The 57,671-nt window shown below is 57.9% G+C and carries 38 protein-coding genes, 1 other RNA gene and 2 pseudogenes (1 of these 41 only partly in view); 26 read left to right on the plus strand and 15 right to left on the minus strand.

What is annotated here, in order from left to right; genetic code table 11:
• The 6 genes from rpsA to gyrA form a co-directional block, all read right to left on the minus strand.
• The coding region (rpsA, locus tag ACLBXN_RS03860) for a 30S ribosomal protein S1 (RefSeq protein WP_447611202.1) at positions 1-1,611 on the minus strand (1,611 nt) is incomplete at its 3' end.
• Between the two features lie 196 nt (positions 1,612-1,807).
• The gene (locus ACLBXN_RS03865) at positions 1,808-3,880 is read right to left on the minus strand and encodes a bifunctional 3-phosphoshikimate 1-carboxyvinyltransferase/cytidylate kinase (protein WP_447611204.1); all 2,073 of its coding nucleotides are present in this window, start codon (positions 3,878-3,880) and stop codon (positions 1,808-1,810) included.
• A gap of 106 nt (positions 3,881-3,986) precedes the next feature.
• The gene (locus ACLBXN_RS03870) at positions 3,987-4,883 is read right to left on the minus strand and encodes a prephenate dehydrogenase (RefSeq protein ID WP_447611205.1); all 897 of its coding nucleotides are present in this window, start codon (positions 4,881-4,883) and stop codon (positions 3,987-3,989) included.
• Complete coding sequence (gene pheA / locus ACLBXN_RS03875; RefSeq protein ID WP_043006743.1) at positions 4,883-5,983, minus strand: prephenate dehydratase; 1,101 nt, start codon at positions 5,981-5,983, stop codon at positions 4,883-4,885. The genes ACLBXN_RS03870 and pheA overlap by 1 nt, the downstream gene beginning before the upstream one ends.
• 121 nt (positions 5,984-6,104) lie before the next feature.
• Entirely contained in the window at positions 6,105-7,214 is a 1,110-nt protein-coding gene (gene serC / locus ACLBXN_RS03880; RefSeq protein WP_447611206.1) for a 3-phosphoserine/phosphohydroxythreonine transaminase, read from the minus strand.
• Between the two features lie 129 nt (positions 7,215-7,343).
• A complete protein-coding gene (gene gyrA, locus ACLBXN_RS03885; RefSeq protein WP_447611207.1) occupies positions 7,344-10,040 on the minus strand; it encodes a DNA gyrase subunit A in 2,697 nt (898 codons plus the stop codon).
• A 229-nt stretch (positions 10,041-10,269) separates the two neighbouring features.
• On the opposite strand from gyrA, the gene ompA reads away from it, so the two are divergent.
• From ompA to ACLBXN_RS03965, 16 genes are all read left to right on the plus strand, one after another.
• A complete protein-coding gene (gene ompA / locus ACLBXN_RS03890; protein WP_003057138.1) occupies positions 10,270-10,917 on the plus strand; it encodes an outer membrane protein OmpA in 648 nt (215 codons plus the stop codon).
• 84 nt (positions 10,918-11,001) lie between these two features.
• Positions 11,002-11,715 (plus strand): bifunctional 2-polyprenyl-6-hydroxyphenol methylase/3-demethylubiquinol 3-O-methyltransferase UbiG, encoded by a 714-nt coding sequence (ubiG, locus tag ACLBXN_RS03895; RefSeq protein ID WP_043006750.1) that lies wholly within the window; start codon positions 11,002-11,004, stop codon positions 11,713-11,715.
• A gap of 5 nt (positions 11,716-11,720) precedes the next feature.
• Positions 11,721-12,380: an HAD-IA family hydrolase gene (locus tag ACLBXN_RS03900; RefSeq protein WP_447611210.1), complete on the plus strand. Its 660-nt coding sequence runs from the start codon at positions 11,721-11,723 to the stop codon at positions 12,378-12,380.
• A 19-nt stretch (positions 12,381-12,399) separates the two neighbouring features.
• Positions 12,400-12,776, plus strand: a transfer-messenger RNA (tmRNA) gene (gene ssrA, locus ACLBXN_RS03905).
• A gap of 205 nt (positions 12,777-12,981) precedes the next feature.
• On the plus strand, positions 12,982-14,196 hold the full coding sequence (locus tag ACLBXN_RS03910) for a tyrosine-type recombinase/integrase (RefSeq protein WP_447611212.1): 1,215 nt from the start codon (positions 12,982-12,984) through the stop codon (positions 14,194-14,196).
• Positions 14,197-14,319: 123 nt separating this feature from the next.
• Complete coding sequence (locus ACLBXN_RS03915) at positions 14,320-15,204, plus strand: hypothetical protein (protein WP_447611213.1); 885 nt, start codon at positions 14,320-14,322, stop codon at positions 15,202-15,204.
• Between the two features lie 271 nt (positions 15,205-15,475).
• On the plus strand, positions 15,476-15,694 hold the full coding sequence (locus ACLBXN_RS03920; protein ID WP_447611214.1) for a helix-turn-helix transcriptional regulator: 219 nt from the start codon (positions 15,476-15,478) through the stop codon (positions 15,692-15,694).
• Between the two features lie 285 nt (positions 15,695-15,979).
• Positions 15,980-16,939, plus strand: a complete 960-nt coding sequence (locus tag ACLBXN_RS03925) for a hypothetical protein (RefSeq protein WP_447611215.1) — start codon at positions 15,980-15,982, stop codon at positions 16,937-16,939.
• A gap of 652 nt (positions 16,940-17,591) precedes the next feature.
• Positions 17,592-18,707, plus strand: a complete 1,116-nt coding sequence (locus ACLBXN_RS03930; protein ID WP_447611216.1) for a DUF4062 domain-containing protein — start codon at positions 17,592-17,594, stop codon at positions 18,705-18,707.
• An 11-nt stretch (positions 18,708-18,718) separates the two neighbouring features.
• A complete protein-coding gene (locus ACLBXN_RS03935; protein ID WP_447611217.1) occupies positions 18,719-20,500 on the plus strand; it encodes an alkaline phosphatase family protein in 1,782 nt (593 codons plus the stop codon).
• 59 nt (positions 20,501-20,559) lie between these two features.
• Positions 20,560-22,179, plus strand: coding sequence for a TIGR04141 family sporadically distributed protein (locus tag ACLBXN_RS03940; protein WP_447611218.1), 1,620 nt, complete (start codon positions 20,560-20,562; stop codon positions 22,177-22,179).
• Positions 22,180-22,774: 595 nt separating this feature from the next.
• Positions 22,775-23,647, plus strand: a complete 873-nt coding sequence (locus ACLBXN_RS03945) for a WYL domain-containing protein (protein ID WP_447611219.1) — start codon at positions 22,775-22,777, stop codon at positions 23,645-23,647.
• Complete coding sequence (locus tag ACLBXN_RS03950) at positions 23,629-25,119, plus strand: Wadjet anti-phage system protein JetA family protein (protein WP_447611220.1); 1,491 nt, start codon at positions 23,629-23,631, stop codon at positions 25,117-25,119. The genes ACLBXN_RS03945 and ACLBXN_RS03950 overlap by 19 nt, the downstream gene beginning before the upstream one ends.
• Positions 25,116-25,793: a DUF4194 domain-containing protein gene (locus ACLBXN_RS03955; protein ID WP_234686190.1), complete on the plus strand. Its 678-nt coding sequence runs from the start codon at positions 25,116-25,118 to the stop codon at positions 25,791-25,793. Before ACLBXN_RS03950 ends, ACLBXN_RS03955 begins: the two co-directional genes overlap by 4 nt.
• Positions 25,786-29,250 carry an SbcC/MukB-like Walker B domain-containing protein gene (locus ACLBXN_RS03960; RefSeq protein ID WP_447611221.1) on the plus strand — a complete coding sequence of 1,155 codons (3,465 nt, stop codon included), beginning with the start codon at positions 25,786-25,788 and terminating at the stop codon, positions 29,248-29,250. Before ACLBXN_RS03955 ends, ACLBXN_RS03960 begins: the two co-directional genes overlap by 8 nt.
• A complete protein-coding gene (locus tag ACLBXN_RS03965) occupies positions 29,247-30,410 on the plus strand; it encodes a Wadjet anti-phage system protein JetD domain-containing protein (protein WP_447611222.1) in 1,164 nt (387 codons plus the stop codon). The genes ACLBXN_RS03960 and ACLBXN_RS03965 overlap by 4 nt, the downstream gene beginning before the upstream one ends.
• A gap of 166 nt (positions 30,411-30,576) precedes the next feature.
• Here ACLBXN_RS03965 and ACLBXN_RS03970 read toward each other — a convergent pair.
• A pseudogene (locus tag ACLBXN_RS03970) lies at positions 30,577-30,791 on the minus strand (IS3 family transposase); the annotation flags it as partial.
• 119 nt (positions 30,792-30,910) lie between these two features.
• Positions 30,911-35,020 carry a PIN domain-containing protein gene (locus tag ACLBXN_RS03975; RefSeq protein ID WP_447611223.1) on the minus strand — a complete coding sequence of 1,370 codons (4,110 nt, stop codon included), beginning with the start codon at positions 35,018-35,020 and terminating at the stop codon, positions 30,911-30,913.
• A 658-nt stretch (positions 35,021-35,678) separates the two neighbouring features.
• Between ACLBXN_RS03975 and ACLBXN_RS03980 the strand changes: the two genes are divergently transcribed.
• Entirely contained in the window at positions 35,679-37,970 is a 2,292-nt protein-coding gene (locus ACLBXN_RS03980) for an AAA family ATPase (RefSeq protein ID WP_447611224.1), read from the plus strand.
• A complete protein-coding gene (locus ACLBXN_RS03985) occupies positions 37,967-39,925 on the plus strand; it encodes a UvrD-helicase domain-containing protein (RefSeq protein ID WP_447611225.1) in 1,959 nt (652 codons plus the stop codon). Before ACLBXN_RS03980 ends, ACLBXN_RS03985 begins: the two co-directional genes overlap by 4 nt.
• 233 nt (positions 39,926-40,158) lie before the next feature.
• On the opposite strand, the gene ACLBXN_RS03990 is transcribed toward ACLBXN_RS03985, so the two are convergent.
• Positions 40,159-40,785, minus strand: a complete 627-nt coding sequence (locus ACLBXN_RS03990; RefSeq protein WP_447611226.1) for a hypothetical protein — start codon at positions 40,783-40,785, stop codon at positions 40,159-40,161.
• Positions 40,786-41,196: 411 nt separating this feature from the next.
• Between ACLBXN_RS03990 and ACLBXN_RS03995 the strand changes: the two genes are divergently transcribed.
• Entirely contained in the window at positions 41,197-42,126 is a 930-nt protein-coding gene (locus ACLBXN_RS03995; RefSeq protein WP_447611227.1) for a hypothetical protein, read from the plus strand.
• Positions 42,127-42,584: 458 nt separating this feature from the next.
• Positions 42,585-43,943 carry an ImmA/IrrE family metallo-endopeptidase gene (locus ACLBXN_RS04000; RefSeq protein ID WP_447611228.1) on the plus strand — a complete coding sequence of 453 codons (1,359 nt, stop codon included), beginning with the start codon at positions 42,585-42,587 and terminating at the stop codon, positions 43,941-43,943.
• Positions 43,944-44,096: 153 nt separating this feature from the next.
• On the opposite strand, the gene ACLBXN_RS04005 is transcribed toward ACLBXN_RS04000, so the two are convergent.
• From ACLBXN_RS04005 to ACLBXN_RS04015, 3 genes are all read right to left on the minus strand, one after another.
• Entirely contained in the window at positions 44,097-45,893 is a 1,797-nt protein-coding gene (locus ACLBXN_RS04005; RefSeq protein WP_447611229.1) for a hypothetical protein, read from the minus strand.
• A 266-nt stretch (positions 45,894-46,159) separates the two neighbouring features.
• Positions 46,160-46,930 (minus strand): oxidoreductase, encoded by a 771-nt coding sequence (locus ACLBXN_RS04010; RefSeq protein WP_447611230.1) that lies wholly within the window; start codon positions 46,928-46,930, stop codon positions 46,160-46,162.
• A 218-nt stretch (positions 46,931-47,148) separates the two neighbouring features.
• A complete protein-coding gene (locus tag ACLBXN_RS04015; RefSeq protein WP_447611231.1) occupies positions 47,149-48,456 on the minus strand; it encodes a hypothetical protein in 1,308 nt (435 codons plus the stop codon).
• A 325-nt stretch (positions 48,457-48,781) separates the two neighbouring features.
• Here ACLBXN_RS04015 and ACLBXN_RS04020 point away from each other — a divergent pair, with 325 nt between their 5' ends.
• On the plus strand, positions 48,782-49,114 hold the full coding sequence (locus ACLBXN_RS04020; RefSeq protein ID WP_120970428.1) for a helix-turn-helix transcriptional regulator: 333 nt from the start codon (positions 48,782-48,784) through the stop codon (positions 49,112-49,114).
• Positions 49,115-49,152: 38 nt separating this feature from the next.
• On the opposite strand, the gene ACLBXN_RS04025 is transcribed toward ACLBXN_RS04020, so the two are convergent.
• The 3 genes from ACLBXN_RS04025 to ACLBXN_RS04035 form a co-directional block, all read right to left on the minus strand.
• Positions 49,153-50,190, minus strand: a complete 1,038-nt coding sequence (locus ACLBXN_RS04025) for a recombination directionality factor (RefSeq protein WP_447611232.1) — start codon at positions 50,188-50,190, stop codon at positions 49,153-49,155.
• Positions 50,191-50,281: 91 nt separating this feature from the next.
• On the minus strand, positions 50,282-51,340 hold the full coding sequence (locus ACLBXN_RS04030; RefSeq protein ID WP_447611233.1) for a YqaJ viral recombinase family nuclease: 1,059 nt from the start codon (positions 51,338-51,340) through the stop codon (positions 50,282-50,284).
• Positions 51,341-51,478: 138 nt separating this feature from the next.
• Entirely contained in the window at positions 51,479-52,471 is a 993-nt protein-coding gene (locus ACLBXN_RS04035) for a DUF932 domain-containing protein (protein ID WP_447611234.1), read from the minus strand.
• A gap of 1,156 nt (positions 52,472-53,627) precedes the next feature.
• Between ACLBXN_RS04035 and ACLBXN_RS04040 the strand changes: the two genes are divergently transcribed.
• The 5 genes and pseudogenes from ACLBXN_RS04040 to ACLBXN_RS04060 form a co-directional block, all read left to right on the plus strand.
• Positions 53,628-53,810: a hypothetical protein gene (locus ACLBXN_RS04040; RefSeq protein ID WP_447611600.1), complete on the plus strand. Its 183-nt coding sequence runs from the start codon at positions 53,628-53,630 to the stop codon at positions 53,808-53,810.
• A gap of 118 nt (positions 53,811-53,928) precedes the next feature.
• Positions 53,929-54,840 (plus strand): annotated as a pseudogene (locus ACLBXN_RS04045) (IS5 family transposase).
• Between the two features lie 401 nt (positions 54,841-55,241).
• Entirely contained in the window at positions 55,242-56,279 is a 1,038-nt protein-coding gene (locus tag ACLBXN_RS04050) for an aliphatic amidase (RefSeq protein WP_447611235.1), read from the plus strand.
• Between the two features lie 77 nt (positions 56,280-56,356).
• Positions 56,357-56,839, plus strand: a complete 483-nt coding sequence (locus ACLBXN_RS04055) for an AmiS/UreI family transporter (protein WP_447611236.1) — start codon at positions 56,357-56,359, stop codon at positions 56,837-56,839.
• Positions 56,833-57,671, plus strand: partial view of an AAA family ATPase gene (locus tag ACLBXN_RS04060; protein ID WP_447611237.1) — the 5' portion only. 16 nt of this gene lie beyond the right edge of the window; only the first 839 of its 855 coding nucleotides appear in the window; the start codon lies at positions 56,833-56,835; its stop codon lies beyond the right edge, outside the window. The genes ACLBXN_RS04055 and ACLBXN_RS04060 overlap by 7 nt, the downstream gene beginning before the upstream one ends.

A 57,671-nucleotide genomic window follows, 5' to 3' on the forward strand; every position in this document is an offset into this window, starting at 1 on the left:
CTGAGCCGACAGGGAAGCCATGGCGACTTGCTGTTCAGCGTGATCCTTTTGCTTGATGGACAGCTGGATGTTGCGGCTCTTGCGATCCACGTTCACCACCACGGCAGTCACTTCGTCGCCTTCCTTCAGGACGGAACGAGCATCTTCCACGCGGTCTTGCGAGATTTCGGAAGCGCGCAGGTAGCCGATGATGTCTTCGCCCAGGTCGATTTCAGCGCCCTTGGCGTCCACAGTCTTGACCTTGCCGGTCACAACTTGGCCCTTGTCGTTCACGGTCACGAAGGTCGTGAAGGGATCGCTGTCCAGTTGCTTGATGCCCAGGGAGATGCGCTCGCGCTCAACGTCCACGGCCAGCACGATGGCTTCGACTTCTTGACCCTTCTTGTAGTTACGAACGGCGGCTTCGCCGGCTTCGTTCCACGACAGGTCAGACAGGTGCACCAGGCCGTCGATACCGGCAGCCAGACCCACGAACACGCCGAAGTCGGTGATGGACTTGATGGGGCCCTTCACGCGGTCGCCGCGCTTGGTGTTCTGGGCGAATTCTTGCCAGGGGTTAGCCTTGCACTGCTTCATGCCCAGGGAGATGCGACGCTTGTCTTCGTCGATTTCCAGAACCATGACTTCCACTTCGTCGCCCAGGGACACGAGCTTGGTGGGAGCAATGTTCTTGTTGGTCCAGTCCATTTCGGAAACGTGCACCAGGCCTTCGATGCCGGGTTCCAGTTCCACGAATGCGCCGTAGTCAGCAATGTTGGTGACCTTGCCGAACAGACGGGTAGCGGAGGGGTAGCGGCGAGCCACGCCCATCCAGGGATCGTCGCCCATTTGCTTCAGACCCAGGGACACGCGGTTCTTTTCGGTGTCGAACTTCAGGATCTTGGCAGTGATTTCCTGGCCAGCAGTCACCACTTCGGAGGGGTGACGCACACGGCGCCATGCCATGTCGGTGATGTGCAGCAGGCCGTCGATACCGCCCAGGTCCACGAACGCACCGTATTCGGTGATGTTCTTGACCACGCCCTGAACGATAGCGCCTTCCTTCAGGGTTTCCATCAGCTTGGCGCGCTCTTCGCCCATGGAGGCTTCCACCACAGCGCGGCGCGACAGCACCACGTTGTTGCGCTTGCGATCCAGCTTGATGACCTTGAATTCCAGGGTCTTGTTTTCGTAGGGGGTCAGGTCCTTGATAGGACGTGTGTCGATCAGCGAACCGGGCAGGAAAGCGCGGATGCCGTTGACCAGAACGGTCAGGCCGCCCTTGACCTTGCCGGAGGTGGTGCCGGTCACGAATTCGCCGGATTCCAGAGCCTTTTCCAGCGACAGCCAGGAAGCCAGACGCTTGGCGGTGTCACGGGACAGGATGGTGTCGCCGTAGCCGTTTTCGATGGAGCCGATGGCCACGGACACGAAGTCACCCACTTGGACTTCGACTTCGCCCTGGTCGTTCTTGAACTCGTCGAGGGGCACGTAGGCTTCCGACTTCAGGCCGGCGTTCACCACCACGAAGTTGTGCTCAACGCGCACGACTTCAGCGGTGATAACTTCGCCAGGACGCATTTCGGTGCGTGTCAACGACTCTTCAAAAAGGGCGGCAAAAGATTCAGACATGTAGTTCCTTGCCCGCAACCAGGTTTCCGTCGGCACCATTGCCAAGCGTTTTTAAGACTGATTGCGGAGGTTGTGGGTTTGGGCCCACGGGGTTAAAGGTTAACAACCTTGCTGCCGGTTCGCGGTCTGCGAAAGCCTGGTATCAAGGGCCAACAAGCCAGATGCGGGGCTGCCCCGAAAACTTCAAGCTGAAGTCTCAAGAGCGGCCAAACGGCTGGCGTTCCTGCCACCACGACAGCACCTGGGCAACCACTTCTTCAATGGTCATCTCGGAGCTGTCGAGCTGCAAAGAATCCTCGGCGGGCTTGAGCGGAGCGGTGGCGCGATTCATGTCGCGCGCGTCTCTTGCCTCAAGGTCTGCCAAAAGGGTGGACATATTAGCTGAAATTCCTTTGGAAATCAACTGTTTATATCGGCGCTCCGCGCGGCACTGGGCAGACGCCCACAAATAGACCTTGAGCGGAGCGTGGGGGAAGATGACCGTACCCATGTCGCGGCCGTCGGCCACCAGTCCCGGCAGGGCCTGGAAGGACAGCTGCAGATCCACCAGCGCGGTGCGTACGGCGGGCAGGGCCGATACGCGCGAGGCGTTCATGCCGGCTTCTTCGCTGCGAATGGCCAGGCTGATGTCCTCGTCGCCGAGCCAGACACGCTGCTGCGCATCGAAGCGTACCGGCATGTCCAGCGTCATTTCGGCAATGGTTTCCTCGTTCGACTCGTCAAGCGTCATGCCGGCGCGCGATGCGGCCAGGCCGGTGATGCGATACAGCGCGCCGGAGTCCAGCAACTGGTAGCCCAGGGCCCTGGCGACTTCTGCGGCAATCGTGCCCTTGCCGGAGGCCGTGGGCCCGTCGATGCAGATCACGGGAATGTGCTCGCGCTCGGCTTCGCTGACGGAGAACAGTGCCTCGAAATAGTCGGGAAAGGTCTTGGCCACGCATTTGGGATCTTCGATGCGCACGGGCAGCTTGGCCGGGTTGAAGGCCGCCAGAGAGAAGCACATGGCGACGCGGTGGTCGTCATAGGTGTGGATGCTGGCTGCTTTCCAGGCGGCCTTGCCGGCCGGGGGAGTGATGCGGATGTAGTCCGCACCTTCTTCCACCGAGGCGCCGAGCTTGCGCAGCTCGATCGCCATGGCGGCAATGCGGTCGGTTTCCTTGACGCGCCAGCTGGCGATGTTGCGCAGCGTGGTCACGCCGTCGGCATACAGCGCCATGGTGCCCAGCGTCATGGCAGCGTCGGGAATATGGTTGCAATCGAGGTCGATGGCTTTCAGAGGCCAGCTGCCACGGCTGACCTGCAGCCAGTTGGGGCCGCTTTCGATCTTTGCGCCCATGGCCTGGGCGGCTTCGATGAAGCGGATATCGCCCTGAATCGAATCCTGGCCCACACCCAGAATGCGGATGCTCTTGGGCTGCGGCGCGTTGTCGGCATCGGCGTCATCGGTGGTGCCGGTGGCAATCGCGCCCAGCGCGATGAAATAGCTGGCCGACGAGGCGTCGGCCTCCACATGGATGGCGCCGGGCGACTGGTAGCGGCTGCCTGCCGGGATCACAAAGCGCTGCCAGTTGTCGTTTTTCACGGCAATGCCGAAGCGCGCCAGCAGCTCCAGCGTGATGTGGATATAGGGCCTGGAGATCAGCTCGCCCACCACTTCGATGGTGATGTCGCGCTGTGCCCCGGGGACATTGGCCAGCAGGGGCAGGGCCATCAGCAGCGAGGTCAGGAACTGGCTGGAGACATCGCCGCGCACCTTGATGGATTCACTGCCCAGCTGGCTGAAGTCGGGCTGGCCGATCTTCAGGGGCGGAAAGCCTTCGTCCTTCAGATAGTCGATCTTGCAGCCCAGTTGGCGCAGCGCGTCGACCAGGTCGCCGATCGGGCGTTCGTACATCCGGGGCACGCCGGTCATCTCGAAGTCGCCGCCCAGCACCGACAGCGCTGCGGTCAGCGGGCGCATGGCCGTGCCGGCATTGCCCAGGAACAGCGTGGCCGCAGTGCCGGCCGGCAGCTGACCGCCGATGCCGGTGACCTCAATGGCCTGGCCGGGGGTGACGACGTCCGGGCTGATGCTGCAACCCAGCTGCTTGAGTCCGGCCAGCATGACGCGGGTGTCGTCCGAATCCAGCAGGTCGTGAATGGTGGTGGTGCCTTGGCTCAGTGCGGCCAGCAGCAGCACGCGATTGGAGATGCTCTTGGAGCCGGGCAGGCTGACGGTGCCGTTGGCGGAGTCTAGTGCGGGCAGATCCAGAAATTCGGTGGTGAACATAAAACTCTCGTAACCCCTGCGCAGCCTGGCTGCTTCGACACCGGGCGGCGCGGCGGGCGTTGCCCGGTGTCTGTGGCGGTTGGGTGAATAGATCGACGCCGCTAGTTTAAGAGCCTCGCTTGCCGCCCATGGTCCATTCGGCGCGCGCGGCGCTTGCCAGGGTCAGGCGGTCCTGCAGGCCCTGGCCGTCGTTGGCCTGCATCAGCCCTTCGAGCTGCTCAAGCGCCTGGCGGAACTGGCGCGACTGGGCCAGCACCTGATCGCGGTTGGCCAGCAGCACATCGCGCCAGAGCTTGGGGTCGCCCGCACCGATGCGCGTGAAATCGCGAAAGCCAGGTCCGGCCAGTGCCAGCATATCGTCGGCACCGGGCTGGTTCAGCACGCTTTGCATCATGGCAAATGCCAGCAGATGGGGTAGGTGGCTGACGGTGGCGAGTGCGCTGTCATGGGCCTCGGGCGACATGGCGGTGACCTTGCATCCCAGGGCCAGCCACAGTGCCTGGGCCTTGGCCAGATGAGCGGTCAGCGTGCGCTCCGTCGGGGTCAGCACGACCTGTGCGCCCTGGTAGAGCTTGACATCGGCGTGTTCCACGCCGGCCACTTCCTTGCCGGTGATGGGGTGGGCGGGCACAAAGCTGCCGATCTGGTCGCGCAGCGCCGAACGTGCGGCCTGCACCACATCGACCTTGGTGGAGCCTACGTCCATGATCATCATCTGGGGCGTGACCAGATGCTTGATGGACTTGAGTGTGGCCTCGGTGGCCGCCACGGGCACGGCCAGCAGCACCAGATCGGCGCCGGCCACCGCCAGCAGGGCGGAAGGGGCCTCCACGTCGATCACGCCCATCTGGCGGGCGCGCTCGGTGGTCGAGGGCGATTTGCTGTAGCCCACCACGCGCTTGACCAAGCCGGCTTTCTTGAGAGCCAGGGCGAAGGAGCCGCCCATCAATCCGCAGCCGATCAAGCCGAGCTGCTCGAACGGCTGCAATTCCTGAGTCGCCATCACTTGCTCACCGGGTAGGTGCCCAGCACCTTGTAGAACGCGCACAGGCCCTGCAGCTCCTGCAGGGCGGCGGCCACATTGGCCTGGGCCGGGTGGCCTTCGATGTCGATGTAGAAGTAGTACTCCCATTGACCGGTGCGGGCCGGGCGCGACTCGAAGCGCGTCATCGAGACGCCGTGCTTTTTCAGCGGCACCAGCAGGTCATGCACGGCACCGGCCGTGTTGGGCACCGAGACCACCAGGCTGGTGCAGTCGCTGCCGCTGGGGGCGGCTGTGGCCAGCGTGTGCGGCAGGCAGATGACGGCAAAACGCGTGCGGTTGTAGGCATCGTCCTGGATCGCGTGGCTGACGATGTGCAGGCCGAACTGCTGGGCGGCGCGCTCACCGGCAATGCCGGCCCAGTTGGGATGCAGGGCCGCCAGGCGCGCGCCTTCGGCATTGCTCTCCACGGGGCGGCGTTCGGCATGGGGCAGATGCTTGGACAGCCAGCCCTGGCACTGGGCCAGAGCCTGGGGGTGGGCGGCCACGACTTCGATGCCGTCCAGCGTATTGCTGGTGCGCATCAGGTTGTGGCGGATCAGCATGCTGACCTCGCCCACCACATGGCAGGGCGTGTGCAGGAACATGTCCAGCGAGCGCGTGACCACGCCCTCGTTGGAGTTCTCCACGCCCACCACGCCGTACTGGGCGCTGCCGGCGGCCGTGGCATGAAAGACTTCCTCGAAGCTGTTGCAGTACATCAGGTCGGCCGCGCCGCCGAAGTACTGGATCGCCGCTTCCTCGCAGAAGGTGCCGGCAGGGCCGAGCACGGCCACGCGCTGGGGGGATTCCAGTGCCAGGCAGGCCGACATGATCTCGCGCCAGATGGCTGCCACATGCGCGCCCTTGAGCGGGCCGGGGTTGTTGGACTTGATCTTCTCGATCACCTGGGCCACGCGGTCCGGGCGGAAGAAGGCCGAGCCTTCCTGCTTCTTGAGCTCGCCCACCTGCTCGGCCACATGGGCGCGCTGGTTGACCAGCTCCAGCAACTGGCGGTCCAGGGAGTCGATCTGGTTGCGCAGCGACAACAGCTCGGGGCTGGCTTGGGGTTCTTGGCTCATGAATCTCTCAAATTTCGTAGCTGCTGGCGCAAGTTGCACAAGGATTTCAGACCAAAACCTTGGTGAAATACTTGCAGATAAAGCGCTGGCAGCTCATCTTTTTACAAGGCTAAAGGCAGGCTCAGGCCTGACGTTGCTCGAAGTCCCGCATGTAGTCGACCAGCGCCTGCACGCCTTCGATGGGCATGGCGTTGTAGATGCTGGCGCGCATGCCGCCCACGGACTTGTGGCCCTTGAGCTGCAGCAGACCGGCTTGCTTGGCGCCGGCCAGGAAGGCGTCGTTGCGCGACTCATCATGAAGGAAGAACGGAATGTTCATGCGCGAGCGGCAGTTCGCAGCCACCTTGTTCACGTAGAACGAGGACTGGTCCACATAGTCATAGAACAGCTTGGCCTTGGCGATGTTGCGCGCTTCCATGGCTGCCACGCCGCTGAGGCCGCCTTCCGTCTGGCGCTTGAGCCACTGGAAGGTCAGGCCGGCCATGTAGATGCCCCAGGTGGGAGGCGTGTTGTACATGCTGCCGTTGTCGGCCACGATTTTGTAATCAAACGCCGAGGGGCAGACGGGCAGGGCATGGCCCAGCAGGTCTTCGCGCACGATGACGATGGTCAGGCCCGCGGGGCCGATGTTCTTCTGCGCGCCGCCAAAGGCCAGGCCCACGCGGCTCCAGTCGATGGAGCGCGAGGCCACGTGCGAGGAAAAGTCGATGACCAGGGGTGCATCCGAGCCCAGGGCCTGGAGGTCGGGCAGCTCGTGGAACTCCACGCCGTGAATGGTCTCGTTGCTGCAGATGTGCACATAGCTGGCGCCGCGGCTCAGATTCCAGCTGCTGGCGGCGGGAATCGTGGTGTAGTTGCTGTCCTTGGCGCTGGCGGCCACATTGGCATCGCTGGCGTACTTGGCGGCTTCCTTGGCTGATTTCTGGCTCCAGCTGCCGGTCACCACAAAGTCCACCACGCCGGCGCGCGACAGATTCATGGGCACGATGGCGTTTTCGGCAATGCCGCCGCCCTGCATGAACAGGATCTTGAAGTGGGCGGGCACGGCCAGCAGCTCGCGCAGATCGGCTTCGGCGGCTTCGTAGATGCTGATGAATTCCTTGCCGCGGTGGCTCATTTCCATTACCCCCATGCCGGAGCCGTGCCAGTCCAGCATTTCGGCGGCTGCGGTCTGCAGCACTTCTTCAGGGATGGCGGCGGGGCCTGCGGAGAAGTTAAAAGGGCGGTTCATCAGATTTACGCTCAAAACATGTGAAAGCGCTTGTCTAGCTTGCGCTTTCAGCTATCAAAACATTGGGCCACGGGCATGGATCATGCCTGTGGCGTCCGGTCCGTATCGGGGCAGCCCGGGGCTGGCCGATCAGGATGCGTCGCCGGACTCGGCTGCGCCTTCGGCGGCGGCGCTGCCGGAGTCTTTGGCTTCGCCATCCTCGCCGGCATTGTCGTTGGCATCATTTTCGACGATGCGCTGCAGGCCGATGAGCTTGGCACCTGCGTCCAGATTGATCAGCGTCACGCCCTGTGTGGCACGGCCCAGTTCGCGGATTTCCGCCACCCGGGTACGCACCAGCACGCCGGTGTCGGTGATCAGCATGATCTCGTCCTCGGGCGCCACCAGGGTGGCGGCCACGACCTTGCCGTTGCGCTCGGACTGCTGGATTGCAATCATGCCCTTGGTGCCGCGGCCGTGGCGCGTGTATTCGCTGATGGCCGTGCGCTTGCCGTAGCCGTTTTCGGTGGCGGTCAGCACGCTTTGCGAACCCGCCGCCACATTGCCCGTGCCGTCGTCGGCCTCGGCAACCAGCATGGCGATCACGTTCTGATGCTCTTCGATGTTCATGCCGCGCACGCCGCGCGCATTGCGGCCCATGGGGCGCACATCGTTCTCGTCAAAGCGCACGGCCTTGCCGCCGTCGCTGAACAGCATCACGTCATGCTTGCCATCGGTCAGCGCTGCGCCGATCAGGTAGTCGCCCTCGTCCAGGCCCACGGCAATGATGCCGGCCTTGCGCGGGTTGCTGAACTCGGTCAGCGCCGTCTTCTTGACGGTGCCCATGCTGGTGGCCATGAAGACGAAGTGATCTTCGGGGAAGCTGCGGTTTTCGCCAGTCAGCGGCAGCACCACGTTGATCTTCTCGCCGTCCTGCAGCGGGAACATGTTGACGATGGGGCGACCGCGCGAGCCGCGCGAGCCCGATGGCACTTCCCAGACCTTGAGCCAGTACATGCGGCCGCGGTTGGAGAAGCACAGCAGATAGTCGTGCGTGTTGGCGATGAAGAGCTGGTCGATCCAGTCGTCTTCCTTGGTAGCCGTGGCCTGCTTGCCGCGGCCGCCGCGCTTTTGCGAGCGGTACTCGGACAGGGGCTGGCTCTTGATGTAGCCGGTGTGCGAGAGCGTCACCACCATATCGGTGGGTGTGATCAGATCTTCGGTGGACAGGTCTTGCGCGCTGTACTCCACGGTGGAGCGGCGCTCGCCCTTCTTGGACTGACCGAACTCGGCCTTCACGGTGTTGAGTTCTTCGCCAATGATGATGGAGACGCGCTCGGGCTTGGCCAGGATGTCCAGCAGGTCTTCGATGACCGCCATGATGTCCTTGTACTCGGCCACGATCTTGTCTTGCTCCAGACCGGTCAGGCGCTGTAGACGCATCTGCAGAATTTCCTGGGCCTGGGTTTCGGACAGGCGGTACTGGCCGTTTTGCTGCATGCCGAATTCGACTTCCAGGCCCTCGGGGCGATAGTCGTCGGCATTGACCACGCCGCCGTCGGTACGCGTGCGGGTGAGCATCTCGCGCACCAGCTTGCTGTCCCAGGATTTTTCCATCAGGGCCGCCTTGGCCACGGGAGGTGTGGGAGCGTTGCGGATGATGGCGATGAAGTCGTCGATATTGGCCAGCGCGACAGCCAGACCTTCCAGCACATGGCCGCGGTCACGCGCCTTGCGCAGCTCGAACACGGTGCGGCGGGTCACCACTTCGCGGCGGTGCTCCAGGAAGACCTGGATCAGATCCTTCAGATTGCAGAGCTTGGGCTGGCCGTTGACCAGGGCCACCATGTTCATGCCGAAGGTGTCTTGCAGCTGGGTCAGCTTGTAGAGGTTGTTGAGCACCACCTCGGGCACTTCGCCGCGCTTCAATTCGATCACCAGGCGCATGCCGGACTTGTCCGATTCGTCCTGGATATGACTGATGCCCTCGATCTTCTTCTCGTGCACCAGCTCGGCCATGCGCTCCTGCAGCGTCTTTTTGTTGACCTGGTAGGGCAGCTCGTCAACGATGATGGACTGGCGCTGGCCACGATCGATGTCTTCGAAATGGCACTTGGCACGCATCACCACGCGGCCACGGCCTGTGCGATAGCCTTCCTTGACGCCGTTGATGCCGTAGATGATGCCGGCCGTGGGGAAGTCGGGCGCGGGAATGATCTCCATCAGCTCGTCGATGGAAGCTTCGGGGTTCTGCAGCAAATGCAGGCAGCCGTCCACCACCTCATTGAGGTTGTGCGGCGGGATATTCGTGGCCATGCCCACGGCAATACCCGAGGAGCCGTTGACCAGCAGGTTAGGCAGGCGGCTTGGCAGCACCAGTGGCTCGCTCTCGGAGCCGTCGTAGTTGGGGCCGAAGTCCACGGTCTCCTTGTCGATGTCGCCCAGCATTTCATGAGCGATCTTGGAGAGGCGGATTTCCGTGTAACGCATGGCGGCGGCGCTGTCGCCATCCACCGAGCCGAAGTTGCCCTGACCATCGACCAGCATGTGGCGCAGCGAGAAGTCCTGCGCCATACGCACGATGGTGTCGTAGACCGCGCTGTCGCCGTGAGGGTGGTACTTACCGATCACGTCACCGACGATACGCGCCGATTTCTTGTAGGGGCGGTTCCAGTCGTTATTGAGTTCGTGCATGGCGTACAGAACGCGGCGGTGCACGGGCTTGAGGCCATCACGCGCATCAGGAAGCGCCCGGCCCACGATCACGCTCATGGCGTAATCGAGATAACTGCGACGCATCTCCTCTTCAAGGCTGATGGGCAGAGTTTCTTTAGCAAACTGGGTCATGTCTAGTGATACTTTGACGGCTGGAAAACAGTCATTTTAGGTCGAATGCCGTGTGGCAGCAGAGCAACATAACTGAGGAATTACATAGCTGTCCTACTTGTTGGTGCCTAGTTGACAACACTCTTGCATGTTACGTATGGCACAATCATTTCAACGTTTTTGGTGATGGTCACTGATGACGTCCACAGATTCGCAGCCCTGCTGCGGCTTTTTCCCCAAGAGGAGAACCATGAAGAAACTGAACAAAGTGGCGATGTTGTTTGCCTCTGCTGCCCTCGTGACAGCCGCTGGCGCACAAGTGAAGGCTGCTGACGGTGGCAAGACTATCGACAACTGGCAAAACGGCACCAGCGAACTGGTGTGGAAGAACGGCACGAACGAACTGTGCTGGCGCGATGCCAACTGGACTCCTGCTACTGCCGCTGTTGATTGCGACGGTGCTCTGAAGGCCCAGGTCACTGCAGCTCCTGCTCCCGCCGTTGTGCCTCCCGCTCCTGTGGCTCCCCAGCCTGCAGTGGCATCCAAGGTTACCTACTCTGCTGACGCTTTCTTCGACTTCGACAAGTCCGTGCTGAAGCCCGCAGGCAAGGCCAAGCTGGATGACCTGACCGGCAAGATCAAGGACATCAACCTGGAAGTCATCATCGCCGTGGGTCACACCGACTCCATCGGTTCCGATGCTTACAACCAGAAGCTGTCGGTGCGTCGCGCTGAAGCTGTGAAGGCTTACCTGGTGTCCAAGGGCATCGAAAAGAGCCGCGTGTACACCGAAGGCAAGGGCAAGAAGCAACCCGTGGCAAGCAACGCCACTGCTGCTGGTCGCGCTCAAAACCGTCGCGTGGAAATCGAAGTTGTGGGCACCAAGGCTGCTCAGTAATCTTTCGATTGCTACACAAAAAAGCCCCGGTAACGGGGCTTTTTTTATGCCCGATCCATCGTGGTAATCGCGGACAATGGCGGCATGAGCAACACTATCAATGCCGACCCGGCAGAACTGGAAAAATTCTCCAGCCTGGCCCATCGCTGGTGGGATCCCGAGAGTGAATTCAAGCCACTGCATCAGATCAACCCCCTGAGACTGGACTGGATCAACGCCCAGGCACCCCTGGCGAACCAGCGTGTGCTGGATGTGGGTTGTGGCGGAGGCATTCTGGCGGACTCCATGGCGCGCAAAGGGGCCAAGGTGGTGGGTATCGACCTGGCAACCAAGGCTTTGCGCGTGGCGCAGTTGCATGCTCTGGAAACGGGCACGCCCAATATTCAATACCATGAGGTCAGCGTCGAGCAGCTGGCGCAAGAGCAGCCGGCCAGTTTTGATGTGGTGACCTGCATGGAAATGCTCGAGCATGTGCCCGATCCCGCATCCATCGTGCGGGCCTGTGCTCAGTTGGTCAAACCTGGTGGCTGGGTGTTCTTTTCCACCATCAACCGCAATGCCAAGGCATTTGCGCTGGCGATCGTGGCTGCTGAATACATGCTCAAGATGATCCCCAAGGGTACGCATGAATACGCCAAGCTGCTGCGCCCCAGCGAGCTGGCTCGCTTTGCGCGCGAGGCAGGCCTGGATGCCCAGGGCAGCAAGGGCATGGAGCACAACCCGATCTCGGGACGTTACTGGCTCAGCAATGACACCTCGGTCAATTACATGCTGGCAACACGCCGCCCTCAGGAGTGACAGTCATGTGGAAACATGTGAGAGCCGTCCTTTTTGATCTGGATGGCACCTTGATCGACAGCGCTCCCGATCTGGGGGCAGCCGCAGACAAAATGCGCGTGGATCGCGGCATGCCTTCGCTGCCGCTCAATGCCTATCGCCATATGGCTGGAGCCGGCGCACGCGGAATGCTGGGCATTGCGTTTGGCATGACGCCAGAGTCTGCAGGCTTTGCGGAAATGCGCGAGGAGTTCTTTCGCAATTACGAGCAATGCATGACCGAGCGCACCTATGCTTTCGAGGGTGTGCCGGAGCTGATCCGGGCTTTGGAGGCTGGCCCGTTGCTGTGGGGTGTGGTGACCAATAAGTCCATGCGTTTCACTGACCCATTGACGCGTCAGATGCCCCTGTTTGCTCAGGCGGCGGCCGTGGTGAGCGGGGACACGACGCCGCATTCCAAGCCCCACCCTGAGCCCCTGTTTGAGGCCGCGCGACGTATGCAGATTGCTCCCGAGCATTGCATCTATGTCGGAGATGATGAGCGTGATATCCAGGCGGGTGCTGCAGCGGGTATGAAAACGGTGGCAGCACGTTACGGCTACCTGGGTTCAACCGCAGATACTGCCCATTGGGGTGCCGATGCCCATATCAATTCACCACTTGAGCTGTTGAAGTTGCTGGGATGAGGCTAGAATAGGTGCCTAAGGGGCTGTCCTGGTTTCGACGTGGGTTCGGGGCCGGTGCGGTGCATGTCGAGCTTGAGTGATGCTCGTAAATCTCCATTCAAAAAACTAACTGCAAACGACGAACGTTTCGCACTCGCCGCTTAATCCGGTGAGCCTTGCAACAGCACGCTAGTGGGCTGGGCAAGGGGGTAGCAATACCTCCCGGCTGCAAGGGAATTTACATTAGCTGGCTGGATACCGGGCTTCTTGGTATTTGGCGAGATTTAAGGAAGCTGGCTACCCAGACAGCGTGTGCCTGCGGGGTTTGGGTGGCGAGATTTAAAACAGAGCACTAAACATGTAGATCTGTCCGGCGAAGGCTTACGGACGCGGGTTCAATTCCCGCCAGCTCCACCATCCACCTGTACAAAGGGGTTCAATGAAGTTCATTGAACCCCTTTTTCTTTTTGTAAATCAATGGCTTACGGTCTAGTGCTATCCAACGGCGTCTAACCACTGCCAAGAGCATGCCGGGGAACAAGCCGGGGAACAAACGGGGTAAAGTACAAATTCCTGGGGATTGTTCCCCGTTTTTTGTAGTTTTCCCTCTGTAGAGCTCCTGATGCTGACCGAAAAAGAATGCAAGAACGCTACTTGTCCGCCCGACAAAAAAAGAACACGTTTCACTGATGCTGCGGGTCTGTACCTGGAGGTAAGTCCCAAGGGGTCTAAGCGTTGGTTTTTGAAAACTTACGGGGATGGGAAGGAGAGTCGCTTGGCACTTGGCTCATATCCAAACGTGAGCTTGTCAGCCGCCCGTTTAGCCAGAGATCGAGTGAAGGTGGATAAGGCAGAAGGCATTGACCCAATTGAAGCTCGACGCCAAGCAAAAAAGAAGACTGAGGCAGTAGAGCCTGGCTCCACGTTCAAGGCTATTGCTGATGACTGGTTCGGAAAACAACGAAAAATGTGGAGCGAAACCCATGCGGATCGCTGCTATCGACAGTTAGAGCGTGATCTTTTTCCTTGGTTGGGAGGCATGGGATTAAAAGAAATAAAAGCCCCAAAGCTGCTAGATGCAATTCGTGTCATTGAAAAGCGAGGTGCTTTTGAGACGGCGAGCCGTGCTTTGATGCTTTGTAGCCAGATCTGGCGCTATGCAGCCGCTATAGGTGTTATTGAGCGTGATATCACTGCTGATCTAAAAGGCGCATTAACACCTTACAGAGGAAAGCACTTTGGCGCAATAGTTGACCCAAAGGAGTTTGGAAAGCTACTTTTGGCTATAGATAACTATCACGGTGGAGTTGTCGTTAAATCTGCATTAAGGCTCGCACCTTTAGTCTTTCAACGACCTGGAGAGCTTCGCGGGGCAAGATGGGATGAAATTAATTTTGAGGCATCGACCTGGACAATTCCTGCTCAAAGAATGAAGCGTGGTCTACATGGCAAAGAGTATGGTGATCCTCATGTCGTTCCACTATCCAAGCAGGCTTTAGAAATTTTTAACTTCCTTCATCTTTACACCGGAGTAGGTGATTTTTGCTTTCCATCACCAAAAAGCAAAGATAGGCCTATTTCAGAAAATAGTGTAAGAACTGCTCTTTTATCGCTTGGCTATACTTCAGACCGGCATACGTGGCATGGATTTAGAGCTTCAGCAAGAACTATGCTTGATGAGCAGCTTGAAGTGGATATTCTTGTTATTGAGGCGCAACTTGCTCATGCTGTAAAAGATGCTAATGGCAGAGCTTACAACAGAACAAAATACTTAAAGCAAAGAACTGAAATGATGCAGCTTTGGGCTGACTATATCGATGTTTTGAGGGGGAGGTGAGTTTTGAAGATTAAAAACGTATACCAAAAACTAAATGACTGCTTTGAAGGTCATCAAAGTAGATTGTTTGATCTAGAGATTGAGAGTTATAGGTTGAAACTTAAATTCCTCTTTGAATCATACATGTCACTGTCTTCAAGAGTTAGGATAGGAGAGAAAGGTATTGCTGCTTTTGATAGGGAAATATCTGAAATAGAAAGATTTGAAGTTTTTATTTTATTTTTTAACTCTTTTTCTAAATCATTATTAAAAAATGGTAATAAATTAAAGTTAAGAGTTTTTTGGAGTGAATTTAATTTCGTTGAGAAAATTTTAATAGTATTTAATGATGATTTGAATGATATTGATGTTGATTCATTATGCGAAAAGTTTTCGTTTATTAAATTTCACCCATGTTTTAAGTTTTCGAAGCTTCTGGATGTTGGTTTTGAGGGGTTATTGAAGTTTCTATCAAATGCAAATTACAAGAAAAATGAGAGAAATTTCTTTAAAGGACTAGAAGAAGGGAAAAAGAAAATTTCTCAATCTTTGATTGAAGGAGTGGCGGTTCATGAAAAGCTTTTGATCGTTCCGTTGGATGTGATGGTGAAATCTGAAGAGGCTGATTTGGATGCTTTAAAAAACGATGTGGATCTGTTTATTAGAAAAATAAAATTTGATAAAAGATTTGGAATGAACTTGATTTCATACTTCATTAAGATTCAAACAAGAAGTTTATTCATTAATGATTACTCAATTCCTGTTGCAAAGTTGGCTTTGGTTTTTTCATTTAAAGGAGGTAGATTTAAATATTTTAATTTTGAATTAAGCAATTTTTGCTTGCAGGAGAATTTTTCTTCAGTTGTATTTGAGTCCAAGTCTATAAGCCATGTTGATGCTTCAAGTGGTTTTAATGCGTTTGTTTTATCTTCATTAAATTTTGAAAATTTAAAAATATGGTCTGAGAAGTTCCTCTTTGATAGGAATTTCTGCTCTGCGACTAGTAAAAAATTTTTTAATCATTATTAAATTTTGAGAAATAAAAAACTTCTAATTTTTGAAAAAGTTAAGTAGTTTTTATAGGTATTTTGTATGATTTTCCTATGTATCAACTAGTTCATCACCAATCATGAAAAAGATGTGTTGCTTTCTGATTGGCAGTGGACAGTGTTTGATTGAATAGGGCTTTCAATGGGCGTTGTGGATTTTTTACTTCGTGACAGATGTTTTGTCACGAAGGTCTCACGTTGAGCTCTTTGGATGACTTGCCATCCCTGATGGTCAGAATCCTTGAAGAGAAATGGCTAAAAAACCTTATGTGCTTTTGCGCATGGATGATTTATGTGAAAAATTGCAGCTGTCTAGGGCAACGTTATATAACTTGATGAGGGAAAATTCAAAGTACTACGATCCAAGTTTTCCAAAACATATAAAACTTACTTCCAATTCGGTTGCTTGGATTGAAGATCAGATTGACGAGTGGATTGAGTCCAAGATGAGTGCTGCTCAGTTATCTTGAGGACCTAACTTGCCAGCCATGCGCTGGCTTTGTTTTTTCAGAAAACTTGTGTGAATGACTGGTGATTCTGATCAGTTTTTCTGATTTAAAACATGAAGTATTTTGGGGGCTTATGTTATTTAATTTAATAATAAAGATAACTTAAAGAATAGTAAATCATCTAACTGATGACATATACCCAAGCAACCATCCCGTGAAGAGGATTGCTTGTGTAATGAAGGAACGAAGAGATCTAATCTCACCATCTTAGCTTGACCCTAAGGTGGTCAAGCTTCTGAGTGCTGTATGAAGTTTGAAATTGAGAAAAGCTCTCTTGAGTTGGAAACTCTACTCTATGAGCTGCAGATAGCTTCCTGGGTGAAGCTGGCTGATGAGATCGCTAGAAGAATCTACTCTTCTTTGCAGTTGAGTTTGAAGCTAAGGCTCAGTAGGAAGTTGAGAGTTTTGCTTCAAGCCTTAGATCGTGAACTTCCTAGCTCTGTTGATGCATTCTTCAAAGAGACGATTGGCAAGGTCTATACATCGCAGACTGTGTTTAATGCTCTTTTGGAAAGTAGGGTGGAGTGTAAGTGCGAAGCTAACTTTGCAAGAGTGTTTTTTTATAACTTAATGAAGAGGATTGGATCTAAGGGGTTTCACAACGCCTATCAAGAGGAAGATAAGATCCACAAGCGTAGGGCAGAGTCTTTGTATGGCTATATTTCTGATTTAAAAATAGCTCATAGCAAGATCATGATTGTGAGGCTTGACCTTTACTACCATCAAGAACTTATTCAGTCAATAATATCTCAGCAAAACGTCGTAGCTGATTGGAGTCGACTGCTTGCTTTTGCACGCAAGATCTATAAAGGGAATTTTCTTGGCTATGCGATGAAGGTTGAGTTTGGTAATGATAGAGGAGTTCATGTTCACTCTATCTTTATCATGAACGGATCAAACCTCGAGCGTGATGTGAAGGTAGCAAGGAGGCTTGGTCATCACTGGGTCAAAGATGTTGTCCCAGGGATCGGCAGATACTTCAACTGTAACGAGAAGACGCATCGGGAAAAGTACAAGTGGAGGGCGGTAGGTACTTTTACAAAGATGGATGAAGAGTTCCGGAATGGCGTGAAGGCCATGTCTGCTTACGTCACTAAGCCTGATCCACTTCCGCGTCTAGTGGTTCATGGGTTAAAGAAGAAATTTCGTAAAGGAGAACTCAACGAAAGGCAAAAAGAGCGTGTGAGGCGTCGTAATAGGCTTTAAAAGCAACGCTTGATGCAGATGCAGGGATGTAGTGGGTAAGGTCATTGCTCTTTAGGCGAGAGCAATGACCTGCAGCGAAGTGGAAGTACCACGTTGGACTAATGAGCTGTCCTGTACGTTTAGTTGTTCGGCTGCATTGCTGCGATTGCTGTCGACCGCAATGTCTACCTCTTGCGCTGCTCTGGGCCAGAAAGCGGACGCTCAAATCAAGCTTCTTGAAGAGTATTTAGGCGCCCAGCGATATGGCGCTGCTCCTGCTAGTGGATCGACTTCCGGCAAGTTCGGCGCAGCATCTGACGGTGTCGGATCTCATCCCTGCGCTTCTTGGAGCGTTGGCGCGATTTCCGAGACGCATTGCAATCACCCCAGTGCTGAGTCAGCGGTGCTCCTGTAACTCTTCATGGATCCAAGAAAACTCAATACTTCTTTCAGTGTGAGCTTCAATGGGTTAGCCATAAAGCATGGCTAACCAATGTTCTGATACGCTTGTAAGCAAAAGCGACTGTCGGAGGTGTATGACTGGACTCTTCGTCGAGCAGCGTGGGCTATGCGAGAGGGCCGGCGCCTTCCAAACGTGCTAGTTAGTAAGACGAAAAAGCCCTTCCGGTATTTAGCTACGCATCGTCTGTGAAAACTACAACAGGAGCGCTTCTTGGCCAAGTCTCTTATCAAGGTAATGCTGTCTAGCCGGTGTATGGACGCTTTTCCTGCAGGTAGCAAGACCAATCTGACTGACCTGCGAAGGGAACTGAAAAAGGAGATCGAATCAGCCGAGGTGCTGGGGCGAAAGCTCTTTGAAGTCTGGATCAACGAAGACGCACCGCCGGCCGAGGGCGCACAAGATAGCTGGGATGCCTGTCTGCAAGCCGTGCGCGAGTGTGATGTGCTTATCGTGCTATCCAACGGCAATGCAGGCTGGGCCGCAGGCGACCAGGACATCGGAATCTGCCACGCGGAATACATGGAGGGTCTTCGTTCTGCGCAAGCCAAGGTGCGCCTGGTGGCATTACCGACAGTGGTCGACGCTCAGGGCTCTGCAGGCGAGCGCAACCGGCGCTTTCAGGACTATCTCTCGCGGCAGAGCGCCTTCCGGGGCGGTGAGGTGAAGACCGCCGCCGATGCCAAAAAACGCGTGTTCGAGGCTCTCTCGGATGCCGTGGTTTCGCTGACGCAACGGGGCGTACAGGCTGCCGCGTCGACGCGTTTCGATGTCGGCGCCGCCCTGGACTGGACCCGGCTCGACTTCCGTCAGCGAAAAATGGCTATGGAGTCAACGCTTAAAACAGCCTTGGGCGGTCTCAAGGGCGCTAAAGCGGTGGACGGCGGTGTGGTAGTCAATCTGGATGGCAAGGACGTAGCGGTAGTCGTTCACGCAATTCCAGCCTCGTTCAGTGTGGCTGCGGCGCGCGAGCTGGTGGGGCGGCCCTTCCTGGAAGATCACCAACGCATCAAGCTTCTGGCTTCGGCCCATGGGCCACTGCACCTGATTGCCTGTCACCGGGGCGCAACGGAAACCCAAGCCACGTCGCTACTGGGATTTCCAGACGCGACGGTGGTAAGCGGCCCCTTTGGAGTGTTTGTGGCCGATGACGTGCAGAAGGTGCAATTCGCCTTCTTGGCCAACTGCCGAGACGACTCTCAGACGAGACACGCGAGTCAGCGTTTTTTTGAATGGTTGCAACAAACCGGTGAAGCAGCGCTGGTGGCGCGCAGGGCGGTGTCTCGCGCTCGAATCGTTACGGTAGTAGCGAAAGAAATGAATACCTGAGGAGGCTGAACATGAATGAAAAGGATCTGCTGCTGGGGCCGGTGCTGTCGTTCCGTGGTATCGGAAAAGGGGATGCTTGGCGAGTAACGGCACTGATTGGTCTCAAGGCAGGTGCACAGATCCCGGAATTCCAAGTAGATGGCAAAGCATGTGCTGCACCTAGGGAGCTATTGTCAATGCGTGGCGAGCGCTATCTGCGCTACGACATTTCCTGCAAGGTCTTGAAAGATGAGCGCACGGTCAGATACGGCATCCCGGATGGGCTAACCTGGAACATTACGGTGCCAGGCAAGGATTTTTCTCCACGCATGGCGTACGTATCGTGCAACGGATTCTCTGACCCTGCAGTGATGAGGAAAATCATCCGTACGTCAGATGCGGTGTGGGAGGACCTGCTCTACAGCCATGATCGCAAACTGCGCAGAAAGCCAGGGGAAGGAGAAGTCAAGCTGCTGGACAAGGAGCAGTTGTGGCATGAGAAGCGCATTCACGACAAAGGCCTTCAGCGTTTTCACTTGATGCTCATGGGCGGCGACCAGATCTACTTTGACTCTATCTGGGAGGACATCAAAGCGCTGCGGCAATGGGTTGGCCTGCCTCGCCAGGCCCAACTGGACTTCAAGGTCAGCAAGCCTCTCGAACGGGAGATAGAGGCCTACTATTTCGGCCTGTACAAACAACGATGGCTCCCCATTGAGAGGCAACCATGGTCGTCCACGACGGCTGCGCTTGATGCTGGGGCAGCGATGGCCTCCATGCCAAGCATCATGATGTGGGACGACCACGACATATTTGACGGCTGGGGGTCATACAGCTGCGAGATGCAGAACTGCGAGCTATTTCAAACACTCTTTCGCCATGCACGCAGGGCATTCTGGGTGTTCCAGATGCAACATGCGCTGGAAGATCTGCCTGAACTGGAGGACACAACGCCGGCAGGATTCACCCGTCAGGACCCTCTGCTAAGGCCTATCCCATGGAGCAAGGTGCTCGCTAAGGATCCGCTGGCACTTCCGCTACTCGACAATCAACCAGGATTTACGTCCGCCTACTCGATCGGGCTAGTATCCGTCGTCGCTGCCGACTTGCGCACGGAACGCTCCCGAACCCAGGTCATGGGATCGGATACGTGGCAGCAAATCAAAGAATGGACTGGCAACCTGAAATCTGGAGGCGCGGGGCCACAGCCGAAGATTGGATGCCAACACCTTCTGTTCATGTCCTCCGTGCCGGTGGTGCACCCGAAGCTCCCATTGGCAGAACTGTTTTTGGATAAATTCGGGCAGGATCACGTCACCGATAGCAACGCCGACGACCTCAAAGATCACTGGTCACATGATGACCATGAGGGGGAGCGAAAGCGACTGCTCGAAGTGCTATCTAATTTTGCTTGCGACAAGAAGATTCGGGTTTCTTTGGTCTCCGGGGACGTGCATGTTGCAGCGTGGGGAACGGCCTACCGCAAAGACCTACTCGCCTCGGAAACGTGGTCGCAAATGCATCAATTTACTTCCTCTGCTGTTGTGCACCCATCGTTGATGGGGGTGACAGAGCGGCTGTTTCTTGCCTGGTTGAACTCCAATGCCAAGAAGCCTCAGAACATCGATGTGCAGTATGTAGCCGAAGTCATGACGTTTCCGGGACATGACACTCATGTCATGGCTGCGCGCAACTGGCTGGCCTTGGAGTTGGATCTTGGATCCGCCGAAGGGTGCAAGCTTTGGGCAACCTGGCGATGTGAGACCGAAACTAGTTTTTCAAACCATTTGGTTGCGGTGGCACCCATTACCTAGGCTGATTCTTTCGGAGCTGCGGGTCATGCGCTGGTGTCGAACTCAATTGGGAGAATGAGATGGCTAAAAGCTATCGCCGCCTGAACCTTTTTATGGCAAAGCCCTTAGGCGATGGCCAAATGTTGTTTGCGGATCTGCTTGCTGATGCACCAGTGGACACCTACCCCATGGCAGACACCCTAGGTATCGACGGAGTCATTTACGTGAGACGAAGCGCGGAGAAAAGGCCTAGTTGGGGTCCTGTGCTCGACGAGGTTGCGGGCCGCGTCATACCCGATCTCGCAAATCGATCGAGTTCGGCGGTGCTATTGCTTCGGGTGGAAGGCGACGTCTTTGCCTTTACCTTTGGCTACGGCCGGTATTTGATCGATCAGTCGCTGTTCGTTCAGGACTTTGGCCTCCGTACAGCACTCAACACACTCGACGACAAATCACTGCGTAGCGTCGACTTGCATACCCTCGAAGACCAGCCTGTTCAGAAGAAGTCTCAGGCTGCTCGCGACTCGGAGGTAGGCGTCTTCGGGATCGACATCCTGCGGGATGTTCTTCGCGCTGTGACGGGCGTTCCCAAACGCGGAGTTGACCTTATGCAGATCGCCGGTGGAGATGCGATGTTTTCATTTGGCGCCGAAATGGAAGCCGCAGATTTCCCGGAGTTGGCCCGCCGCATCAAAGGCTATTACAACAATGACGACTACAAGACGTCCTTCTCGTGGGTGGACAACGTCCGTAAGGTCAAGGATGATGCCTCGATCAATGCGCTGAACGCGCAGCTGGTTCAAGCTGTCTCCGCGCGCAATCCTGGAGTCATGGTCACACTGCCGGAGATTGGCACATGGGACACGATCCTTGGTTTCAGCTTTACGCGGAACAAAGACGGTGTGCGTCCCGTCATTCATTCGGCCGACTACCTCGACACCATTCCTGATCTGGCGCGCCTAACCGTCGAGGGTCTGAAGCGCGACCGGCTTTTTGTCCACGACGTCGATGGCAACATTACCGAACACCCGGTGTATCGCTGCATCTACTTCGAGATCGCCGACGGCGGCAAAACGAACATCATCTTCGATGGTAAGTGGTATGAGGTTGATGCGACATTCATTGGCCGTATTACAGAGACATTGGACTTGGTTCAGATATCCACCCTTGCATTTCCGGCAGTTGAAGTGTGGGATGACGGAGATAAATCGAAAATTGAGTCCGAGGGCGAGTACAACACTCGAGCGGCCGCAGCGCATGGCTACTTCCTGTTGGACAAGAAGCTTGTCAAGACCGACCGGGCTACATCGTCCATAGAACTCTGCGACCTGCTGACTCCTGCCAAGCAATTGGTGCACGTAAAGCATCGCAAGGGCGGATCGGCTGGACTGAGCCATCTCTTTGCTCAGGGCGGTGTAGCTGCTGAAATCATGCTCGGCGACAAAGCGTTCCGCAAAAAGGCGCGAAAGGTGCTACGCGGGGTAAATCCGGCTGCACGTGATCTCGTGCCCTTGGACACAGTCAAGAGCGCTGACTATGAAATTGTTTTTCTAATCCTAGGCGAGGGCAATGCGACGCTCAAGCAGAACTTACCGTTTTTTAGCAAGGTGAACCTGTCGAAGGCATTCGAAAACCTCACCCAACGCGGATTCCGGGTTTCGATCGCTGGCGCTCCGACGACACGGCGCTTAGCCACTTGATCAGGAAGCCCGCGCAGGGATAAACGGAAGTTCAAAGGGCACTCTGTTGCTGGTGCTTCACGCCCCTCAGCTATCTGTCGACAAGTAAAACTCGGTAACGGTGCGCAACGACTGCAGTCGATGGCCGATGGCCGACTGGTGCTCTGCGCAAAAGAGCTGCAGGTCGGCACTCCTGCTGCGAAGGGTCGCGTTCCACCGAAAGCGGCATGCCGCAGGCTACTTCCGCTTTGCAGCGGTTGGCGCCGACCGCCGCCAACAGGCGAACTCACGCTGCATGGCGCTAAGCAGTCCTTGGCCCCGGCGACAAGCGCTGGCCCAAATGGTGGCTCTACTGGAGGGGTAGGACATTTACCGGACGCCCGCGCCGTGCCAGTGATCGTTTCCAAACTTGCAGCCCCGAGACCCGGATGGATAGGCTCTCCATGTCATCCTGATGGCTTGACCCGCGCAAACATCGCCATCACCAGAGCGGGCAGCACATGCACTGATGTTGGCCACATGGGGCGCCGCCCCGAGCGCCCATAGCGAAGGGTAAGCACCTGGCCCAAAAGAACGAAAAAGCGTATGCTACGAAAAACCGTACACAAACTAGTCTATGGCGAACCGCCCCCGCAATCAAACTGAAACCGTGATCGATCGGCGATCAGACGTTCAGGACGAACGCATCGAGCGGGTCGCGCGCCTGCTGATCTGGGAGGGCCGTCTGTCGCGTGCTCGGCTGATGGAGCTGTTCGGGTTGAGTGGAACCCGCGCTTCGGAGTGGCTGAAGGAGTTCCGCGAGGCGCGACCGGATTGGGTGGAGTGGGACAGCAGACTGCGCAGCCTTGTGACGACCCGCGCCGCCTATCGTGCCATCGAGAAGAGTGAAGCGGCTGCTGTTGAACTGATGGGTGGGGCCGAGCCTGACATCGGCGTCCTGGACGGCGACTCCGCCCTGATCTTGCCGTGGGACTTCTCGCGGGTATCGCCCTACATCTTTTCGCGACTGCGCCTAGCGATCAAGGACAACGTGCGCATCGGCTTTAACTACTCGTCAATGAGCCGCCCCTCTGTCCACGCCCGTGTTATCGAGCCCCACTCCATCATCCGGGCCGGTCGCCGCTGGCACGTCCGTGGGTACTGCGTCGAGCGCCGAGATTTCCGGGACTTCGTGCTGGGGCGGATGAGCGACGTGCTACTGACCGAGCAGGCCAGCAGCCATCGCAGTACCGATGACGCGAAGTGGAATCGCTCGGTGAAAGTGCGCCTCGTCGCGCATCCGGCCTTGTCAGCGGAACAGATTCAGCTGGTCCGGCGGGAGTACTTCGCCGGGATGGCCGCGCGCAGCACGACGTGCCGAGGCCCCCTCGTCCCCTACTTCATCCAGGAGCTTCGAGCCGCTACAGACATAGAGCGGCAGTTGCCTCCTGACTATCAACTCGCACTCGACAATAAGGAGGAGTGCAAGGAATGGTTGTTCCCGACTTAGCAGAGAAACTCAGACAGGAAGTCGTCGCTGAGCGCTACGCACCGCTGTTCAGGGTGCTGCCCGAGCGGCTGTTCGCGCCGTTGGCGTCGACGAACCGCATGCGGTACTGGACCCTGCTATGCGCGCTGCATGCGCGCAGGTTCGGTCCCGAAGCCCCGCTGCCGCCCAGCAACGGCTTCACGATGACCGACATCGTGCGCGAGATTGTCCAGGAGCTCCAGGACATGGGAGCCTGGGACGAAGCAGACGACGGCTTTGGCGCACTTGCCTCGGGCACGCCACTGAACACACAGGCGCTGGCGATCTTTCACCGCCTGAAGGACTGCGGATGGATGCGGGTGGACAAGGTCGGCGTGCGCGACATGGTCACCATGGCACCCGCCGTCGCCCAGTTCGCGACGCGGCTAATCGAATTTGCGCATACCGGCCCTGTCTTCGTCGCCGGCAAAGTGCGAAGCATCGAGGCCAACATCAAGCTAGTGTTGGAGGAAGGCGCGGACGGCTCCACGCTGCAGGAGGCAGCCCAGCAGACCCGGGCGTTGATGGAGCATGTCCGGGTCGCCGGCACCAGCGTCCGAGATCTGATGACGGAACTGAGCGGCCAGCAGTCCACCGGTGAGTTCGTGCGGCGCTTCTTCGAGGACTTCGTCGTTAAGATGTTCATCGGCGACTATAAGGAGTTGCGAACCCGCGATCACCCGTTGTCGCGTCGGCAAGAGATCCTGGCGATGGTCGAGACCATCCAGTCCAACGAGTTCGTCCGCAACCGGGTACTTGCTTGGTACGCCAGCAAGCGTGCGCCCGGCGACGAGCTTCGAGCCAAGGCGCTGCTGCAGCGTGACATCCTCAAGATCGAGGAGCTGTCGCGCATCGACGAGTACCTGGACCGCCTTGATGAAGAAGTGCGCCGCGCAACCCGCATGGCGATGGCCTTCCTGGACTACCGCCTGCGAGCCGCCCGTCCACTCGAGGAGCTCATCGACCACGCCATCAAGGCCGTCACTGAATGCGATGCGGAGTACGTTTCCGCCACTCCCTTCCCTGCCGAAGAGGCCCTGTGCGGCGAGCGCCTGATGCTGCCGAAGGTGCCGATCGAGCGCGCGCCGCCCAGGGCCCTGCGCAAGCAGGTGATGTCACCGACTCAGGAGGCACGGGCGCGGCTGCAGCTGAAGGCGCGCAATCGTCGCCTCATGTCACCCCCCATATTGGCAGACCTGATCCGCCGGCAGCTGAACGGCCGCGAGCGTATGGCCAGCACAGAGTTCGACGTCGGCTCGATCGAGAACGTTAGGGCCTTCCAGTCGCTGTGCACGGTGTCTGCCGCGGTCGGTTCGAACAGCGCGCAGCTCAAGGCCAACGCCCGTCTGACAGTTAACAAGTTCAAGATCCTGCGTACCGGCGTCGACGCCGTGCCGAGTGAGATCAGTCATGTGGCCTTCGATATCGCGACACCCAAGGAGGGAAAGAAGTGAGTTTCTGGACCCAGGCAGAGGAGGCGACCAAGGGCGTCGTTCGCGAAGAGGATTTCGAGGCAATTGCCTACCGGCTCATCTCGGAGCAGGTGCTCTACCAGGTCGACCGCAGAAGTCGCACGGCATACGGCCTCGTCCGCGAGTTCCACGCCGAGTTCAAGCGGGCCCTGGCACCGCTGGGCATCGTGCTGCGTTTCAACACCAACCTGCGCTACGTTTGCGCGATCCCCTCGCACATCAAGCAGCACGCCACGGTCGAACAGACCCTGCTGGCGTTGGTCTTGCGCAAGATCCATGACGAGGAGTCACGCATCGCGAACCACAATGAAGACGGCGAAGTGGAATGCGACCTAGTCACCTTGGGGATCAAGTACCGACAGTCCACGGGTGGCCGCGAACTTCCATCAGGCACGCGACTGCTGTCGCTGATCACGAGCATGCGCCGATGGGGCATTGCCCGCTCAGAAACCGATGACCGCGCCGTCGTCGCGGCCAGCGTGGAACAGCCTTATGTGATCCTCATTCGTCCCGGCATCGTCGAGGTACTTGGCGAAGCAGCGCTTGAGCGCCTGGCTGCGTGGGCCTCTGCGAAGGGCACCGATCCGCTGACAGAGGCGCATGCCGGGGCAGGCGGAGCGGACACCGAAGAGGATGGGGAGGACTTCGATGTTTAAGCTGATCCAGATCAAAGTCGTCAACTTCTACCTCTACGAGGCGCGCCAGGTCGAGGTCGGCACGATCACCGGAATCTTCGGGGCCAACGGCAGCGGCAAGTCCTCCCTGCTCGACGCTGTGCAGACCGTCATGTTCGGCGGCAACTTCAGCCGAGGCAGCGGTGCCGTCTACAACGCCCAGGCCGACGAAGGCAACAGCAACACGCGCACCTTGCGAAGCTATTGCCTCGGCGAACTGGACAAGTCCGGCCATGGCCGCGCCCGCGACGAGGCCACGACCTACATCACACTAACCTTCCTCGACGACGAAACCCGGGACATGGTTTCAGCGGGCATGTGCATCGCTGCGAGCGCGACCCGACCGGACCATGAGATCCTGGGGCGCTACCTCGTCCCATTCGATCTCTCGCTCAACGATCACCTGGAGATGGTTGACGGCGAACCCTACCCGCGCGACTGGCCAACGTTCCGCCAGCAACTGGTGCGGCGCCCCCTGCTCTCGGCTGCGCCGGACGAGGAGTTCCTATTCGCGGACGCTGGCAAGTTCCTCAATGCCATCCTGTTCCGGCTGCGCGGCAAGCGCAGCCTGCCGCGCGCGGATGCGTTCCGTCAGGCCTTCCGGTTCGCCTTGCGCATGAAGTTCGACCATTCGGTCGACGACATCATTCGGCGCCAGGTGCTGGAGTCCCGGCCGACGAAGACCAAGGCATTCCTGGACATGCTGCGCGGCTTCAAGGAACTGGCGGCCAAGGTGGCGGCCATCGAGCACAAGTTGGCCGAAGCCCGGAAGCTGGAAGAACATTTTGAGCGCGCCGCCTCGGAAGAGCGCAAGTCCATCACCTGGAAGGCCGTCGCGCTGCAGGCCTACCACGAGCTCGCAAACGTCGCGGTGACCCGTGCCGAGGAGGATGAAGGCAAGGCGGCGGTAGCGCTCGACAGCGCTGAGACCGCCAAGTCAGGGGCGATCCAGCGGCGCGACGAGCTCCAGCTGCGGGCAGCATCGGCGGCGACACACCGTGACCAGCACCAGGCGCACGGCCAGAGCGTTCACCTCAACGAGTCGATCGCATCGGCCAGGGCCCGCGCGGATCAGCAGCGGGGCGAGATTCGTGCGACTCTCGAAGGCCTGAAGCGCGCGCTTGGCACGCCCGTCATGGGCAAGGCCGTCCCCGACTGTGACGAGAAGCTCAACATCGCGCGCCAAGCGATTCAGGGATTCCTCGACCGAGGCAGTCTCGAGGATGGCGAAGCCCTGACCGTGGTGGTCAGGCAAGCCTGCCGAGCCGCCAAGGTGCTGAGCAACGAAATGCTCAAGGAAATGATGGATGTCGCGGCGCAGATCCGGACGCTGGAGGGAGAGCAGAAAGAGGCGCAGGAGAACCAGCGCCGTATTGCGGCCGGCAAGCCGCCGCTGGACTCGTCCGTGTCGTCCTTGCAGCGCCGCCTGTCTGAAGTGGGTATACAGTCCACGCCAATCTGCGATCTCCTCAAAGTGACCGACGCAGACTGGCAACCCGTCATCGAAGCCCAGTTGGGCCGCGTCAATGTCCAGGCACTGCTCGTTGAGCGGCGCGACGAGCGCGAAGCGTTCAACCTCTACCGTTCCACACAGATTTACGGGGTCAAGATCGTTCGTTCCAGCACTATCCGCGACCTGGGACCGTTGACGCCGGGCTGGGTGGCTGAGCTGGTGACCGGCTCGGATCCGCGCGCGATCTCGTTTGCCCATAAACACCTTCGCTTCATGCGCGCGGACACTGTGGACGACTGCATGCGTCACAGCTTTGCGCTGACCACCGACGGGATGCGCATCGCCGATGGCGACCTCGATCGCATCCAGCCGGTCTCGCCGATCATGCTGAAGATCGGTCCGGACATGAGCAAGATGCGTGAGGCCGTCGCCAAGCGCCTGGACGAACTGGCCCGCGACCTTGCCACGCGCAAGCAGGAGGAGGCACAACTCAAGGCGGGCATGGGGCTGCTGAGCCTCTACGTCGGCGACGAGAACGAGAACGCCGCCGCGCTGCAGCGCTCGGCGTCAAGCTTGGTTGCGGAGCAGACCAGCCTTGCCGACTTCGAGCAGCGCCTCGCCGCGCTCGATACCACCGAGTACCAACGCCTCAGCGAGGCCGCAGATTCGGCGCTTGCCGCCGTGAACCTCGCCAACGAGGAAGTTGCCGCTGCGAGCACCCGCGTCGGCGGCGCAAAGACCTTCCACGATCAGAAGCAGGAGGCGACCCAACGCCGTCGCGAAGAGCAGGAGCAGGCGGGCCATCGCGCCGATGCAGCCCGAACACTGCCTGGCTACGACAGCGATTTCGCATCCGTGCAGTGGGATCGCCTGTTAGAGAGGTTCGGCGAGGACTTTGGCGCCATCCAGAACGCTGCCGCGAGCAGTGAGCAGAATGCCCAGAGAAACTTCAACGAAGCCCGCAACAAGGGCCTGCTGGGCTTCGGTGCCTTCACACTCGAATTCAATGAACAGCATGTCCAGGAGCCGTCCCAGGATTGGCGCGCCGCCGCCGAATACATCAGCCGACACGTGATCGTGCTCAACGAAACGGGCCTGGCGGACCGGAAGCAGGAAATGGCCCAGGCAATGGACGCGGCCAAGAGCACCTTCCGTAGCAACGTTGCACTCGACCTCAACGAGCACATCACCTGGCTGGAGGCAACCATGACCCGCATGAACACGGCGCTGGCGGCCGCGCCGGCCTTCACCAATGGCGAGCGCTACCGGTTCAAGAAGGAGACGCGGCCGGCCTTCGAGAACCTGCTGAAGTTCATTAAGGACGTGGCGGTCCATGGGCCGGTCGACGACCTGCTAGGCGGTGCTGGAGAGATGCCACTGGCATTCGACGAGCTCCTGAAGGACAAGGTGGAAGCCTCACGCGCCGTGAAGTCGCCGTTGGACGACTACCGCGAGTTCTTCGACTTCGACGTCGAAGTACTTCGTGAGTCGCCCGGCAATCCGACGCCGATTCGTGTTGGCCTGCTGAGCCAGCGAGTGCATACCGGCTCGGGCGGGGAACATCGTGCGCCGCTGTATGTCATCGCCGGTGCCGCCGTCGCTTCAGCCTACCAGCTGCAGGCCGGAGACGACAGCGGCCTGCGCCTCATCTTGTTGGATGAGGCGTTCATGAAGATGGACACGCGCAACATCACGGCCACTATGCGCTACTTCGAAGAGCTGCGGCTGCAGGTCCTGATGGCCAGCACAGGCGAGGCCCTGGGCACCCTCACGGCCTTTCTCACCGACTACTACGACATCATGCGCGACTCGGATTCGAACATCGTGGTGCTCGAAGGCCACCAGATCAGCCAGGAGGTCCGCGACCTCTTCCGTTCGGACTTGCCCGAGTTCAACCCGAACCTGATCGATGAGGAGCTTGCGACCATGTACTCGGCCAAGCCCCAGGCGGGATCCGATGGCTCCGCGCCTGCCGCAGCGCCATGAAGGAACTCGCGAGAACCGCCCTCAAGCAGCTCCTCCGCCAAGCAGACCGGAAAGTGGCCGGTGTCGCAAAGAAGATGCCGAGCTTGACGGCCCGCCATCTGAAGGACTACCAGGCGTTGCGGTCCCTGTCCGAGAAGGAGGAGTTCGACGCATCCCTGAAGCATGCACAGGCTATAGGGGCGATCCGTCTTTACTGGCCGCCAGGCAACCGAGACGGCTTCATCGAGCGTGTCGATCTGGTCGATATCGCCAAGCTCGCCGGCCTGCTGGAAACCGAGACCGCGTCAACCGTGGTCAGCGGCGCCGCCGAGCGACTCCGGGTCTGGCATGCCGAGTTTCCCGTGCTGGCTGAGGTCGTCGAGCGATGGGCCTCGCTGAAGACCGTGCGGGGCAGCGGACCGCAGGACTGCGCGGACTGGACGGACGCCTGCAAGGCTATTGGGTGGTGCCGTGCGGTCGTCAGTGGTGGAAGTCTCGAGACCGCGCTGCGAGATGCCAGCGCGCGCATCTTCAGGAACAGCAAGCGCCTGGAAAAACTCGTGCCAGAAATGGACGTGCTGCTGACCGGTAGCATCGACGGAGAGCCGCGCGAGCCCACCGAGGTCCTGCAGGAGCTGGGTCTCTACAAGGAGCCGCAGCCTGTCCGACTCGCTGGCAAGGTCGTGGTCCAGCGCTCGCGCGTGACGGCAGTCCTCGACACGCCCTACAGCGCACTCCCGGCCGAGACCATCCTGAGCCTGGCTTCCGTACCGGCCAAGGTGATCACGATCGAGAACCTCACGACATTCTCAGCACTTGCCCGGACATCGAGCGAAGCCGAGGACCTGTTGATCTACACCGGCGGCATGCCTTCCCCCAGCTGGAGTGCCATGTACGACCGCCTGCTGGCTTCACTTCCTGCCGACGTGCAAATCTTTCACTGGGGCGATGTCGATGAAGGGGGCTTCCGGATCGCAGCTTTCATTGCCCAGTTGGCGCGTGCCCGGCACCGGCCTCTCAAGCCCTGGAAGATGAAGCCTTCGGAGGTTCCCGAGTCCCAGCGTCGCGATGCTTCGGGGAAAGTCATTGAGCACATGGGGCGTTACGCCCAAGCCGCAGGTTGGCATGACGTCGCGGCCGAGATTCTCAAGCATGGCTTCGTGGCGGAGCAGGAAGGATAGTCTGCGCGTCGTCTTATCAAAACGAGCCATGGACTCTGTGTCAATTTCACTCGCTTCGGCGCTCCACGCCTTAGAGATGTCTCCCTAAAGGTGTTGACGAAGCTCTTGACCATTCCACTGCTTTGCGGGCCGCATACCGGCGTATTGATTGGCTTCAGCCTCCAGTGACTTGGCAAGCCGGCACGACCGCCTCTCCTGCGCCAACAGCTACCAGCGCACCTTCGCGCTCCAGCCATGGCCAAGTAAACCGCAGGCTTGCTGAAACGCCTTCCTGGCGGGGCACGAGCGAGACGCTCATGCCGGGTTCATACGCCTTGCGAACCAAGGCCATCTGCGCTGGTCTCAGATGGTGACCTCAATCGTCTCTGTATGCATAGTCATATGTACAGTCCTATGTCTATCTCAAAGATAAGCGATGGACCGTGTCCGGAGATTCAGGAGGCTATCTCAGCAGCGCCTCTGCACTCCCAGCAATTACTGACCAATTGAAATTGAGCAGTTCATCGTCGATATGCTGCTGGTGCCGACACCAAATATGCGGACTCGGTCTTCTTGTTTTTCGACGGTGGCTTGGACTGTGCATCCGCTTCAGGCTGGAGTGAGGCTCCTGGCTCCCCGGGTTCGGCAGCCGCCGCGGGCTCTCCGACCTTGGTGTCCAGCATGATCTGCGGCAGCTTTGTGCAGTATAGGACGCGGATTGCAACAGGCTTGTCGACTTGAGGCTGCTCGGCGAGCATGCGAGCCTCTTCGAGCTTCTCTGATAGAAAGCGTCGTTGCAAATTCACGCGTTGTGCCCGACTCGCATTTGCCACCGGATAGGGCTGCAAAACGGGGGCTAGATCCTCGGTCAAATCCTCCAGAAAATATCCGATTTTTTCGAGGAAATCCGGCGGGCACCGCTTGTGCCGCAAGGCCGCTTCGACGAGGTGCACCAGCAATTCGCCGAAGGCACTCAACTGGATTTGGAGCCGCGAAATTCGCTTAAGGAGCTCCAAGGTCATCAGGATCGTGGACTCGAAGTCGGCGTCGCCCGAAGCCAAATTGCGCTTGAATCGCTGCATTCCCCACTGCACGTAGGTACCGCCCTGAAGCAGCATCCATATGAAATCACCTGCCGTCAGGGCCACGAAGACTCTGTTGCTCAAGAACATCTGCGTGGTGGCCTTGGCGCTCTGGACCGGGTTGATAGCTCCCGCATGCACTCCGTACATCAGTAGCGCCTGCGGCCAGACGCCGGGTATTTGGGCCGTCTGCTTCAGCAACGCCCGCAGTCGGCCATCCAGGGTCAGCAAGATGGCCTGGTTAGCCTGCGCCAGCAGTAGCAGTTCCAGCTCTTCGTGTTGCAACACGTCCGCCAGCCCCTGGAAGTCTTCGGCCACAGGCAGCTCGCCATAGGCCGGCTGCACCGTACAGTACTTATCGACCACGGCCAGCATCGCATTGGCGAATTCAATCCGTTTTTCGCGGTGTCTTTCTTCCAGCTCAACGACCGCTATACGGCCCTCGATCTCAGTTGCCGTCCCCACGCTGCGCCGGTCTCTATCTTCAGTGAGCCGCGCTTCAAGGATTTCTTTGGTCACTGGGGTGATGAGAACCTTCGGGAGCAGCCCCAGCAAATCCTGAATCCCCAGATTGACCAACTCCGCAATAGTCACGGAATCGACGACGTAGGTTGCATCCTTTCGGGCAAGCAGTTCAAGGGCCTCTTGCCGCTCTTCTTCCGTTCCTGCTGAAGTGAAGATGGCTGGTCCCTCGGCCGGCCATCCAACAGCCACATCAACGGAGGAACTCCCATTACGGTGCGAGAAGCCACCCAGGGTCATTGCGCCTCGGCCATAGTGCTCAAGCAGCTCCTTCGATACCTCGGTGGACCGCTTGAGTTCCGCAAGCAGGTAAGCGAAGTCCCTTTCGATATCGCCCGATGTTCCAATAGGCACCGATTTCATGTTCGGCAGGCCACTTAGCGAGTGTGCGCGCTCTTGGGCCAGGTGAAACATGCGACGATATGCCGATTGAATCGCGGACACCTTAAAGCGCTTCACTCCCCCGAGTGCTTGCGTCGGAACGTCCACGGCTTGTTCTAGCTCAGCACCGAGCAGCGCAATGGCTTCCTCGGAGGCCGGCGCAAAAAAGCCTTCCCGCTTCGGAGCATCCGCAACATGGTCCGGGTCAATGATGATTTGGAAGGTGTTGCCCTGCTCATCTACCAACGTCACCGCGCTGCCCACCACCACAGTAGGTAGCTCGTCATTCATCAAGGGCAAGTCGGCCGGACCCATCACGATGGCGAGGAAGTAGGTCGACAGTGCTTCTGCTTCGTCAAAGTTGACGCGTGCCGTGCGGTACAACCGGCGCAGCCCCCGCTCCGGCTCGCCATAACGCAGTTCGAATGAGCTTAGCTGGGCCAGGGTGCGAATGGAGCCGTCAAGGTTCTCGGGCACGTCCCTAAGGTCGACCTGGAACTGGGCCGGAGTCGAAGCATGCAAAGCAACGAGAAGCTTGAACAGCCAACTTTTGGCAAGAAGCGGCGCTTTGCGAACCTGCGCTTCCGCCAGTGGCTGAAGGAACGTCCAGTCACCCGCTTGCTGCCCGAGGTCAATTGCCAGGCTGCGCGTGTCGTCGTTCTCAATCCACTCCAACGGTAGACGGCTTAGCAAATCCTTGGCCTTGCGCCGATTGTGAGAGCGCACGTAGCAGGACAGGAGTCGGTTTTGCAATTCAGAAAGCTTCCCAGATGGGACCAAGCGCGCATACCAAATCGCAGCCTCGGCCCATTGGTGAGCGCTGTAAAGCAGTTCGGCCAGCATCAGCTGGTCGGGATCAGGGCTATCTACTGTCACGAGGGCTCTAGCCCTGCCGACGACTGCCTCGGCTTCCAACACACGCCCGGCGCTCTTTAGTACTCGGGCCGCCACGCAAGCGGTGATGAAACTTCCCTGAACGGCGATGTCTGCAGCCAGTATTTCCTGGACGGCGATATCCATTGCGCCCGCGCGATTCAATGCTTCCCAACGTAGGGCTGTCAGGATTTCCACGGTCTCCGCGTGTGCCGGAGTCAATGCCTTCGCAGCCTCAGCTGCGCTGGCCAGCAGGTCTACAGCACCTTTGCTGGCGGCGAACTCGCCCAAGGCAACCAGAGCTTCGGCGTTGAATTCGGCAAGCCGCTCTTGTCCTAGCGCCTGCACTTCATCCAACCGGTGCAATTCCGACAGTGCACTCACCCGCGTGCGCAGCAGTTCAGGCGTCTTAACGCCGTGAGCGTCCGCTTCGATGGCCAGGTCCAACGCGTCCTGAAAGCGGCGCTGTAGCAGGAGTGCATATCCCAGATGGCCGGCTGTTTCGGGCACAGCATCAGACTGGATAGGCCATAGACAGTCATGCCTAGGTTCAAAGAGCTTGACCGCGCTTTCCAGGGCTTTCAGCTCGGCCGGGGGCAGCGCACTGAACATCGCGCCGATGGGCTGCTTAACACCCCATTCAACCGCAAGCCGAAGAGTCGTAGCCCGGGTGAAGAAGCCGGCGTCCTCATGTTCCATTGCTTGGAAACTGTACATACTGGCGTCTTCGAACTTGCCGCAGGCCTGGGCGGACATGGCCACAAGTTGAAGTACATCGGGCTCGGCCCGCAAATGGTTTGGCACCTCATCGAATATGAGGGTGTCGCCTTTGACCATGCGAACGTTGGCCACGATGAGCCAAACCTGCTGCGACAGAGGAAACCGCTCCAGCGCCTTGGCGCCTGCGGCCAGGGCCTCATCAAGATGGCCTTGCAACATCAAGCCACGAACTTGTGCGGCAGCGAGCCGATCATCGTCAGGGTACAGCGCGAACGCTTTCAGGAAGTGCTCGGCGGCCTCTTTGCTGTCGTCTCGACTGAGCCATAAGGCCAGCCCTCGCTGTAAGAACCAACGGGCCTGCTGGTGGGCATCGAAGGGGGCAAAATCCTTGCCAATAGTGGCGAGATGCGTCAATGCGTCTCGGTACTTGCAAGCCTTCAGCAAGTCGTTGGTGTGGTCTAGCTGAGAGCTAATCAGCTTATCGACAGAGTCAGAGCGCGCTGGCGGCAATGCATTGCTGTGCAGCATCGCGTCCCTGGTCTCTAGCGCTAATGCCGCAATCGTCGTGAGCTGCTGCTCCTGGCGGTGATATGCAGCACCGGGCGTATGTGGTGCGTAGTGGTCCTGCAGCACGCCATAGGTGTCGACGTGGTTGGAGATGTCTTCCCAGAATTCGATTTCGACGGTGAACAGGCCCCTGGCTTCCCGCTCGTCCGAAAGCAGTTGCACCTTGTGCAGCAAAGCAGCATCAGAAAGCGCAGTCGTGGCCAACAAGAGTTGCTTGATGGGCGTTTTGAACTCATCGGCCTTGGCAACCTCCTCCAGTACGTCTTCCCACTTGACCGGCTTTAGAGTGTACTTCTTGCACTGAATGCCGATACGCCCTATGTCCGCAGATTTGACGAACACGTCCACGCCGCCTTGCTTCTGGCCGCGGCGTCCGTTCATCTTGGGATTGGGGTCCTTGAAGACGACCCCGTACACCTGAGCACACATGCGCTCGAAGTCGGTTTCGTTTTTAGGTGGGGGGATTTCGAGTGGAATGTTGTGCACGCTCACAATTTTCCCTGAATCTTCTTCTTAGCGGCCACGTTGCGCTGAAACTAAGGGCGACGTGGCAATGGCTAGCCTAAGCGGTCGCTCGCAGAGGTGGATCGGACGCCAGACATGCCCGCTTTGCGCGGTCAAGCTAAATGGGTAACCGTTGCAGTGGTGGAGCGGTTACCTGACCTATGTGCGTAGATAAATAGACCGAGTTGAACGTTAGGTAGAAAAGGATCAAGGTTTTCGATGCATACAGCATGGATCTCCTTTGTGAATCGTGTGGGGCCGGATGGTGAAGCACCTACGGCAGGTCCGCGCGTTTCTCTTTGCTGTTGAGGTTGGGCATGTCGATCGTCAGCCGCCGCGGCGATCAGTCCTCTCAACGAACTTGGGCGTTGCTCAAATTGTTGCGGACACGCATCAGACGAGGCGTTAATCCCCACCCGGTTTCCGCCGCCTCCGTGACAGCCGCCGCTGCTTTGGAGTCCAATCAAGGCAAAGGGAGGGGCTCTGCATAGCACGCGCGGACACAACCGGGCGGCATAGCAGCCTCTTGTATCAACGCCGCGGCAATCGCGGCCACTCAATATACGGGAGGTACAGCGACGTGACCACGCCAGCAGTGCAAACACCGCCAGCGACAGCAGCACCATCGGGAAGCATCACTTTGCGGTACGTCGAGCTGTGCAAGTTCCGACGCCTGGGCAAGGTTCAGTTGGACCTGGATCCACAGACGACGATTCTTGTGGGCGCCAACAATAGCGGTAAGACGGCCATCCTCACCGCGCTACGGCACTTCCTTGCTGAATCCTCACCCTTTGGCGCGTTCGACATCAGCCTATCGGAATGGCCCAGGCTGCGTGCGCTTGGCGTCAAATGGGAGGCATTGGCGGAGGATCCGGCGACCGCGACGCCGAAGGACGACGACGACTGGGAAGGCCAACTCGCTACGCTGCTGGCGGCAATGCCCACGTTGGATCTGTGGTTCGATGCCGAGGCCGGGATGTTTCACTACGTCCAACCCTTCTTGTCCAAGCTGATCTGGAAAGGTGGCGCTGTTGGCGTTCGCTTGCGTCTGGAGCCAGCCAGCGATGTCGCGTCGCTCCAAGAGCTGGCCTGGGCCTACAACTTGGCACGCCAACCCGTGAAGGGTATGAGCAGCGAGTCGCAGGCTTGGCCGATCGACCTGCTGGACTACTGGCTGCGCGAGCCCAAGAAGCTGGGACAGGTTAGGCCGTATAACCTCGACGCCGCAAACAATCCCATTCATGGGATCAAGACCTACCAGACCCAGATCTTGGCGGCTGGCGCGCAGCCAGCCGACCGCAAGCACCTTGCCAAGCTGATCCGCGTCGACTTCGTAGCCGCCCAGCGGGGCCTTGGATCGGAAGAGGCCGACTCGAAGTCCACGTCATCGTCTCATCCCGTAGGCCTGTTTTCAAACCAGCTCCTGAAGTTCGCGCGCCAGCATCTCAACGTTGCCGTGACTGGGCACGGGCAACGCGCTGATCTCATTGAGGCGGTCGCTAATGCGCAGAAGGACCTGGACCAGAAGGTTCACGATGCTTTGGCGTCGTCGGTGGCTGAAGTGAAGCTGCTCGGCTACCCCGGCCTTCACGACCCGCAGGAAATTCGGTTCAGGACGCGCATTCACACTGCCGATCTGCTAGACCACAGCACCGCCGTCCAGTACAGCATGAAGGGTGGGAGCGGTGAAGACATGCTGCCGGAGTTCTCGATCGGCCTGGGCTACCAAAACCTGCAGTCGCTTAGCTATCAGCTCGTGTCGTTTAAGACTGCGCGCATGAATCCCGAGAAGGGCTCGCCGCCGCCGGTCCACCTCGTCATGATCGAGGAACCCGAGGCTCACCTGCACGTCCAGGTGCAGCGGATCTTTCCGGACAAGGCTCACAAGCTCATCAGCCCCACCGGCGTTCATGCCAGCGCGCTGCGAAGTCAGTTGTTGATTAGCACGCATTCCAGCCATCTCGCACACGCCGAGGACTTTGATCGGCTGCGGTACGTCCGGCGGATCCCATCCTCGACGGCCCATCCGACGCCAAGCACCGAGGTCGTCGACCTGGGCGAGGTGTTCGGCGACGACGAAGAGACGCGCCAATTCGCGGAACGCTACTTTCGTGTGCAGCACACCGATCTGCTGTTTGCCAACGCCGCTCTGTTCGTGGAAGGCGTAGCAGAGCGCATGCTCGTACCGCTATTCATAGAGCTGAAGTACGAGAAATTAAACAGCCGCTACGTTTCTTTCCTAGACATCGGCGGCAGTCACGCCCACAGGCTGAAGCCCCTGATCGAGAAGCTCCGGATTCCCACTGTCGTCATCACCGACCTTGATCCGACCGAGAAGAAGGCCGGCCCCAAAGGCAAGATGCGTTGGATGGCTACGGCGAACACCGGCCAGGCTGGCCTCAGGTGCGGCAATGCCACGCTGCGCGAATGGCATCCCCAGCTGCACAACGTGGACGACTTTAAGGCGCCAACTCCTGCCCAACTCATCTGGACTGGTGCCCCGGAGTGCAAGGTGCGGTTCGCATGGCAACTGCCGGTTGCAGAGGCGGGCGGCCAATGGCCGACGACCTTCGAGGACTCGCTGATCTTGACAAACATCGATTGGTTCAAGGGGCTGAACAAGTTGGTTGAAGAAGCCGAGGTTGCCAAAGCCAGCGGCCAACAGATGGCCAATGATGATGACAAGAAGGTCAAACTACCGACCGGCGCGCTGGCTGATGCGGCGGAGACAGTTGCGGGCGCTGCCACCGCGGTCGACTTGCTGAATGACCTTCACGCTTTGATGCGCGGTTCGTTCAGCAAGGGCGATTTTGCGGCCAGCATCTTCGAGCGTGTCGCTGCCGGTGAGAACGTGACCTGTCCGAAGTACATCGCTGACGCTCTCGCCTGGCTACAGGACGAGCTTGAGCCAGCTGGGGGGACAACGCCATGAGCGGCGCCGTGGAGCCTGAAGGCAACGACCGCGACGCCGGCGTCGTTGAGGAAATTTGCGGATACCTGACGGAGCACCCCCCACGCAGCTTTTTCATGTTTGCAGGCGCAGGCTCGGGCAAGACGCGCACGCTGGTTGAAGTGTTGCGCCGGTTGACCGGCGTAGTGCAGCACGAGAATGGCGGAATGTTGGCCCACTGTCTGCGCTTGTATGGTCGATCGATACGCGTCGTCACCTATACGAAGAACGCTGTTGCGGTCATCGGCAGCCGACTGGGAAGCAACGACCTTGTTGCTGTCTCAACCATCCATTCATTTTGCTGGGAACTCATCGGAGGCTTTGATGACGACATCCGCGAGGCGCTAATCGCTGACAAGGGAGTGCAGCTCGAACAGGCCAAAGTCAAGGCAGCAGCCAAGGCGAGGGGCGTCAGCGATACAGACCGGAGAAAATTTGCCGAGATCGAGGCGGACATAGAGACCCTGAAGGGCGTGCCGACATTTGTCTACCACCCTGACAAGGACACCTACGGAGAAGGTGCCTTGCAGCACAGCCAAGTACTGGACGCAACAGCTTGGCTGCTGTTGAACCGGCCGACGCTGCGAACTATCCTGCAAGACCGCCACCCGATCATCCTGATCGATGAGTCCCAGGACACAATGAAGTCCATGCTGGAATCGTTGATGACCTTGGCGGAGCCCCGGGGCAGTGGCCTTACGCTTGGCCTCCTAGGTGATCACCGGCAGCGCATCTATATGGACGGACATTCCGACTTGCCTGGTCTCGTGCCTCCCGGTTGGGCAAAGCCGGAGTTGAAGATGAACCACCGCAGCCAGCAACGAATAGTTCAGCTCATCAACAAGATCTGGGCTACGAAGCTGGCCGGCCGTACACAGTCCACTTCCGGCGTCGAGCAGTATCACCGCACCGAGAAGGTCAGCGGCACGGTGCGCCTGTTCATCGGAAGCGCATCCCTATCGACACCAGAAAAACGTCAGAAAGAAGCCTGGGTTGCGGCTCAGATGCGGTGGGCGGCTCAGAGCGATGCGTGGGCGACGCCTGCTGGCTATCAGTCGCTCGCGCTCGAGCACAAGCTGGTTGCTGCGCGTGGCGACTTCTTGAATGTCTACACGGCGATGACGCTCATCGACCCGAACGCCGCCGCGCCGTCGGGCAGAGGTGAAAACACAGGCCCTTCGGCCGTTCGCCTAATACTCCAGGATCTTGCTCAACTCGCGGACTGCGTGGGTGCGAATGGGGTCGTCAACGACTTCGCTGCCACCGACATACTGCGACGCACCGGCTGCCTTGAGCAATTGCCTGTCGACGCCAGTCAGCGGATTGAGCGGACCGAGGAAATGTATGAGGCCATCGTGGCGTTTGGAGCGATGTGTGTCAAACCAGACGCTACTGTCGCCGAGGTCATCGCGCCCATCATCAAAGCGCAGGTCTTCAAGGTAGACGCTCGGTTGCTGCAGCAGTTTTGCGATCAGACGGCGCCGCCGGCTGCGCCGATTCCGCGCAGGGAAACCGAGACGGACGATGCGCGACGGCGAAGGGGGTGGTGCGCGTTGTTCGAAGCGCCATGGGCAGAACTGGCGCGGTACCGGCGCTACCTTGCAGGCAACTCAGAGCTCGCCACGCACCAAGTAGTCAAAGGGTCGGAGTTTACGCACGTCATGGTCGTCATGGATGACGAGCAGTCTGGCGGCAACCAGATCTCCTACGACAAACTGTTCGGATCGACCGAATTGGGAGAGCGCGATTTGGACAACGTCCAGGCCGGCAAAGAAACAACCATCGACCGGAGTCTACGGCTGTTATACGTTACTTGCAGCCGGGCCTGTGAATCCCTTGCGCTTGTTTTGTGGGCCGGCAACCCAAGCGAAGCACTGAAATTCGCGAAGGATCATAGCGGCTGGTTCGTCGATGGAGAAGTCTTGGAGATCCCTTGAGGCGCCGCATCAGGCCAGGGCCTGAACTACCGTTCAGAATCGACTCGACGCAACAACCCTCGAAGTACCTGGAAGTGGATGCAATAAGGTCATGCGAGGGATTGCCTATCGGACGGTTGCTATCGATCACTCCAACAGCAAGTTCGAGTGACTTCGAGCAACTGACTGCTGCCGTTTGGAAATACAACACTACCTACAACAGCGAAGCGACCGCCTAGCTGCTGGCCGTTGTCTCACCCTTTTGCATAGGCCTCAGCAGTGATGTCTCCAAGTTGCTCTTCATTGGGTTCTTTTCCCTGCTTCTTTGCTAGCTTTTGAAGCAACTTGATCTTGCTCTGCTCATCTTTGGGGTCTACAAGCCACTGGTCGATCGACTGACCTCGATCGTATGCAGCCAAGCAGCCTTCTTCTTTTAGAAAGCTCGGAGCACCTGATCGCCAGACCCTTGTTTCGTCAGGATTGTTGATGCTCCTGATATAGCCTTTGACTTCCCGTTTCTTGCCTGGTGTTTTGGGCTGAGAGGCCTCTACAGCCTTTACCGAAGGGGTGAAGCCAAGGGCCTTGGCGGCTTTCAGAATTTCGCTGTCGGAGTACAGATCGGTAATCGCTGGCACCCTAAGGCCGGCTTGGGTTAGCTCCGCAAACGAGATCTCTTGCTCCATGATGTCTTTCATCAGTTGCACAATGCACCGCTCTCGTTCGGCACGCGCAGCCATCTTTTTTTGGCGCAGCTGCTGGAACTCAGCTTCTTGGGCTGCATCAGTCTTGCCATCGATGTAACGGGCTGCTAGCTGCTGGTATTGCTGCTCGTCCTCTTTGCTGAAAACGGTGCGGGCTGGATGCAATGCTGTCTGTTCCATGGGTGTCTTTCTGAGATCTCGTGAGCAGGGTGCTGGCCCCTTTGTATCTGCAAACAGCTTTAATGTTACATGCGCGTACATGTTTCGAACCCAAACAGCCGTCAAGCAACTCAGCCAGGCTGGAAAGGGCACCAGTTGGTCTGTGATGAGGCATGCTGAGAAATGGATTATTTAGAAGCAGTTGAACGTGCTGAACGTGCTGTCGGACTGGTGTTCACTCGTTCAATAGCACCGCCACATGTCATCGGAGGACGATTACTTCGACCTCCGCAGCGCGGGGCGCTTTCGCTGGGGAGGGGGTGGCGTAGCTCATACCCTTGGCAGGTTTTACGAGTGGCAGTGCACACTTATCTTTCGCTAGCTGCCAATATCTCTGGGCCTCACTTCAGCTGGAACGAGTCACGTGACCGGATGGATTTCACAGCCCTTGGTGAGCGATTGCTGCTTTGCTTGGATCTGTACAAGCAAGAACAGAAAATGTTTGAGAACGGGATGAGAGATTCGCTTCGTTCAGCGTCTTTTGTTGAGAGTGCTCACTTTCGTTTGTTCCAGGAGATGCTCGCTCAGCAGGCTGAGGTCATAAAGGGCACTCAAACAGACTTGTATCTAGAGCAGTATCGCTTTGTCCGAGATGATGTTGTCCGGTTGCAAGGCTGCCTGGATGAAACGATTGGGTTGCTTCGCGGATCGGACGCAAAAAGATGCAATAAAGGTCTCTATGACGAGTCCTACAAAACGTCTATCTCTCTCCAGCGCTATTTGGGTGATCTGAGATCTGCCCACGCCAGTCTCGAGGCTTTCGCGTTTGAAATTTGCTTGGACACGCCCAAAGGCAATGCGCTGGCAGCGCACCAGGAGGCCAAGCGTGCCAGGTACCAACTGGCCAGCGGATTTCCAGAGAATTTTTTGCAGGCCTTGAAGCAAGCCTCAGCATTCATTGCGTACCTCAAAAAGGTGGGCTCTGTTGAGATCAAAGGCCATCTGATCAAGCTTTCAGCAACGACTTGGGGAGAGCCGCGCTGCACGGTGATCTTGATGGGACCTGAAGTGAGGCAATTGCTGGTGGGCCGCGCCACTTCGCACTCCCAGCTTTCGTTGATATGGGCGGATTTCATACTGGGGCCTTGGGGTGTGCTGGAGGGGCACTGGGGACGTTATATGCAAGCCCCAGGCATTCAGGTTTTGCCAGAGGGCGAGTGGTCGCTATTGAAGAAGAACACCAACGCCTGGATGGCTTTACACGGCTTTGTGGACGAAGTTTTTGTGAAAGAGCTGTCCTTCATGCGACTACGCTTGCCTGCAAGGAGGAGGGCATGGTCCAAAGGTGGAAAGGTTTGTTGACCGGCCTGATGGTGAGAGCTGGCTATCGTTGAACACGCATCTGCGATGCGTTGGCCGATGGTGTTGAACTGACTCACGGCAGCAACTGACCCATGGCTGTTGCTCGTGCCTCGTCAACCAATTTCCTGTGCAGCGGATGCTGCCGTTGCTCGTCAGCATTCCAATTCGCGTTGTCCTGCGGTAAGCAGTCATTTGCTCTGGGGGCAGCACGGAGCTTGCATGGCGGTTGTGCAGTATGCGTCATGCTAAGCGGCCTAGTGCCCCAATCAGCGACCTTAGCAGGCTGGCAACAGCATCAACGGCCTCTACGCCAAACCCATAAATGGATGGCGCTGCCTCAGCCTCAGCTGGGGGACTATCATCACAGATACCTGTCAACCCCGCCGGGAGGGCGGCCGTGAACATCGTGGCCTCAACTGCCATGAAAATAGTCGTCACCACTACCACAAACGACTCACGTGAACACCACGCAAAAAGGCGATGCGCTCGAGATCGCGGTCTTCAATTTGCTCAAGGCGCAGATCGATGCTGATCGATTCTTCGCCCGGAAGGAATGCTGCCTTATTTCCCATCGCAAGGGGTATTACTCTGAGAAGCGCAGGGCGAACATCGTCTTCGACATCTCGATAGAGATCAGCTTTCCAGGTGCCACCGACTACTCGGTGCTCGTCCTCGTCGAGTGTAAAAACTACGCGAAGGCCGTCCCTGTCGATGACGTGGAGGAGTTTTTTGCCAAGATCGAACAGGTGGGGGAGGCTAACACCAAAGGGATCTTCATTTCGAATAACGCGCTCCAATCCAGCGCGCTGAGCTACTGCAAGTCGCAGGGGATGGGCGTCGCCCGCTACTTCGACGGTCAAGATCTGAAGTGGGAGCTTCGACGAGCTGCGTCAGCAAGCTTTGTCGGCAAATCTGCTTCCGATGACCTAGAAGCCTATACGGGTCTCACACTTCCCGATTACAAGAGCTCGCTGTTTGAGCTCTACATGCAGTCCCCGTATGGTGCAACCAACTCTCTCAACACCTTTTTCGAGGAGCTCGTGTTTCATCGGCTCGCGAGGAACGACCCCTTGCGCAGACTCCCGCGCCCGCGTACTAAGCGGCCGGATACGGTGCCGTACCTGACGATCGCCGAGCTCGAAGAGATTGCCCACGACGCATTGGCGAGCATTGGCGCTGATGCCGATGTTGGACAGGTTGATCTTGAGCTACTGTGTGTACGTCACCCTGCGGCAAAGGGCCTGACACTGCTTCGCACGGCCGCGGCGCCCGATGCTGAGTCGAGCCACCCGCTTGCCCGCATAACCTTCGAGCCGCTGGTCATCGAGCTGTTCGAGATGTCCGGATCGAATTCCGGAAGGAATCGCTTCACGCTGGCGCACGAAATCGGCCATCTCCTGCTTGGCCACGGCAAGTACCTGAAGGCGGAGTGGCGCGACGATGCCGATAACGAAGGCATTGAGAGTATCCACGACGACGGCACCGCGCTCAAGCGCATGGAGATCCAGGCCAACTACTTCGCATCGTGCTTGCTAATGCCAAGGGAGAAGTTCAGGAAGGCGTTCTACGAGCAACTTCAGACTCGAGGCGTTCAGAACAAGGGGTTCGGTCCGTTGTTCGTCGACATGCAGGAGTGCAACCTCAAGAACTACTACGGCGTGACAGCCCAACTGATGACTCAGTTCGGCGTATCCAGGGCGGCGGTCACGATCCGTCTCGCTGGCATGGGCCTCATCAACGATGCCCGAAGAACCACAGCTGTTGCACCCAGCATAGTGTTGGATCATCTCTTCGAATTTGAAACTGACCTCGAATGAGGAGTGCCTAGCCGTGGCTGGCATGCAATGAATCGACCAAGGTTTTGTAGATAGCCCAGCGAGTTGAGCGCTCTGTGTTGATAGACGCAAGCACCCCCTCAAAGCGCTATAGAGCTACTAGCTCAGCAATTTTTTGTGCCGCTAAAACCTTCGCTAGCCATGCGCAGATCGGGGACGCCATTGCAACCCCTCACGTAATTCAGGGAAGAGAAGACCAAGGAACAGGTTGAACCGGGTGTTGGGGTAGTACTGGTCTTCGGGTCGACGGCAGCCCTTGGCCACAGCATCCCGCCAGACCTTTACACGTGCAGCGGCTTCAGGGCTGTCTAGCCGAGGCTTGTAAGCCTGCAGAGCCAAGTGATAGTGAACATGAAACTTGCGGGAGCTGGAGTTTTTCATGTCCCCAAGTATGGCGTTGACAACCTGCCAGACGCTGTCCACGCGATACCCCACAACCTCTTTGCGCTTCATGCTGAAAAGCCGCCATAGTGGCCGAGTCAGGATGCCCCGGTGTTCCATCACGTCAGCGCCGACGTAACCTCTTTTCTCCAGTTCACGACCAACTCGCTGCAACTCACTCTCTAGTGCATCAAGGTCTTGATCCCTGGGTGTGCCCGGATGTCGGTGATGGGGGTGGTTAGAGCTTTGCACGAAGAGCTTCTCGAACCTTTCGGCCAACTCTCTGGCTGTCGAAGTGAACAGGCCACCCTCCACACGGTTAAGCACCTGGCGTTGCAAGATGGCCGTGCCAGGATGGAACAGCCAGCGTTTACGGTCCGAATCCTCACTGAGAATGCGGCGTAGCAAGTCGTAGTTGATTGCACGGTCATCCCCTGACAGGTCCACTTCAAGGAAGGCGATGTTTTCTTCCTCAATGCGAGCCAGCCGCTCGGCGTCAATGTGGTTGGAGACGGTTATTTCAATGGCCAGTGATCCATCCCAGATATGGCCGGGGTCTCCTTTGGCCTCTGCTAGAACGTCAGGCCGGGTCCGGCCAACACGTGTCTCAAGCCGAATGTCCTTGAGGTCCAGCGTGGTGGCATCCACTTCACAGTCCTTCGGTATAAGGCCCGAACGCGAATAGCTGTCCTTCCAAGGCACCCAAATGCCTGGAACATCAAGGTAGTCCATTGTGTGGAGTATCTCTTTGGCCGTCCAGTGCAGTAGCGTTTCGCGCGCCGGTGTCCTGCCAATTTCTGGCACGGCTTCTTCCGGCACCAAGTCCAAGGCACCGAGCGCAGTTTGCCGAGCCTCCGCCGCCGCTTCCTCGGATAGTCCAGAGTCAATATCAGGGCCCATCCAGAGGCCCTCCCCAATGAGAACTGAGAGCCGTTCGCGCAGCTTCTCAGGAGCAAGCGACGCGACCAAGGGGTCGTCGCTCTGTATGTGGATGGTCGGAATTAGTGCGCCGGTGTCGGAGACCTCCAGCTTGCCAGAGAGCCGAACAATGAGCCGGCTGCCATCGTGTAGGAGCAAGACCGCCTCCACGTCGCTCGACATAACCACCTCATTTACCACGAGATGCCTGGCGGGACGCAGACGAGATGCCCTGTACTCTCGGCCAGAGAGCCCCTGCTGGGCCGCGACAACCTGGCGGGATGGCAAGTAGATTTCCTTGAGGGCCTCAAGCTCGGTCTGCAACAGCATCTTGGAGACAGCCTGGCTGCACATTCCGCTATCAGGTAGCTCCTTATGCCTGAAATGCGGAGTGATGAGTGCCTCGGGGTTGCCTGCGTTCACGGCTTCCAGACGCTCCCCACAGCCATAGCAGACGCAGCCGCACTTCAAACCCGTGCGAATGCGCGGCAGCTCGCCAACGAACCGTAGTTCCCCCGTTTCCTCTTCTTTGGCCCAGGCCATCTGCTGACGTGGTTTCTTTCTCGTACCGCTTGCCTTGTGCGCAGCGGCCGGAGATGCGTTGGATTGCTCAATTTGGATATTGGCGGTCAAGTCACCTCCCGCAGTTCTAGGGCAGCCCGCCAGAGCCGGCCTGTATGGGAACTGTACCGCTATCTCCATAGGCTGCACAAAGATGAGCGGTCCTCCGAGATTAGTGGGCTGAAACGCAGCCGTGTGCTATCGAGAGGGACGGCAATGCAACTTCATCGATGCCGGCACAAAGAAATCAAGTCGATTCCAGGGCAAAAAACAAAGCTATGTGACATGCAGCCCAGCGCACGAGGCGCCGGACTGCATGGGTCATTGCTTGTCGTAAATCATCCTTCGCTCAGTGCTCGCCAACCGTTCTCGGTCTCGCGCATGGTGATCTTGCCCTTCATCTGAAGCTGCTGCTCTTGCAGCCAGTACAGGACGTCTTGTGCCTTGGCGGCTTCGTTGCGGATCTGAAGCAGCGCCGGATATAAGAGCTTCGCGGAGCCTCCATTCGGGCACCCGGCAACGTACATGGACCAGACGCTTTCCGTCACTTGGTTGTAGATGGTGTTCTTGGGCTGGTTGCGCTCTTGCTTTTGCCGTGCTTCCTGCTCAATCGCATCGAGCGCCTGCATCTTCTGGCGCAGGCTGTCCGGCAGCGGATGCTCGTTCTCCCACTGGACCAGTGCTTTCCGATAGGCGTCTTCTTCTAGGAATCCCATCCCCGGTGGGTTGTTGAAGTTGAAGTCCTCTCGGCGGGGTGCGCTGCTGTTGTGCTCCTTGCGTAACGCCAGGATCTCGGTCTTGAGCATCGCGATTTGTTGCTGATCGGCTTTTCCTGCGTCCTCCCAGGCTTTCACCCGGTCGCGCTCCTGCTGATAGGTCTGGCGCATGCGTTTTAAGGTATCGGGGTCCTTGAGTTCGATGTCGTAGGTGAACTCGACACGGTAGCGGCCATCTTCTTCATAGCCATTGGTCTTCTTGACGTGCGTCACCTTGACGTTGTCGCAAGAGGCGAACTGGGGCTCCAGGAATTTTTCGACATCGCTGTCACTGGGGGCAGAGTTGCAGCCAGCCAGGGCCAGGGCGGTGCAAAGAAGGAGTTGCTTTTTCATCGAGAGAGGTCTCCGGTCAATGTGAAGTGGGGCAGGGCCAGGCATGGCAGTACCAAGCCTGCTTGGCTCTGTGAGCTGTGTGCCAGGATGGCTGGGCCGCGGGGCTAATGGCTGCGCCCATGGGATTCGGATCTACAAAGCAAGAAGCGATGTGCTCCAATGGAACGCATCGCTTGAGGAGGCCGCTGGGCGGCAGAGGCAGGTTGATCGGGCAACGCTTATTGAGAAATGCCCATGGTCACGTAGTTGGCCTTGCCGTCGATGACTGGCGTGGTCAGTCCCTTTTGGGTCGAGACACCGACATAGGCATAGGTCGTCTTGCCGTCCAAAGTGAACTTGTAGACCTTGGCATGCGTGATGGAGTTTTCTGCAGGATCCTCCATCCCTTCGCTGGTCAATGCCTTGGAGAAGCCAAAGTTGGGCGCATCGGGAACGCCACCGTTTTCGGTGAACACCACGGAGTCATCGGCCCGGAATTCCAGGGTGCCGGTGGGGCTGCAGTCCTCGTATTCGTTGAACACCTTGCCGTGCAACTCGCTGGTATCGGTGACGGGAGTCCAGTCCTCCGAGAGATAGGCATACTGGCCATGCTGGTTGGAGCCAAAGGCGCCAGCGCCTTGTGTGCAGTACTGTGCGATGCGATTGCCCAGCAGGCTGGTCACCGCTACAAAGGGCTGGCCTACCTGGATCACATTGCCGTCCGTGCCCAAGGACGCCTTCGATGTCAGCAGACCACGGTGGGGATCGGGCATCGACAGAACGAAATCGCCGGCCTTGGTCTTTGCGGCACCTGCACGGAAGATCGTCATGTTGGGCGTCGTGAAAGCCGTACCCGCAAAGGCCGCTTGGGTCAGAGCCTCGCCTGCCGCCACGCTGCCAGCCGCTTCCGACTGCGTCAGACCTGCAGAAGTCAGGGCCGCGCCATAGCTCTCCAGCAAATCATCACCTGCATCGCCCTTTTGCGCATGGAACTGGCTGGTCAGCGGATCGAAGCCCGCCGGCAAGGACGGCTTGCCCGGCAGGCTGGACAGAACCACCTTGAGCTTGTCCTGGGCCGTTGCCAGGGAAGCGGCATGGATCGCACCGCTCAAGCTCCCATTGGTGGCCGAGTCGAACCAGGCATCGGGCTTTTGTCCGCTCACGATGCCGACCATCAAATCCGTCAGCGGCGTGATATTGGCCAGACCCGATGCAGCCACCATGGAATGCAACGGCGTGGTCAGGGCTTGGCCATTGGCCTGGCCACCGGAGACGCGGATCACGCAAGGAAAGTCACTGCCCTTGAGCGAGGCCGACCAGGAGCCGTCCGTGCCGGTCGTGGCCGAGGCAGAAGCACCGGAGGCGCACTTCAGCGTCACGGCACCGCCCGCAATGGGCGAGCCCACGGCCGCCACGCCGCTGGCCGAGGCCGAGTTGGAGGCCGGAGCTTCGCTGCTGCCCCCACCGCCGCCGCAGGCGGTCAGCACCGCAGCCGTGACAACGCTCAGAGCCAACTGAGCCATACCTTGGTTCGAAATCTTCTTCATGGTTTCCCTCTTCTTTATGGATGTGTCTTGAATGTGAAAGCCTGCTGGAGGCGGGCCATGGGGCGGAGTAAGGATGGATGGGCGGGGTGGATCTCCATTCAAAAGACGGCATGGCACCAGGTTTCGTAACCCGTCGCTCGCTTTGGCCGAGGGCGCAGAGACTGGTGAATGGGAAAGAAAGGAGAGAGCGATAGATGCCAAGCCTTCCTTGTTGATGTTGAAGCTTTGATGGGCTTCTTATTTTTGTTTTGATGATTATATTCGTCAAAATTTGACGTCTATATAGCGTCGTTAATTGGTCTGCAAATGGGCATCCTGCCCGCCAATGACCACCAAGCGCTCCGCCACTTCTTCGGCTTCCTCGGCTGCGCCTATTTCCATTGCTTTGGGACGGCGAGTGAAGCAATGCCGGCATGCAGCCGACAAGTCCCAGGAAACCTTGGCCTTTGAGGCGCAGGTTGACAGGACGTACATCTCCGCGATTGAGCGGGGTGTTGCCAATCCGTCCATCGAAACCTTGGCCAGCATCTGTCATGTGCTGGGTGTGACGTTGGCTGAGCTGTTTGAGCCGTTGAGTGATGTCTCGCTGGCTCCGACCGGCGATCGTCGGGCCAATGCGGCGCAGCCACCAGAAATCAAGCGCAGCCGCCTACGCTAATGGTGCTCGCGAGTTGCCTGCTGGGAAGTGACGGCAAACTAGCTGGTGATAGATGCAGAGGGAGCTTCAGGGAAGAATTCCTCGGCAATGACCTCCGCCTCTTCGGGCGAGTCCTCAAGGCTGCCATTCGCATAGCCCTGTCTTGCTGCTTCGTCCAAGGCCTGCTGATCAAACCCCGCCGCTTGGCGTTGTGCTGATAGCTCCTTGGCCTGCGCAATGGCTTCATTCAACGTCAGACCACTGCGAACGATCAGATCCGCGTAGTAGATCGCCGAGCGATGCGACTGCGTCGTGGACTTGCCCCGAAGCTTGAGTTCCAGCGGCATGCCGGCCAGATGCCCGCCCGACACCGCAGCGAAGTACTGCAGCCGGGCAGCCAAGGTCCGGATGCTGTTGAAGCCTGTAGTCCTGAACACAAAGCTGCCCAGCTCATCGCTGTCGCCGATCACCAGATTCAGCCGCCCATAGGGCTTGCAGCCGTCCTGGCCGAAGGCGCAGGAATCCGGGCCAGGGCAGGGCATGGAGGCCAGTCCCTGGCTGGTGACCCGCTTGCAGCTTTCGCCATCGCCCACGCACAGAGGCCGGGCCGTGGAACGGTCGAACAGGGTGTAGTGGGCGCGCAGATTCAGATCGGGATCGTTGAACAGCATCTGCACCGGGATGCTGCGCAGCTTGCGCCGGGCCGGCGTGGTAGCAGTTGCCGTGGCCGTTGCTGCTGCAGGCTGGACTTTGGAATCGGCAGCCTGCTCCGTATCGGCGGCCACGCCCATCTTTTCCTTGAGCGAACGCTTGCCGGTGAGCTGAGAAGGCTGAGCAGAAGCGGGCTGCAGGCCGCTGTCACCTTCTTCACTACCCTCAGATAAGGAAGGCTTCGTGCCTTCCTTTATGCCGCCGGGCTGTGCCTGGCGCAGAGCTTCATCGAGCGGATGCAGGATCCATTGCCCGCGGGCCTGCACCTGGGTGGTGATGGTGAATTCGTCATCCTTCTCGGGCAGGCGCTTGCCATTGCGCTCCACCACCTTGCCGATGGCGATGCGGCCGATCACCGGGGGCGTGATCATCAAACCTTTGATCATGGAATGCTCCAATAAATGAGCCCTCCAGGGCAAGGCCAGGGAGGGCTGGGGGAGAGAGGGGACACCGGGCTGGACTTCGTCCCAAGCGGTTTCACTGCTCGGGCTCGTAAACACAAAACCGCCGTGACCCAGCACGTGGACTCAGATAGCGCTGGGCCAGAGTCGGGTGCTCCTGCACGAACTGGCTGCTGTTGAAGGCCTGGCCGTCCTTGCTGCGCTTCCAGGTGACGGAGCCGCCGCAGGCAAACAAGGCTTTGCTGGCCTCGCCCATGTGCATCTGAATGAGCTGGCGCAAACGGGCTTCCCGTTTTTGCGCTGCATCGAGATCGCAGCGAGCCTGCAGCAACTCTTCAAAGGTAGTGTTGAGCTCCTGGTCCTCGCTCAGATCCACCTGCTCCCCGGTGTCGCTGGAATACAGGCAGCGCAAGGCCTGCTCGGCACTGTCCGATCCATCGCCAGGCGGTGCGATACCGCTTTGGACCATGTCCCAGAATTCCTTCTCCAGCGCAATCAAGCGGGCAATCAGCGCCTCATCCCGCTCGATGCGGAAGATGCGCAATTCCTGACCGCCCACCAGCACCACCACATCGGCGGCGCGCTGGCCCGTCACGGCCAGCTGGTGCAGGACCTGGAGCTGCACATACTCGGGAACGCCATCGCGCCACAGGCGAGCCCCATGGATGCCGGCGGTCTTGCATTCGAGCAACTGCACATCGGGGGCGCCGATCACCTCCCGGTCCACATTGGCCAGCATCCAGGGATGCTCGGGGTGCTGCAGCACCGCATTCACGCGCCGCACCTTACGGCCCGTGCGCTTGGTGTAATGGGCTGCCACGATGGGCTCCAGCAAGGTGCCCCAGAACATGGGGCTGGTGTCGTCCGTGGGATCGACAGCCGGCAACAGATCGCCCTTGCCGGTCTTTTGCATCCACAACTCCAGTTGGGACTGGTAGGGGTTGAGGCCGATGGCCGCTGCGGCATCCGAACTGCCGATGCCGGTTCGGCGCACCTCCAGCCAATCCTCGTGCTCCAGGTCCTTGGTGGAGACCAGGCGCAGGGCGGCCCCCTTGCGGGGAGTGCGGGATGGAGCGGAGGTGGAGCGAACTGCAGGCGCAGCAGGCCCCGAAGGGCTTACCAAGTGCAAAGACATACAAAACTCCTTGGCCCGCAAAAATGCGGGCATAAAAAAGCCGCTTCAATGAGCGGTCTGTGGTGGAGGAAAGAAGAGAAGAGAACTGTCCAAAGAGGGACAAGAAAGCCAATGGGCAAGCACGATCAGGCCACTGGTTCAGGCCACCAGTTGCAGCGCATGGTCCAGGGCTCGCTGCTTGATCACCGCTCCCTGGCCGAACCAGGCACTGTCCAGGCGGTTGTCCTGGCTGCGGGCCTGTTTCTCGTGATCCACGAACTCGGTGACGGCGCACAGCAGGCCCCAGGCCGTATCCTTGGCCGCCTGCATCTCGGCACCACGGCCGTGGCCCTCGTAGAGCGTCTGTACCTTCTTGAGGGCCCGTTCATTGGTCAGGCCCACCGCGGGATCGGAATGCTGGTCCGTATTGCAGATCACCTTGAGGAAATAGTTCATCGCCTCATGGGTCTTGATCTTGCGCTCGGCCAGGGTCTTCATGTGGTACATGAAGCTGTCCCACTGGCCCACGGCCACGCCCAACTGGCGCTTGACCGCCTGGGCATCGAAAGCCGTGCTGTGCGGCACCTTGACGGCACCGACCCCATCGCGCAGCGCAATGGTCAACGTGTTGTTGCACACCACCCGCACCGTCGTCGGCATCGCCACCGTGGCCAGCGTCCCATCGCAGGACGTCGCCAAAAGCAAATAGCCGTTGACCACGTCCTTGCCCTTGAGCGCTGCCGACTTGCCGGTGCGGGCCAGGGCCCAGAACTTGCGCCCGGCCTTGAGCACCCCGGCCGTCTCCAGCTCGTAACCTGCGACCTCGGTCAGATCCCGGTAGAACTCCAGCACTTCACGGGGCTGTACCACCTGGTAGCGGCTGCCCACCACCGACAGCGGAGCTTGCGTATCGCTGCGGTACAGCACCTTCTGTTCGGGAAACTCCTTGGGCTCGGCATAAAGGCCGGACAGCCCGGAAGAACCCGACGCACCATTGGACGCGAGATAACGCACCGGCGTTTCCTGGATACGCCAGTCCATGCCAGCGGCTTGTGCCCAGACATCGATGCTGTGTTTGGCAGGCAGGGCGTGGCCCAGTTCATGCCAAGGGGTCTGGCCGGTATAGGCCATGGTTTCTATGAGATGTGCCATGAGATGATTTCTTTTAATAAATTAAATAAGACTCATTCAATTTTTGAAGTGCAAGAATTGAATGAGTAGTGGAGGTTTAGAAGGTTTGCTTGCAGCTCAAGCAGCGGTAGCGGCACAAAAGCGCCTGGTCCACCTTGCTACCCGCTTTGGCTCCAAGCTCGGCGCCTATAGCACTGCTGGCAAGAGCACATATCACTGCACCTGCAATACCCGTAAAGGCAAAACCCACGGGTCCGACATGCGCAGCAAGCGCCTTTCCAATGTGAAGGCCCCGAAGGGCAGCATTGAAGCCGCCGGTGGCTCCAACGACACATCCGATCACGACATAAGTCTTCTGCGTAGGGGCTCTGATCATGACTTCGGCGCTGCGGCAGAAGGGACAGATGAGAGGCGGCTGTATCAAAGGTTCCAATCAGGACCTCCTTTCAGGAACAAAAAAGCCCCTGCGCAGAGAGCACAGGGGCTTGGTGAGTCAGGTGAGGATCCTAGGTTGGATCCAAGCGAGTGATATGTGTCTGAGATTTTTTTGAATGTAATGGCTCAGCCTGAGCGGGCAGAACGCCGAATGATCGCCACAATGTGGGTGCGGACCTCGTTGCGGTTCTTGCGGACGGCGTTGATGTTTGAGCGGACGTCGATCCTCACATGAGATCGAGATGACGGCCTACTCAAAAAAAGGTGGTCCAACGTATAGAAGGCATGACCGGGGAACAAACCGGGGAACGATGTTTAAATTTGATAGCAAAAACATCAATATAGATAAAGAGAATTTATAGTAATTCAATTGACGCCAGCTCATTTTCCTTTCTGAAAATCAATGAATTAGTATCCAATTGAGTTCAAAGAAATTCAACCTCTGCCAAAAGCTGCAGGGGGAACACGAGGGGGACGAATGACCCAAACGGTAGATTGGCCCCCGTTGTTCCCTCATTTCCCTCTGTAGAGGGCTACTTTTTCGGGAGGTTGTTCCCCCAATGTTGACCGATGCACAGTGCAGAAATGCGACCTGTTCCCCGGTGCCAAGCGAGAGCGCTTTTCCGATGCCGGTGGCCTGTATCTGGAGGTCAGCCCCGGTGGTTCGCGGAGATGGTTCTAGAAATACCGGAAAGATGGTAGAGAAGGTCGGCTGGCCTTGGGTTGCTACCCCCAGGTAAGTTTGTCGACCGCTCTAAAGGCGCGAGATATTGCTCGTCTTCAGAAGTCGGACGGCGTTGATCCCGTCAAAGCTCGCAAAATTGAAAAGCTGGTCAACCCCAACGGTATCGACAGCACGTTCAAGTCGGTTGCCTTGGAGTGGCATGGGAAGCGGGTTTCACACTGGAGTCCTGGCCATGCATGAACGCATGCTTCGGCAGTTGGAGCGCGATTTATTTCCTTGGCTGGGCGAAAGGGAGGGCCTTGTTGCATAAGTCGGCTGAGGCATGCATGCGAGACCCCGCGACTTGGTAGGCTCCCCCATGAGTAAGCCACAGCGGGCGAAGTACCGCACGACGAACTGGACCGAGTACAACGCGGGGGCTCGCGGCTTGATGCGGACCTTCAATGGCAGGCTCCATCGAGTGCAGGACCGGATGGTCGGCTGTGTTCAGTGACGCGGCGATCCAGTTCCGCCTGACGCTCAAGTGCATCTTCGGTCTAGGGCTGCGACAAACCACAGGCCTTGCTGAGAGTCTCTTGCGGCTCGCTAGGCTTGATTGGGCTGTACCTGACTACAGCACCCTGTGCTGGCGCCAGAAGACCTTGAGCGTGACCATCCCCGCACATCCCAACAAGACGGGCCTACACCTGCTGATTGATAGTACCGGCGTGAAGGTGCTGGACGAAGGGGAGGGGAAAACCAAGAAGCATGGCGCTGACTATCGGCGACAGTGGCGCAAGGTTCACCTAGGTATTGACGCACAAACACTAGAGAGATCCGTGCCATCGAAATCACGGACAATGCCATTGATGATGCGCCCATGCTGCCGGAACTACTGGCCCAGATACCACCTGACGAGCCTGTGTGCTCGGTGAGTGCAGATGGAGCCTATGACACCAAAGCTTGCCACGAGGCCATCGCCGGTCGGCAAGCCGCAGCGATCATCCCGACTCGCCGCAATGCGAAGCTATGGACCGATGCCAGAGCGGGGGCACAGGCCCACAACGAGATCCTGAGAACGACGCGCAAGCTCGGGCGCACGATCTGGAAGAAATGGAGCGGTTACCACCGCCGCAGCCTGGTGGAAACCAAGATGGGCTGCTTCAAGCGGCTGGGTGAGCGGGTGACGGCCGGAGACTTCGATCAGCAGGTCACGGAGCTACAGGTCCGTGCATCCATCCTCAACAGGTATACCAGCCTGGGAACGCCTGAGACTGTGCGCGAGGCATAACTGCGCCTGGGGTAAGGGGAGGCTTATGCCGGATTATGCACCAGCGTCACCAAGCGCTAGCACCCATAGCGTTCCATTGCAATGCGTGATTGCGCTGTACACAAAATTAAAGCTTCGACGCGAAAATAAAAAATACGGCGATCAGTCGTCGTGCAGATTTCATTTCAGACATTCGACATCAGCTGCCAAGGTTGCCAGCGCAGATGTCAGGCAATAGAGCCCGAATCGATTCATTTTTGAGTCGATTCGGGCTTTTTTGTTTTTGCGTCTAGACCAGCGTGTGATTTTTCACGGGCATGCGGCCTGCTGGCGGAGCTTTGTCTAACGGAAATACATCTGCAAAACGGATTGAAGGTCGGATCCATTTTTGAGAACTTTTCACGTCACTCAGGAGCATCGGTATGAGACACGGAGACATTTCCAGTAGCAATGATTGCGTTGGCGTAGCGGTAGTCAACTACAAGATGCCGCGTTTGCATACCAAGGCGGAAGTACTGGACAACTGCAGAAAAATTGCAGACATGTTGGTCGGTATGAAGAAGGGCTTGCCAGGGATGGATTTGGTTATCTTTCCTGAGTATTCGACGCACGGGATCATGTATGACTCTAAGGAGATGTATGACACCGCATCGGCCATTCCTGGTGAGGAAACAGAGATTTTTGCTGATGCCTGCCTTCGGGCGAATGTTTGGGGTGTTTTCTCCCTCACAGGAGAGCGCCATGAAGAGCATCCAAATAAGGCACCGTACAACACGCTCGTTCTTATGAACAACAAGGGAGAGATCGTGCAGAAGTACCGCAAGATCATGCCTTGGGTGCCTGTGGAAGGCTGGTATCCGGGTGACTGCACCTATGTGAGCGAAGGCCCGAAGGGGATGAAGATCAGTCTCATCATCTGTGATGACGGCAACTATCCGGAAATTTGGCGTGATTGCGCTATGCGTGGCGCAGAGCTGATCATTCGTTGCCAAGGCTATATGTACCCAGCCAAGGAGCAGCAAATTATGGTCTCCAAGGCCATGGCTTTTATGAACAACTCTTATGTGGCTGTTGCGAATGCTGCAGGTTTTGATGGTGTGTATTCGTACTTTGGGCACTCCGCTCTCATTGGCTTTGATGGACGAACACTGGGCGAAACCGGTGAGGAAGAAATGGGCATTCAATACGCGGAGCTCTCCAAATCACTGATTCGCGACGCACGAAAGAACGGCCAATCCCAAAACCATCTGTTCAAGCTGGTGCATCGGGGCTACACGGGAACGATCAACTCAGGCGATGGCGATAAAGGCGTTGCAACCTGCCCGTACAACTTCTACAGCAAGTGGGTCAGCGACCCAGAAGGCACACGGGAGATGGTTGAGTCTTTCACTCGTACCACAGTGGGCACGCCGGAATGCCCCATTGAAGGCACTCCACACGAAGCACCGAAGCATCACTAACGCAAGCTGCACAGTGTCTTGCCTCTCCTGGTGCTTCCGAGCGGAAGGCAATCCATCTCTTGTGAGGAGACCCCAATATGCTGGGTGTAGCTTTGTTTTTTATTGGTGCAGTGTTGATCGTCAACGGCATTGGTCTGACGGGACGAATCGAAAGCAAGGACTCCGCACCGTTCAATTTGCTAGTGGGGTTGCTGGCCTTTTTTACCAACGCGCTTGGGCTGATTCGGGCCATGGTAGATGCAGATTTTTTTGCTGCGGCAGGAGGTCTGCTTTTCGCCTTTACTTATCTCTATTTGGCTGTCGTGCAATGGTGGGGGCTCAAAGGAGTGGGCTTGGGCTGGTATTGCCTATTTGTGGCAATCAGTGCTTTCGCGTTTGCAGCCACTGCAGGCGATATCCGTGTCATCTTCATGTGGGTGGTGTGGGCGAGTTTGTGGTTCTTCTTCTATGTGGCGCTTGGGCTTGGTAAAACGTTGCGATTCTTGCCGGGGTACACCGTGCTCGTGGGCGTCGTGACTTGCTGGGTTCCGGGTCTGATGATTTTGATGGGGAAATGGTGAAATCAATGAACGCAAAAAGTCATTTGCACGATGCTGTCCATGCAGATCCGTTGGCCGATTTTCGAGTCGAGCTGGCACCGTTCTATAAAGCTGCGGGCAATGAAATAGAGCTTTACGAGCAGGCCTACAAGCATCGTATGCCGTTGATTCTTAAAGGACCGACTGGGTGCGGGAAGACTCGATTTATTGAGCACATGGCTTGGCGCTTAAATAGGCCTCTCATTACGCTGGCCTGTAATGAAGACATGACGGCCTCAGACTTAGTTGGCCGTTATTTGCTGGATGCAGATGGGACAGCATGGCACGATGGGCCGCTGACCATGGCTGTACGTTACGGTGGTATCTGTTATCTCGATGAAGTGGTTGAGGCTCGGCAAGACACCACAGTTATCATCCATCCACTAACGGATGCGCGCCGCGTGCTGCCTCTAGATAAGAAAGGCGAGGTTATTCATGCGCATCCTGATTTTCAGCTAGTGGTCTCTTACAACCCTGGCTACCAAAGCAGCGCTAAGGATATGAAGCCATCTACGCGGCAACGTTTTGCAGCGTTGGAGTTTGACTATCCAAATGCCAGCGTTGAATCAGACATCGTCGCGCATGAGGCAGGAATCGAAATCGGTAAGGCGCAGCGACTTGTGGCTTTGGCACGAAGTACGCGAGAGCTAAAAAACCGAGGGCTGGATGAGGGGGCGTCTACCCGTATGCTGATTTACGCAGGCTTGCTCATGCGTGATGGTGTTTCCGCTGCAGACAGTTGTGATATGACCATCACTCGTGCACTAACGGATGACCCTGAAGCCACGCAGGCGCTGAAAAAGCTGGTGCAAGC

It is taken from the genome of Comamonas sp. C24C (assembly GCF_053345995.1).

What these genes read in the sequence shown, in the direction of transcription:
- ubiG (WP_043006750.1), top strand. Translation starts at nt 11,002, where the DNA reads ATGAGCAACACTATCAATGCCGACCCGGCAGAACTGGAAAAATTCTCC.
- ACLBXN_RS04020 (WP_120970428.1), top strand. Translation starts at nt 48,782, where the DNA reads ATGACCACCAAGCGCTCCGCCACTTCTTCGGCTTCCTCGGCTGCGCCT.
- ACLBXN_RS04030 (WP_447611233.1), bottom strand. Translation starts at nt 51,340, where the DNA reads ATGTCTTTGCACTTGGTAAGCCCTTCGGGGCCTGCTGCGCCTGCAGTT.
- ACLBXN_RS04025 (WP_447611232.1), bottom strand. Translation starts at nt 50,190, where the DNA reads ATGATCAAAGGTTTGATGATCACGCCCCCGGTGATCGGCCGCATCGCC.
- ACLBXN_RS03995 (WP_447611227.1), top strand. Translation starts at nt 41,197, where the DNA reads ATGGATTTCACAGCCCTTGGTGAGCGATTGCTGCTTTGCTTGGATCTG.
- ACLBXN_RS03990 (WP_447611226.1), bottom strand. Translation starts at nt 40,785, where the DNA reads ATGGAACAGACAGCATTGCATCCAGCCCGCACCGTTTTCAGCAAAGAG.
- ACLBXN_RS04015 (WP_447611231.1), bottom strand. Translation starts at nt 48,456, where the DNA reads ATGAAGAAGATTTCGAACCAAGGTATGGCTCAGTTGGCTCTGAGCGTT.
- ompA (WP_003057138.1), top strand. Translation starts at nt 10,270, where the DNA reads ATGAAGAAACTGAACAAAGTGGCGATGTTGTTTGCCTCTGCTGCCCTC.
- ACLBXN_RS03910 (WP_447611212.1), top strand. Translation starts at nt 12,982, where the DNA reads ATGCTGACCGAAAAAGAATGCAAGAACGCTACTTGTCCGCCCGACAAA.
- ACLBXN_RS03920 (WP_447611214.1), top strand. Translation starts at nt 15,476, where the DNA reads ATGGCTAAAAAACCTTATGTGCTTTTGCGCATGGATGATTTATGTGAA.
- ACLBXN_RS04055 (WP_447611236.1), top strand. Translation starts at nt 56,357, where the DNA reads ATGCTGGGTGTAGCTTTGTTTTTTATTGGTGCAGTGTTGATCGTCAAC.
- ACLBXN_RS03900 (WP_447611210.1), top strand. Translation starts at nt 11,721, where the DNA reads ATGTGGAAACATGTGAGAGCCGTCCTTTTTGATCTGGATGGCACCTTG.
- pheA (WP_043006743.1), bottom strand. Translation starts at nt 5,983, where the DNA reads ATGAGCCAAGAACCCCAAGCCAGCCCCGAGCTGTTGTCGCTGCGCAAC.
- ACLBXN_RS04035 (WP_447611234.1), bottom strand. Translation starts at nt 52,471, where the DNA reads ATGGCACATCTCATAGAAACCATGGCCTATACCGGCCAGACCCCTTGG.
- ACLBXN_RS03935 (WP_447611217.1), top strand. Translation starts at nt 18,719, where the DNA reads ATGAATGAAAAGGATCTGCTGCTGGGGCCGGTGCTGTCGTTCCGTGGT.
- serC (WP_447611206.1), bottom strand. Translation starts at nt 7,214, where the DNA reads ATGAACCGCCCTTTTAACTTCTCCGCAGGCCCCGCCGCCATCCCTGAA.
- ACLBXN_RS03985 (WP_447611225.1), top strand. Translation starts at nt 37,967, where the DNA reads ATGAGCGGCGCCGTGGAGCCTGAAGGCAACGACCGCGACGCCGGCGTC.
- ACLBXN_RS03945 (WP_447611219.1), top strand. Translation starts at nt 22,775, where the DNA reads ATGGCGAACCGCCCCCGCAATCAAACTGAAACCGTGATCGATCGGCGA.
- ACLBXN_RS03865 (WP_447611204.1), bottom strand. Translation starts at nt 3,880, where the DNA reads ATGTTCACCACCGAATTTCTGGATCTGCCCGCACTAGACTCCGCCAAC.
- ACLBXN_RS04010 (WP_447611230.1), bottom strand. Translation starts at nt 46,930, where the DNA reads ATGAAAAAGCAACTCCTTCTTTGCACCGCCCTGGCCCTGGCTGGCTGC.
- ACLBXN_RS03940 (WP_447611218.1), top strand. Translation starts at nt 20,560, where the DNA reads ATGGCTAAAAGCTATCGCCGCCTGAACCTTTTTATGGCAAAGCCCTTA.
- ACLBXN_RS03950 (WP_447611220.1), top strand. Translation starts at nt 23,629, where the DNA reads ATGGTTGTTCCCGACTTAGCAGAGAAACTCAGACAGGAAGTCGTCGCT.
- ACLBXN_RS04050 (WP_447611235.1), top strand. Translation starts at nt 55,242, where the DNA reads ATGAGACACGGAGACATTTCCAGTAGCAATGATTGCGTTGGCGTAGCG.
- ACLBXN_RS03960 (WP_447611221.1), top strand. Translation starts at nt 25,786, where the DNA reads ATGTTTAAGCTGATCCAGATCAAAGTCGTCAACTTCTACCTCTACGAG.
- ACLBXN_RS03925 (WP_447611215.1), top strand. Translation starts at nt 15,980, where the DNA reads ATGAAGTTTGAAATTGAGAAAAGCTCTCTTGAGTTGGAAACTCTACTC.
- ACLBXN_RS03915 (WP_447611213.1), top strand. Translation starts at nt 14,320, where the DNA reads ATGTCACTGTCTTCAAGAGTTAGGATAGGAGAGAAAGGTATTGCTGCT.
- ACLBXN_RS03965 (WP_447611222.1), top strand. Translation starts at nt 29,247, where the DNA reads ATGAAGGAACTCGCGAGAACCGCCCTCAAGCAGCTCCTCCGCCAAGCA.
- gyrA (WP_447611207.1), bottom strand. Translation starts at nt 10,040, where the DNA reads ATGACCCAGTTTGCTAAAGAAACTCTGCCCATCAGCCTTGAAGAGGAG.
- ACLBXN_RS03870 (WP_447611205.1), bottom strand. Translation starts at nt 4,883, where the DNA reads ATGGCGACTCAGGAATTGCAGCCGTTCGAGCAGCTCGGCTTGATCGGC.